Annotated in this window: 39 protein-coding genes, 1 tRNA gene, 1 other RNA gene and 6 pseudogenes (1 of these 47 running past the window's edge); 33 read left to right on the top strand and 14 right to left on the bottom strand. The window is 34.7% G+C overall.

Annotation, left to right across the window (positions count from 1 at the left end; genetic code table 11):
• Both KA867_RS06950 and KA867_RS06945 read right to left on the bottom strand, forming a co-directional pair.
• Positions 1–792, bottom strand: partial view of an MDR family MFS transporter gene (locus KA867_RS06950; RefSeq protein ID WP_210137506.1) — the 5' portion only. The gene continues 642 nt to the left of window position 1, outside the view; only the first 792 of its 1,434 coding nucleotides appear in the window; the start codon lies at positions 790–792; the stop codon falls past the left edge of the window.
• A gap of 252 nt (positions 793–1,044) precedes the next feature.
• A pseudogene (locus tag KA867_RS06945) lies at positions 1,045–2,663 on the bottom strand (PucR family transcriptional regulator).
• A 315-nt stretch (positions 2,664–2,978) separates the two neighbouring features.
• On the opposite strand from KA867_RS06945, the gene allW reads away from it, so the two are divergent.
• From allW to KA867_RS06925, 4 genes and pseudogenes are all read left to right on the top strand, one after another.
• Positions 2,979–4,469 carry an allantoin permease gene (gene allW, locus KA867_RS06940; RefSeq protein ID WP_210137505.1) on the top strand — a complete coding sequence of 497 codons (1,491 nt, stop codon included), beginning with the start codon at positions 2,979–2,981 and terminating at the stop codon, positions 4,467–4,469.
• Positions 4,459–5,820, top strand: a complete 1,362-nt coding sequence (allB, locus tag KA867_RS06935; RefSeq protein ID WP_245355933.1) for an allantoinase AllB — start codon at positions 4,459–4,461, stop codon at positions 5,818–5,820. Before allW ends, allB begins: the two co-directional genes overlap by 11 nt.
• Before the next feature lie 399 nt (positions 5,821–6,219).
• Positions 6,220–6,354, top strand: a pseudogene (locus KA867_RS13600) (transposase); the annotation flags it as partial.
• A 177-nt stretch (positions 6,355–6,531) separates the two neighbouring features.
• Positions 6,532–7,878 carry an alanine/glycine:cation symporter family protein gene (locus tag KA867_RS06925; protein ID WP_210137502.1) on the top strand — a complete coding sequence of 449 codons (1,347 nt, stop codon included), beginning with the start codon at positions 6,532–6,534 and terminating at the stop codon, positions 7,876–7,878.
• Positions 7,879–8,003: 125 nt separating this feature from the next.
• On the opposite strand, the gene KA867_RS06920 is transcribed toward KA867_RS06925, so the two are convergent.
• From KA867_RS06920 to KA867_RS06910, 3 genes are all read right to left on the bottom strand, one after another.
• Entirely contained in the window at positions 8,004–8,591 is a 588-nt protein-coding gene (locus KA867_RS06920; protein ID WP_210137501.1) for a histidine phosphatase family protein, read from the bottom strand.
• A 263-nt stretch (positions 8,592–8,854) separates the two neighbouring features.
• Complete coding sequence (locus KA867_RS06915; protein ID WP_210137500.1) at positions 8,855–10,105, bottom strand: M20 family metallo-hydrolase; 1,251 nt, start codon at positions 10,103–10,105, stop codon at positions 8,855–8,857.
• Entirely contained in the window at positions 10,105–10,947 is an 843-nt protein-coding gene (locus KA867_RS06910; RefSeq protein ID WP_210137499.1) for an alpha/beta hydrolase, read from the bottom strand. Before KA867_RS06910 ends, KA867_RS06915 begins: the two co-directional genes overlap by 1 nt.
• Before the next feature lie 174 nt (positions 10,948–11,121).
• On the opposite strand from KA867_RS06910, the gene allC reads away from it, so the two are divergent.
• From allC to KA867_RS06870, 8 genes and pseudogenes are all read left to right on the top strand, one after another.
• Positions 11,122–12,354 (top strand): allantoate deiminase, encoded by a 1,233-nt coding sequence (allC, locus tag KA867_RS06905; RefSeq protein ID WP_210137498.1) that lies wholly within the window; start codon positions 11,122–11,124, stop codon positions 12,352–12,354.
• Positions 12,355–12,479: 125 nt separating this feature from the next.
• Positions 12,480–13,268, top strand: a complete 789-nt coding sequence (gene allE / locus KA867_RS06900; RefSeq protein ID WP_145395533.1) for a (S)-ureidoglycine aminohydrolase — start codon at positions 12,480–12,482, stop codon at positions 13,266–13,268.
• A 15-nt stretch (positions 13,269–13,283) separates the two neighbouring features.
• On the top strand, positions 13,284–14,315 hold the full coding sequence (gene allD, locus KA867_RS06895; protein WP_210137497.1) for an ureidoglycolate dehydrogenase: 1,032 nt from the start codon (positions 13,284–13,286) through the stop codon (positions 14,313–14,315).
• Positions 14,316–14,471: 156 nt separating this feature from the next.
• A complete protein-coding gene (allD, locus tag KA867_RS06890; protein WP_210137496.1) occupies positions 14,472–15,521 on the top strand; it encodes an ureidoglycolate dehydrogenase in 1,050 nt (349 codons plus the stop codon).
• Between the two features lie 15 nt (positions 15,522–15,536).
• Positions 15,537–17,297 (top strand): acyl-CoA synthetase FdrA, encoded by a 1,761-nt coding sequence (locus KA867_RS06885; protein WP_210137495.1) that lies wholly within the window; start codon positions 15,537–15,539, stop codon positions 17,295–17,297.
• Position 17,298: 1 nt separating this feature from the next.
• The gene (locus KA867_RS06880) at positions 17,299–18,564 is read left to right on the top strand and encodes a YlbE family protein (RefSeq protein WP_210137494.1); all 1,266 of its coding nucleotides are present in this window, start codon (positions 17,299–17,301) and stop codon (positions 18,562–18,564) included.
• Positions 18,561–19,331 (top strand): oxamate carbamoyltransferase subunit AllH family protein, encoded by a 771-nt coding sequence (locus KA867_RS13540; RefSeq protein ID WP_210137493.1) that lies wholly within the window; start codon positions 18,561–18,563, stop codon positions 19,329–19,331. The genes KA867_RS06880 and KA867_RS13540 overlap by 4 nt, the downstream gene beginning before the upstream one ends.
• A 13-nt stretch (positions 19,332–19,344) precedes the next feature.
• Positions 19,345–20,049 (top strand): annotated as a pseudogene (locus KA867_RS06870) (amino acid kinase family protein); the annotation flags it as partial.
• Positions 20,050–20,192: 143 nt separating this feature from the next.
• Here KA867_RS06870 and KA867_RS06865 read toward each other — a convergent pair.
• A complete protein-coding gene (locus KA867_RS06865; RefSeq protein WP_204230676.1) occupies positions 20,193–21,359 on the bottom strand; it encodes an IS256 family transposase in 1,167 nt (388 codons plus the stop codon).
• 102 nt (positions 21,360–21,461) lie between these two features.
• On the opposite strand from KA867_RS06865, the pseudogene KA867_RS06860 reads away from it, so the two are divergent.
• A pseudogene (locus tag KA867_RS06860) lies at positions 21,462–21,719 on the top strand (amino acid kinase family protein); the annotation flags it as partial.
• A 112-nt stretch (positions 21,720–21,831) separates the two neighbouring features.
• Positions 21,832–23,043 (top strand): CynX/NimT family MFS transporter, encoded by a 1,212-nt coding sequence (locus tag KA867_RS06855; protein ID WP_210137492.1) that lies wholly within the window; start codon positions 21,832–21,834, stop codon positions 23,041–23,043.
• Positions 23,044–23,136: 93 nt separating this feature from the next.
• On the opposite strand, the gene KA867_RS06850 is transcribed toward KA867_RS06855, so the two are convergent.
• The gene (locus tag KA867_RS06850) at positions 23,137–24,366 is read right to left on the bottom strand and encodes a pyridoxal-phosphate-dependent aminotransferase family protein (protein WP_210137491.1); all 1,230 of its coding nucleotides are present in this window, start codon (positions 24,364–24,366) and stop codon (positions 23,137–23,139) included.
• Between the two features lie 454 nt (positions 24,367–24,820).
• Here KA867_RS06850 and KA867_RS06845 point away from each other — a divergent pair, with 454 nt between their 5' ends.
• Positions 24,821–25,561 (top strand): alpha/beta hydrolase, encoded by a 741-nt coding sequence (locus KA867_RS06845; protein WP_210137490.1) that lies wholly within the window; start codon positions 24,821–24,823, stop codon positions 25,559–25,561.
• Positions 25,562–25,637: 76 nt separating this feature from the next.
• Here KA867_RS06845 and KA867_RS06840 read toward each other — a convergent pair whose 3' ends face one another.
• Complete coding sequence (locus tag KA867_RS06840; RefSeq protein WP_210137489.1) at positions 25,638–26,009, bottom strand: iron chaperone; 372 nt, start codon at positions 26,007–26,009, stop codon at positions 25,638–25,640.
• Between the two features lie 261 nt (positions 26,010–26,270).
• The gene (gene brnQ / locus KA867_RS06835) at positions 26,271–27,575 is read right to left on the bottom strand and encodes a branched-chain amino acid transport system II carrier protein (RefSeq protein WP_210137488.1); all 1,305 of its coding nucleotides are present in this window, start codon (positions 27,573–27,575) and stop codon (positions 26,271–26,273) included.
• A 279-nt stretch (positions 27,576–27,854) separates the two neighbouring features.
• Here brnQ and KA867_RS06830 point away from each other — a divergent pair, with 279 nt between their 5' ends.
• The 3 genes and pseudogenes from KA867_RS06830 (at position 27,855) to lip (ending at position 32,026) form a co-directional block, all read left to right on the top strand.
• Positions 27,855–29,183, top strand: coding sequence for a sodium-dependent transporter (locus KA867_RS06830; protein ID WP_210137487.1), 1,329 nt, complete (start codon positions 27,855–27,857; stop codon positions 29,181–29,183).
• Between the two features lie 377 nt (positions 29,184–29,560).
• A pseudogene (locus KA867_RS13595) lies at positions 29,561–29,648 on the top strand (YSIRK-type signal peptide-containing protein); the annotation flags it as partial.
• Positions 29,649–29,692: 44 nt separating this feature from the next.
• Entirely contained in the window at positions 29,693–32,026 is a 2,334-nt protein-coding gene (gene lip / locus KA867_RS06825; protein ID WP_481906158.1) for a YSIRK-targeted triacylglycerol lipase, read from the top strand.
• A 973-nt stretch (positions 32,027–32,999) separates the two neighbouring features.
• Here lip and ilvD read toward each other — a convergent pair.
• A complete protein-coding gene (gene ilvD / locus KA867_RS06820; RefSeq protein WP_210137485.1) occupies positions 33,000–34,700 on the bottom strand; it encodes a dihydroxy-acid dehydratase in 1,701 nt (566 codons plus the stop codon).
• A 416-nt stretch (positions 34,701–35,116) separates the two neighbouring features.
• On the opposite strand from ilvD, the gene KA867_RS06815 reads away from it, so the two are divergent.
• Together KA867_RS06815 and KA867_RS06810 are read left to right on the top strand one after the other, a co-directional pair.
• Positions 35,117–35,896: an arylamine N-acetyltransferase family protein gene (locus tag KA867_RS06815; RefSeq protein ID WP_210137484.1), complete on the top strand. Its 780-nt coding sequence runs from the start codon at positions 35,117–35,119 to the stop codon at positions 35,894–35,896.
• A gap of 161 nt (positions 35,897–36,057) precedes the next feature.
• Positions 36,058–37,023 (top strand): annotated as a pseudogene (locus tag KA867_RS06810) (CHAP domain-containing protein).
• A gap of 122 nt (positions 37,024–37,145) precedes the next feature.
• Here the strand turns inward: KA867_RS06810 and KA867_RS06805 are convergent.
• Entirely contained in the window at positions 37,146–37,415 is a 270-nt protein-coding gene (locus KA867_RS06805) for a hypothetical protein (protein WP_019467864.1), read from the bottom strand.
• 167 nt (positions 37,416–37,582) lie between these two features.
• On the opposite strand from KA867_RS06805, the gene KA867_RS06800 reads away from it, so the two are divergent.
• A complete protein-coding gene (locus tag KA867_RS06800; protein ID WP_210137483.1) occupies positions 37,583–38,452 on the top strand; it encodes a GNAT family N-acetyltransferase in 870 nt (289 codons plus the stop codon).
• 721 nt (positions 38,453–39,173) lie between these two features.
• The gene (locus tag KA867_RS06795) at positions 39,174–39,794 is read left to right on the top strand and encodes a hypothetical protein (protein WP_210137482.1); all 621 of its coding nucleotides are present in this window, start codon (positions 39,174–39,176) and stop codon (positions 39,792–39,794) included.
• Positions 39,795–40,079: 285 nt separating this feature from the next.
• Here the strand turns inward: KA867_RS06795 and KA867_RS06790 are convergent, their stop codons facing one another.
• The 3 genes from KA867_RS06790 to gltC form a co-directional block, all read right to left on the bottom strand.
• A complete protein-coding gene (locus KA867_RS06790) occupies positions 40,080–40,826 on the bottom strand; it encodes a YibE/F family protein (protein WP_245355952.1) in 747 nt (248 codons plus the stop codon).
• A 38-nt stretch (positions 40,827–40,864) separates the two neighbouring features.
• Entirely contained in the window at positions 40,865–41,977 is a 1,113-nt protein-coding gene (locus tag KA867_RS06785; protein ID WP_210137480.1) for a YibE/F family protein, read from the bottom strand.
• Between the two features lie 81 nt (positions 41,978–42,058).
• Positions 42,059–42,946 carry a glutamate biosynthesis transcriptional regulator GltC gene (gltC, locus tag KA867_RS06780; protein ID WP_210137479.1) on the bottom strand — a complete coding sequence of 296 codons (888 nt, stop codon included), beginning with the start codon at positions 42,944–42,946 and terminating at the stop codon, positions 42,059–42,061.
• Between the two features lie 141 nt (positions 42,947–43,087).
• Between gltC and gltB the strand changes: the two genes are divergently transcribed.
• The 11 genes from gltB to recR all read left to right on the top strand — a co-directional run bounded on the left by gltB (position 43,088) and on the right by recR (position 57,292).
• Positions 43,088–47,587, top strand: coding sequence for a glutamate synthase large subunit (gene gltB / locus KA867_RS06775; RefSeq protein ID WP_210137478.1), 4,500 nt, complete (start codon positions 43,088–43,090; stop codon positions 47,585–47,587).
• 18 nt (positions 47,588–47,605) lie between these two features.
• Complete coding sequence (locus tag KA867_RS06770) at positions 47,606–49,069, top strand: glutamate synthase subunit beta (RefSeq protein ID WP_210137477.1); 1,464 nt, start codon at positions 47,606–47,608, stop codon at positions 49,067–49,069.
• Positions 49,070–49,129: 60 nt separating this feature from the next.
• Positions 49,130–49,222: transfer RNA gene (locus KA867_RS06765), tRNA-Ser, on the top strand.
• A 333-nt stretch (positions 49,223–49,555) separates the two neighbouring features.
• Positions 49,556–50,983, top strand: a complete 1,428-nt coding sequence (gene treP, locus KA867_RS06760) for a PTS system trehalose-specific EIIBC component (RefSeq protein ID WP_210137476.1) — start codon at positions 49,556–49,558, stop codon at positions 50,981–50,983.
• Positions 50,984–51,071: 88 nt separating this feature from the next.
• Positions 51,072–52,706 (top strand): alpha,alpha-phosphotrehalase, encoded by a 1,635-nt coding sequence (gene treC, locus KA867_RS06755; RefSeq protein WP_210137475.1) that lies wholly within the window; start codon positions 51,072–51,074, stop codon positions 52,704–52,706.
• A gap of 30 nt (positions 52,707–52,736) precedes the next feature.
• Positions 52,737–53,462 carry a trehalose operon repressor gene (gene treR / locus KA867_RS06750; protein WP_210137474.1) on the top strand — a complete coding sequence of 242 codons (726 nt, stop codon included), beginning with the start codon at positions 52,737–52,739 and terminating at the stop codon, positions 53,460–53,462.
• Positions 53,463–53,533: 71 nt separating this feature from the next.
• An RNA gene (ffs, locus tag KA867_RS06745) (signal recognition particle sRNA large type) lies at positions 53,534–53,803 on the top strand.
• Positions 53,804–53,984: 181 nt separating this feature from the next.
• Entirely contained in the window at positions 53,985–54,515 is a 531-nt protein-coding gene (locus tag KA867_RS06740) for a GNAT family N-acetyltransferase (RefSeq protein WP_210137473.1), read from the top strand.
• Between the two features lie 59 nt (positions 54,516–54,574).
• Positions 54,575–56,284 (top strand): DNA polymerase III subunit gamma/tau, encoded by a 1,710-nt coding sequence (gene dnaX, locus KA867_RS06735; protein WP_210137472.1) that lies wholly within the window; start codon positions 54,575–54,577, stop codon positions 56,282–56,284.
• 89 nt (positions 56,285–56,373) lie between these two features.
• Complete coding sequence (locus KA867_RS06730; protein WP_026034724.1) at positions 56,374–56,691, top strand: YbaB/EbfC family nucleoid-associated protein; 318 nt, start codon at positions 56,374–56,376, stop codon at positions 56,689–56,691.
• A 4-nt stretch (positions 56,692–56,695) separates the two neighbouring features.
• On the top strand, positions 56,696–57,292 hold the full coding sequence (recR, locus tag KA867_RS06725; RefSeq protein ID WP_046206986.1) for a recombination mediator RecR: 597 nt from the start codon (positions 56,696–56,698) through the stop codon (positions 57,290–57,292).
• Positions 57,293–57,671: the final 379 nt, after the last annotated feature.

Below are 57,671 nucleotides of genomic sequence, written 5' to 3'. Positions count from 1 at the left end.
ATTTGTAAATACGCGCATATTTAATAGCGGATTATCGATTCTAATTTGTCTTGTTACGAAAATGGTAACAATTAAGATTCCCACAATAAGTGAAATAATAACGATTGGTGATGTGAAACCTAAGTTGCCTGCGCTACTAAAGCCGTAAAGCATTAAACCAAAGCCTAATGTTGAATATATAACAGAGGTTTTGTCTAATTGTGTATGTTTGGTTTCGTTATTACTTTCTACAAATATCGCACCTACAATAAATGCAATAATCGCAATAAAAGCTACCACAATAAATGGTGCTCGCCAGCTAAATGTATCAATTAAAAACCCAGTTAAGGTTGGTCCGATTGCTGGTGCTGATTGTGCTACTATACCGGTAAGGCCCATTGCAAATCCACGTTTCTCAGAAGGGAACAGTGTGAAAACAGTGAATTGCATAAGCGGTAAGAGTATACCTGCGCCAATAGCTTGAATCACACGTGCAAACATGAGTAAGCCAAATGTAGGCGAAAGTGCTGCAATGATCGAACCAATGAGGAACGCACTCATAGAAAAAATATAGAGTGGTCTTGTATGAAATCGATCCATGAGAAAGGCTGTTAGTGGAATCATGATGCCATTCACTAACATAAAACCTGTAATTAACCATTGAGCAGTTGTATCAGTTATTTCTAATCCCGTAATAATTGCTGGTAGTGCGGTATTAAGCAATGTTTGATTTAGCATCGCTACAAAAGCACTACTTAGCATAACTAATATAATTGTATTTCTTTTTTTATTTGATATAACATTCTCCGACATTATAAACGCATCTCCTTTTTATAACATCCCATCGATAAATTTTAATTATTTTAAGTTAGCAAAGCAAACCATTCGGTTTAAAAAATTAATATTTTTTACAAAGGATTTCTAGAAAAAATTAATGAATAGATGATCTGGGTCGGAATACATTGTTCTAAAAGTGGCACAGGTCAGTGATGTTTAATTAATGAAAAAGCTACGCTGCTTGCATGGGTGTGCAAACAGCGTAGCTTTTTGAAATAGATTGAGCACCTAATCGAAACTAATCATTTCAGATACATATAAAGCGATACGTATATTTAATGAATGAACAGGGTCTTCAATATTTGTGCCAATCATATTACTACATTTATTGATTCTATATTTCACTGTATTTCTGTGTATAAATATTTTATCTGCCGTTTTAGTTATATCGCATTGATTATCCATGTACACTTTTAAAGTTTGCTTTAATTCCAAATCTTTTTTTGTTTTGGATAACTCAGTGGGCCCAAAGTATGTTTAACGAAAGGTAATAACTTTTCTTGAGGTATAAGTTGTAATAACTCTTGGATATCTTTGGAATGATATTGTGAGATAAATGCTTTTGCGTTATTTAATAATTCATTTTCAAAGGCTTCATTTGCTTCAAAAAAGGAAGATGGTAACTGTGTAAATTCTGTTACTTCATTGCCAATGCCAAATGAAATCGTATCATCAAAGTACTCGCTATAACTTTGCTGTATTTTTTTAAGATATTCAAAATAATATTCGTGACGATTTTGTATGAGTATCGCAAAACGATCGTTACTAGGCAATTTATAAACGCTAATATAAGAATCAATATCTGTTAATTTATGCTTTAACCAAAGGAATGTGAGATGGTGCCGTTCATTTAGGTAATAACTATTTTCTAAATTATTTTTAGTATCAATACCGCAAATGATAATTTGATAATAGTCAGAAGGATAAATATAATATTGTCTTAATAAATCAGCATGCTTTTTAATCGAAAGAGTTTGATCGTTTTGATTATTGACCAATGATTCGAAAAATCGATTAATATCATTTTCTTCGGCCTCTTGTATTTTAGTGTTTTTGTATAAGGCGAAACTCAACACACTGACCACTTGTTCGAGTGTTAATAAACTAAATGGATAGGAAAGCTTATTAACTTGAGAAACCATTAAATAGTAAGGGAAGTATGTGTAGCCTAATACTTTGAAGATTACATGATCTTTATTCTCAAAGACGAGGTTATTTTTATCATATGTTAGCGCATCTTGATAATGGTTCATGAAATATTTGGTATGTTCAGTCATTAGGGCATTACCTTGTCTATAATGACGACTGTATGCTTCAGGTGCTTTGAATGGGTCAAATAGTATGATCGGTACGCCTAGTAATTTGCTCATGCGATCAATCATTGTATCAATACTGAAACCTTTGATTAATAATTGATTTAATTCTTGTTGTACTTGTAATGCATAATTTAGCTTTCCTGTTTCAGAATCTGAAATAAATGAAGAAATCTCATGTGTAATTTCACCTAGATTCCAACTTTCTGGTATCTCAATTAATGGAAATTCGATAGCATCCGCAAAATCAATGACATCTTGATTGATTTCATGCAAAAATCTTGAAACTTTGATGCCAAGTCCAGCAGTGTGTATATCATTCAAATCTTTAATTAACTTTTTCAAGTTATCTTGATTATCTTGAAATAAGACACCAGTTGTTAAGATAAATGAATTATTTGAAGTGAAGTGCTTAATATCATTGTTCTCAGTAATATCCAAATTCGTTACTTCTGCTGATAAATCTCCGTTGCTATTTAACAATTTTAAGCCTTTAAATTGGGGAACGGATAAAATTTCGTTTAGAGTAGTCATAATTATGTCCTCCGCTTCTAATTTACACAATCACTCGTTATGAAAATGCAAAAAAATATATAATAATAAATTCTATTTGTCTGTATGTATCTTAAAAAGTAACATTTTTGTCAATTTGTGATAACGATTGTTCAAAATGCTCAAAAAATTTAGTGTATATCATTAATTATACACCTATTTTGTCCGATTCCTATAATTTTATTGTATAGAAATGTCATTAATAACAAAGAAAAACGCTTACACTCGTACTACACTTATAACTGAAGATTATACATTTAGTTATTAGCTTATTAAAGTAAAGGAGATATCAATAGAATGGGAAGACAGCAGAACAATGTGGCATTATCACAGGCGGTTTTCGAAAAGCGCGGTTATAATAAAGACATAATGCCAAAGACACCGACACAAAGAAATAACTCCGCATTTAACTTTTTTACACTATGGATGGGTGCTGTACATAATATACCTAACTATACTGCAGTTGGGGGATTCTTATTAATAGGTCTATCGCCATTACAAGTAATATTTGCATTAATATTAAGTTCTTTTGTAATCGCTTTATTATTGGTAAGTAATGGTTATGCTGGTTCTAAATACGGTATTCCATTTGCTATGCATTTACGTCATACATATGGTGATGTAGGCGCGAAGTTACCCGGTATCCTACGTGGTGTTGTCGCAGGTATCGCTTGGTTTGGTCTGCAAACATTTGCGGGGTCACAAGCACTATTAATATTATTAAATAAAATATTCCCTGGTTTTGCGGATATTGGACAAGGCATATCGATACTTGGTATTTCTGTTCCAGGTCTCATTGCATTTTTAATATTTTGGGCTATTAGTTTTGCGATTGGATTTGGTGGTGGCGATATTTTAAATAAATTCACAGCTATATTAAATCCACTTATTTATATTGTTTTTGGTGGTATGGCTATCTGGGGCGTTATGGCTGCTGGTGGCGTTGGAAATATTTTAGATTATGAAATTTCTACAAAATCTAGCGGTATCATTTACCCAGCGATTTTATCCTTTATTTTAATTATCAACTCGCTTTTAGGCGTGTGGGCTGGTCCTGGTGCGAGTGTCTCTGATTTTACACAAAACGCAAAATCTACTAAGACACAAGTAGTTGGTCAAATTTCAGGTATCGTGGTTGCGCACATTTTATTCGCGATTGCGAGTGTGTTTATCATTATTGGTGGTTCAATTTATCTCGGTCATCAAGAATGGAACATCTTAACAATTATTAATGAGTGGAGCAACTTCTGGGCGATTCTGATATCTACTGGCGTGTTATTGATGACGACGATTTCGACAAATGCGACAAGTAATATCATTCCAGCAGCGTACCAACTCACTGCACTTTTACCAAAATGGATTAATTACCGTCGTGGCGTGATTATTGCCTCGGTATTGAGTATAGTCATAATGCCGTGGAAGATGATGGAAGAGGAAGATAGCATTTTCTTATTCTTAAACGCGATAGGTGCTATTCTTGGTCCGGTAGCAGGTGTAATGATTGTTCATTTCTATATTGTGTCTAAATGTCACATTGATATAGATAAGTTGTATTTTGATTTGAAAGATAAAGAGCACAAAATACCACGTATTAATATTTCTGCATACGTCGGAACGATTGCTGGTGTTATCGTTTCACTATTAGGATTTTTACCAGCATTCACAGTGATATCAGACTTTTCTTGGTTTATAGGCTTTGTCATTGCCGGTGGTGTTTACTTAATTTTACATTATGTATTCCATGCAGAAAGAAGAAAAAAAGGAGGAGCAGATTATAATGAAGTATGATTTGATTATTAAGAATGGTTTAGTCATTTTAGAAGACGGGGAGCAACAAGTTGAAGTTGGTGTTAAAAACGGCAAAATTGCCGCAATTGGTCAAGCATTGGGAGAAGCTGAGCAAGTCATTGACGCACAAAATCAAATTGTTTCACCTGGAATGGTGGATGCACATGTGCATATTACTGAGCCAGGTGGTGGCTATCGTGACGGTTGGGAAGGTTATGTTACAGGAACAAATGCTGCTGCTAAAGGTGGCGTAACTTCATTTGTAGAAATGCCATTAAACCAAGTTCCAGCTACAACTGACAAAGCGTCTATCCAAGCTAAATTTGACGCTGGGAAAGATGAATTATCAGTAGATGTCGCAAGTTATGGTGGTTTAGTACCATATAACTTAAACGGTGGTATCCAAGAATTAGATGAAGCGGGTGTTGTGGCTTATAAAGCTTTCTTAGCTACTTGTGGTGATCGTTCTATCGAAGGAGACTTTGAAAATGTTGACGATTATTCATTATATGAAGGCATGAAGCAAATTGCTAAGACTGGTAAAATTTTATCAATCCATTCTGAAAATGCGACAATCACTGACCGATTAGGAGAAATCGCAAAAGAAAATGGTGAAACGACATTAAGTGCTTACGTGGATAGTCGTCCAGTATTTACAGAAGTTGAACCAATTCGCAAAATTATTTTATTTGCTAAAGAAACAGGTTGCCGTGTACACATCGTACACGTTGCTTGTGAAGAAGGCGTTGATGAAGTCATTAAAGCACAACAAGAAGGTGTAGACATTACTTGTGAGACATGTACACACTATTTATACTTCTACAAAGAAGAATTAGATGACATTGGACCAGTTGTTAAATGTTCTCCACCAATCCGTGAACAATCTCGTTTAGAAGGAATGTGGGATCGTGTATTAAACGGTGATATTAGTTTTGTAACATCTGACCATTCACCTTGTACGCCAGACTTAAAAGATACTGACAATGCATTTGAAGCATGGGGTGGTATTGCTGGATTACAAAACAACGTAGATATTTTATTCGACGAAGGTGTTCAAAAACGTCAAATGCCATTAACAAAATTCGCTGACATTATTGCGACAGCACCTGCTAAACGTTTTGGCTTAGATGCAAAAGGCAGTATTGCAATTGGTAAAGATGCTGACTTCGTATTTATTAAACCTGACGCACCGTATACATTACAAGCAGAAGATTTAGCTTATCGTAACAAAATGAGTCCATATATTGGACGTGAAATTGGTGCTCAAGTAACACGTACAATTTTAAGAGGGCAAGAAATCTATAGTGATGAAGCAGGTATTTCAGATAAACGTATTGGACGTTTTATCTAAAAATTTCTTGAAAAAAGATTGAAGTAAAAACATTGGAACATAAAAAGCAAGAACAAAAAGGACCAATCCATTTATTAACTGGATTAGTCTAGACTGTCGACAGAGTCTCCGACTTTGTTGGCAGTTTTTTTATGCACGCTTTCCGCGGGCACTGCCTTAGCCAGTAGTCTTCGGCTAGTGCGCTTCCCGCAGGAGTCGGCATAAATCACTGCCAATATTAAACTGAAAATATATATAAATTAAACAGTAGTGGTGTTTATGAGGTTGAATAAATCAATTAATAAAAAAGATCAATATGAAATGATTTCTATCTCTGAATTAGTCCCTAATAATCATTTATTGCATAAATTTGATGCGATATTAGATTTAAATTTTATATAAGAACTTGTCGAAGACAAATATTGGCTTGATAATGGTAGACCATTCATAGATTCAATTGTTTTAGTGATAATATTGCTTATTCAAAGACTGTTTGTTATCAAATCAATGAGCCAAACGATTAAAGAAATAGAAACAAATGTAGCATATCAATGATATTTAGGATATAGCTGAAGATTTAAGATTAGTTTTTTGTTTTCATAAGCTCTAAACTCGGTTTGAGTGAGCAACTCTAGGGAATAATATTACATATTACATTTATATAGTGTCTACATAGCTCATTTTTATCACAAAAAATGGTGAGATGCTTTAAAAACAAAGGGGTTGTAATATTTGGAAAAATTAATTTCTTTTTCGGATTGGTTATGGGGGTATCCACTTGTACTTCTACTTTTGTTTGCAAGTGTATTTTTGACTGTCTATTTAAATTTTATTCAATTTCGTCATTTTTTCTATATGCTCAAGCAAACATTTGGAAGTGTTAATAAAAAACCTAAAGGGGAAGGGACAATCACACCTCGTCAGGCTTTGACTTCTGCGCTATCTTCAACTGTAGGTGCAGCTAATATTGTTGGGGTGCCTACAGCGATTATGATGGGTGGACCGGGTGCGGTATTTTGGATGATGGTTATTGCTTTTTTAGGCATGGCTTTAAAATTTAGTGAGAATGTCTTAGGTGTCCACTATCGTGAGAAAAATAAAAAAGGTGAGTTTGTGGGCGGACCGACTTATTACATGAAAAAAGGTTTTAAAAATAAGAAGTTAGGTACAATTTTTTCTTTGATATTTGCCTTTGCATTGATGATTGAAATTATTCCAAGTATTATGGTTCAAGGTCATTCTGCAGCGAGCACTATGAAAGATACGTTTAATGTACCTATGGCAGTTTCTGGCGTTATATTAGCATTTCTTGCTGCGCTCGTCGTTTTTGGTGGTGTGAAGCGTATCGCATCGTTTGCTGAAAAAATTGTGCCAATCATGGTTGGTCTTTACTGTTTTTTTGGTTTTTTAATCATTTTGATGAATATTGTACATGTGCCTAATGTTATTTGGTTAGTGGTAGAACAAGCATTTAATCCTACGGCAGCTGTTGGAGGTACATTTGGTGCAGCGTTAGCTACCACAATTCGTTGGGGCTTTGCCAGAGGGATTTATTCTAATGAAGCTGGTCTCGGTACATCATCCATCGCGCACGCGGCCGCAAAAACGGATCATCCAGTTCGCCAAGCATTCTGGGGTATCAGTGAAATCGTAGTAGATACGTTGATTATTTGTAGCACAACTGGTTTTGTGGTCTTAGTTTCAGGTGTTTGGAAAGCGAGTGATGCGAAAGCGCAATCTGCAGCGCTAACAGCCAGAGCGTTTGAAAATTCTTTTGGCCAATTTGGAAGTATGATGGTCTCTGTTTCAATGATGTTTTTCGTATTTTCGACAGTTGTGGTAGTTATTTTTTACGGATCAAGAATGGCAGAGTTTTTATTTGGACTTACGGCAGGTTGGGTGATGAAAACAATTTATGTGCTTTCAATGATAGTGGGTGCGTTAGGTGCTGCACAACAATTGTGGGACTTGCTTGATTTGGCACTTGCTGCTGTATTGATTCCAAACGTTATCGCAGTGATAATGTTATCACCAAAAGTGAAGTCGTTAACTACAGATTTCTTTAAAAATTATAAATAAAATTAGTGAATATAAAAAGTACCAAACCTCATACCTGTCATTACTAAAAGGAAAATATTGAGTTTAACCTTTAGTATGATGCATCATGGATGAGCGTTATGGTACTTTTAATTGTTAATAAATAGTTATGATTTCGGGTTCTGCGCTGGTAAGTGATGTGTCGTATTATAGTCTAGGATGTGCGTGTGGTTGTTGTTAATTTCTAATGTGCTGAAACTACCATTAGAAAGTTTAGTAACACCTGTGCCGACTGTCCCATTAGAAAAATAGTGAAATATAGCATTAATAAAGGCACCATGAGAGACAATCAAAATATTTTTATTTGTGTAATTTTGATGTACAGTACGAATCCCCTTTAAAAAACGTTCAGTAACCATTGCTTCAGTTTCTTTGTTTGGATAATCGCGATTAGGAAAACGCACATCTCGTTCGTAATACGTAAGACCTTCTGCATCTCCAAATGCAACTTCAATAAACGACGTCATTTCGTGAAGTGGTATGTTTAATTTTTGTTGAATGATTTTTCCAGTTTCTTTAGCTCTTAATAAAGGGCTTGTAATAATAAGATCCCATTCATTTTGAGGTAATGAAACGCCACAAGCTTGTGCTTGTTTTATGCCAGACTCATTCAGTGGGATGTCTGTTCTACCTTGTAATTTACCAGCAATATTCCAGTCTGTTTCGCCATGTCTAATAAAGCATATTTTTGTCATTATATATCAACCTTTACAGTGATGTGTTTTCAGTAACATCCCTATTATAACGCTAATAATTTTCCATTCATATGGTATTGCATAATTTGAAATGTCATCTATTTATAGATGACAGTCACACAAGCTTATTTTAAATGATAAAACGCATATCATTGAGTGTTAGATTCAAAAAATTATGTGTTTATGAAATGATCATGATTGATGTGACTACGCTAAAAGTTTCGACTTTATATAGCGATTGATTGGTCAAAAGCCAATGTGTATTATGTGTCTAATACTGTGTCAACTTTTGCTAATTCAATCGTCGTTGCTATCATCACATTTATCCCTTTTTCGATTTGGCTATCAGTTACAGATTCTTTTGGGGAGTGACTAATGCCATTTTTACACGGGATAAAAATCATACTCGTAGGGCAAATGGGTGCGAAGTTCATAGCATCATGGCCAGCACCACTATACATGTAGCGATATTGGTATGCTAGTGTCTTACAACTGTGTTCAGAAATCTTAGCAATTGTTTGGTTGAATTTACGTGGTTGATCCTGACCTAAATCTTCTAATACATAATCTGTTTGACGATTTGTTGTAATGGTTTCGATGTGTACTTTTATCTCTTCGACTACTTTTTCACGAATAGCTTCATCTTTACCTCGAATATCGATGAGTAGTGTGACCTCACCAGGTATTGCATTCATTGTATTAGGATAAACATTGGCATAACCTACAGTTGTTACTATCCCCTTATCATGGTAAGACTGACCTAAGGCTTCGATTTTCAAAATGACTTCAGCAGCAGTAGTCAATGCGTCTGTGCGCATCGGCATAGGTGTTGATCCGGAGTGACTTGTAACGCCGTTTAATTGTAATTTGAAGCGGTGTGGTGCAGCAATGTCTGTGACGATGCCAATATCCTTTTGATTATTTTCAAGAATTGGTCCTTGTTCAATATGTAACTCTAAAAATGCTTTGATTTTGTTTCTTTCAAATAATGCTGCTTTACCGTTCATATCTTGTGCTAAAGGTGCAACGATATCATAAAGTATGTTGCCATCATTATCTTTGATGAATTTCATATCATCTTTTGTCATTTTGCCAGTAAGATATTTACTACCTAAAGTTGCTTCGTTAAAACGTGTAGATTCTTCACAAGCAAAAGCAATAATAATAATTGGATGATCTGTTTCTATGTGATGTGCGTTTAAATGTTCGACAACTTCCAGTGCGCCAAGCACACCTAAAAGACCATCATATTGACCACCATCTTTTACTGTATCGATATGTGACCCCAACACAATTGGCTTTAAAGAAGGCTGTTTTCCCTCTCTTCGTGCGATAACGTTACCAAAGAAATCAAAGTAAACATCTAGACCTGCCTTTTGACATAACATTGAAAATTTTAAAGCCGCGACACGTTCTGGATGACTAAAAGCAATGCGGTTAATACCGCCATTCTTAGGATTTCGGGCAAAATTATTAAACGTTTGAAAATTTTCTATTACATTTTGTAAGTTCATCATTGATCCCCTTTGATGTCCAGTTTAATTTGATTCAAAAATTGAATAACTCGTTCATATACTGCTTTACTCGTTGCGTTAACTTCACGATCAAAATCATGACTGTCTAGGTCTAAACGTTCAAAGTGACTCGTTTCAATTAATCTATCTATATATTCACTTTCACTATAAGGTACATCAGGGTCTCCTGTACAGTGTACAATGAATATAGGAGGGAAATTTTTCAATTCTTGTGGTGTGATATTATAAGTGCTTTGTGTAGATGATTGAATCCCTAAATAGGGCATCCAACGTGCTTGACCACGCGCATATAAGTAAATTGGATATCTTGTTTGCAACGGCGCAGATGTTAATGGTTTAGATTGAATCAATTGATTTAATATCTTCGGTGTAATTTGTGCAGATAGTGTTTGATATTGCTTGTTTGGTTTCAAAAAGGCAGGCACATGTACACGAGAGTAACCATAGAAATCAATGATACTATCAACTTTACGATGACGTGCAACAAGCAATGCTAAAAATGCACCGGCTGAACGTCCGAAAGTAATCAATGGTAACGAAGGATAAAGCGACTTTAAATGATCGTAGTTACTCAGTGCATCATCAATAATCGTATCAATATGACTTTCTGGGGCAAGTCGGTAGGAAACCATTATTAAGTGATATGATTCCGATAAAATATCTATATACGCTTGTGGTAAATCGTTTGGTTGTCCAAAAATGAGTCCACCCCCATGAAAATACATAATAATGCCTTTAGGATTTTGGTTTTTAGCTTTTATCATTGAATAAGGTAATGGAAATCCATCCTTTGATAGACAAGTAGCTTTTTGTTGAGTCAAAATGACCTAGCCTCCTATTAGATATATTTTGCTAAATATAGTATCTCAAATAAAAAACACCAAGTATTTGTATAAATCGAATAAAAGTAAAAAACATTATTGTTAGAATTGTGAATGATAAGTCATATGTAAACGCTTATAATTGTATGTGAAATGAAAAAGGAGTTGAATTACATGGACATCCGATCTTCTTTTGAGGCTCTAGATAAAAAATTCACTGCGTTTGGCGGTTTGACTGGTGGGGGCATCACGCGTCTGCTTTATTCTAAAGAATGGTCAAATGCTGTTCAAGCATTGAAAGAAACATTAGAAAAAGATGGATTTGAAACAGAATTCGATAGCATCGGCAACTTGAAAGGACGTATTGAAGGGAGTAAATACCCTGAAGAAACAATTATGTCCGGCTCTCACATTGACACAGTTGTTGAAGGTGGTCATTTAGATGGTCAATTTGGTGTATTAGCTGCTGTTGTTGCGATGCAGTCACTTAAAGCTGAATATGGTCAACCATTACGTTCATTAGAAATTTTAGCTTTAGCGGAAGAGGAAGGTAGTCGTTTCCCATTTGCTTTCTGGGGAAGCAAAAACTTCTTCAACTTAGCCGATAAAGCTGATGTTGATTCAATTGCTGATGGTGAAGGTGTTGCTTTTAAAGAAGCAATGCGTGAATGTGGTTTTGATTATCGAACAGCCGATAATGATTATAGCTACATAAAATCATTTATCGAAGTGCATATTGAACAGGGTAAAGTATTAGAAACTGAAAATAAATCAATTGGTGTCGTTAACGGTATCGTTGGTCAAAAACGTTATACGATCAACTTAAAAGGTGAAGCAAACCATGCAGGTACGACACCGATGGGCTTGAGAAATGACGCAGTTGTAGCATTCAGCAAAATTGCTAACCAATTAACAGAGCGTGCGCGAGAAATAGGGGATCCACTAGTCATTACATTTGGTCGCGTAGACCCAGTGCCGAATACAGTTAATGTGGTTCCTGGAGAAGTTACGTTCTCTATTGATTGCCGTCATATTAATCAAGATGAGTTAAATCAATTCGCAGAAGAAATTGATGCATGTATTAAACGTGTATCTGAAGAAGAAGGCGTGCAATGTGACATCGATTTATGGATGGACGAAGCACCGACATTGATGGATGAGCGCTTGGTTAAAGAAGTTCAAAATGCTGCTGAAACGGTAGTGGGTGAATCAGAGTGGAAATTAATGCCTTCTGGTGCAGGTCACGATTCTCAAATTTTCGCTAAATATGTGCCGACATCAATGTTGTTTGTACCATCCATTAACGGTGTGAGTCACAACGTTGAAGAAGAGACAAATTTAGAAGATTTAGTTAAAGGTATCGAAGTGTTAAAACAAGTGTTATATAAACTTGCTTATAAAGAATAATATTTGGTCATAAACAACTAGAACAACATCATTGAGCTATACAAATAAACATGGTTCAACAAACTTTTTATAGAGACAAGCAAAAAAGACTTTAAATACAGATAAAGAAAAGGAGCATTTTATTTATGGGTTATATTAATCATAATCAAGGATATAGAGAAGGTTTATTAGAAACACGTTCAGTAATTAAAAAAGATAACTATGCAGTCATTACACCAGATGGGTTAGTAAATAACGTTGTGCCTGGTTTTGAAGATTGTGACGTAACGATTCTGGGTTCACCAAGACTTGGTGCACGCTTTGTAGACTACCTTGTAACATTGAAAAATCAAGGTGGTAATAGACAAGGATTTGGTGGAGATGGTGTTCAGACATTCATCTATGTTGAATACGGAAACATCAATGCGTATGCAGATGATAAAAAATATGAATTGAGCGCAGGTGGTTATTTATATGTACCATCTCATCAAGTAATGACATTTGAAAATAGCAATCAAAATAACGACAGTCGAGTGTTCTTATATAAAAAACGTTACCAACCTTTAGAAGGTTATACGCCAGAAGTTGTAACTGGAAACGTTAATGATATGGTTCAAGAACCATATGAAGGCATGGAAGAAGTGAAAATTCTTGATTTGCTACCTAAAGAATTAGCATATGATATGAATATTCACATCTTGTCATTTAAACCAGGGGCTTCACACGGTTATATTGAAACACACGTTCAAGAACATGGGGCTTATGTATTAAGTGGACGTGGCATGTACAACTTAGACAACGAATGGCAACCAGTTGATAAAGGTGATTATATCTTTATGGGTGCTTATGCACCACAAGCAACTTATGCTGTTGGTTTAGACGAACCATTCGCTTACATCTATTCCAAGGATGCAAATAGAGATATAGAAATTTAAGGAAGGTTGTTAGTCATGGAAGAGGGAGCATTAATATACGTCGAACGTGGTAAACTACGCCAATTATTTAAAGAGAAATTAACACACGCAGGTTTACCTGACGCGCAAGCTGAAAAAACAGCAGATCTGATGATATTTGCTGACGAGCGAGGCATTCATTCACATGGCTCAGTTCGAATGCAGTATTATGCAGAGCGAATTGCTAAAAAAGGTTTTAATTTGGAACCAGATTTGAAATTTACGAAGACTGGTCCTTCAGCAGGCACATATTTCGGCGATAATGCTGTTGGCCATTATGTTGCATATCAAGCGATGGAAGAAGCGATTAATTTAGCAAAATCCAGTGGTATCGGCATGGTAGGTATTCAAGAGATGGGGCATAGTGGTGCCATTGGCTATTTTGCAGAACAAGCTGCAAAACAAGGCATGGTTGCATTAACAGTATGCCAATCTGACCCGATGGTCGTACCATTTGGTGGTACAGAACCTTATTTTGGTACGAATCCAATCGCCTTTGCCTCACCACGAAAAAATGGTGACCCCATATTGTTTGATATGGCAACAACGGTACAAGCGTGGGGGAAAATATTAGATGCACGCTCAAAACACAAATCAATACCTGATACATGGGCAGTGGACAAACAAGGTGAACCTACTACAAATCCTTTTGAAGTAGCTGCATTATTACCTGTAGCCGGACCAAAAGGTTACGGCTTGATGATGATGGTAGATATATTAGCAGGTAGCTTATTAGGTTTGCCATTTGGTAAGCATGTCACTTCGATGTATGAAAATTTAAGTCGATATCGTAGATTAGGACAATTTCATATTGTGATTAATCCAGCATATTTTGGTGATGAAACACAATTTTTAACACAAGTTTCTGACATGGTAGATGAGTTACACAGTGTTAAACCAGCCAAAGGTTTTGATCAAGTGTATTACCCAGGTGAGATTCAAGAAGAAGTTAAAAAACAATATGCAGAGCGTGGTATTCCAGTTGCTCAAGAAATTTATGATTATTTAATATCTGATGACATATTTTAGGAAGTCATAAAAAGAAGTGAACGAGATAATTTAATGTAATAAATGGTGACTTACGACATTTAGCATGGTGCGTCTTTAGTAACTTCTTTTTTTACTGCTTGAAAACACATTTTATAGTGAAATAAAACACAATAATAGTAATAAGGAGGTTGTAATATGCGCGTTTCTAAAAATAAATTGTTTGATTTAATGAAAAATAAACTTGTTAAAGCTGGATTAAATGAAGATGCTGCAAAGGATGTCGCTGATGTTTTGACTTTTGCAGACCATCGAGGTATTCATTCTCATGGTGCAGTCAGAGTGGAATATTATGCGGAACGTATTGCTAAGGGAGGGATTACTGCTAACCCAGAGTATCAATTTGAGCAAACGGGTCCTTCGACAGGTGTTTTTGAAGGGGATAATGGCCCTGGACATCAAGCTGCAAAACAAGCAATGGAAAAAGCAATTGAAATGGCCAAAAAAAATGGTGTAGCGGTTGTAGGTGTGAAACATATTTCTCATAGTGGTGCTTTAGGTTATTTCGTGGAAATGGCATCTAAAGCAAACATGGTTGGTTTAAGTATGTGTCAGTCTGATCCAATGGTTGTACCTTTTGGTGGTACAGAGCCTTATTTCGGTACAAATCCAATTGCATTTAGTGCACCGTCAAATGATGAGCGTATCATTACATTTGATATGGCTACAACAGTACAAGCGTGGGGTAAAGTACTTGATGCTAGAGCTAAACATCTATCTATTCCAGATACATGGGCAGTAGATGCTAACGGTGAGCCAACAACAAATGCAAGAGATGTTCATGCACTAGTTCCAGTAGCGGGGCCGAAAGGTTACGGTTTGATGATGATGGTAGATATCTTGTCAGGAAGTCTGCTAGGTGTGCCACATGGTGTGCATGTTTCATCTATGTACAAAGATTTAACCAAAGGCCGTGATCTTGGACAATTACACATCGTCATTAACCCTGCATTCTTTACAGACTTAGACCAGTTTAAATCACGTATTTCAACGATGTTAGATGAATTGAAAGCTCAACCAGCTGCTGAAGGATATGGAGAAATATTCTATCCAGGTGAACGTGGACGCTTACGTAGTGAAAAATACGATGAAAAAGGCATTGAAATTGTTGATGAAATTTACGATTACTTAGTGTCAGAAGACGTACACTTTGATCGTTATCACGGAAAAAATAGATTTGCAGAATAATAACGGAGGAATAGTATGTTATACACAATAATTAAAGAAAACACGTACCAAGATTCGATTGTCTTAATGTTATTATCGAATAAATTATCTGCGATTGATGGTGTGAACCAAGTATCAATTATGATGGGGACGCCTGCCAATAAAGACATTTTCAAATCATCAGGATTTGATACTGCAGAATTAGACAACGCGAAACCTAACGATATCGTAGTCATCGTAGATACAGATGATGAATCAAAAGTTGATGAAGTTAATGAACAAGTAGATGCAGAACTCAAAGGTAAAGATGAAGAGGGTGACAAGTCTAAAAAACAAGACGAAGCTTCAAACTGGAACCGTGCTTTAGAGTTAGCAAACAATCCGAACTTGGCATTAATTTCAATCCCTGGTCAATATGCAGCAATGGAAGCTGAAACTGCTTTAAAAAACAATTTAAACGTATTTATGTTTAGTGATAACGTTGCTAAATCAGACGAAGTGCGTTTAAAACAAATGGCGCATGAAAAAGGATTATTAGTGATGGGACCTGACTGTGGTACAGGTATTATCCATAGCTTACCACTTGCTTTCACTAACACAGTGAACGAAGGTGACATTGGTGTTATTGGTGCTTCTGGTACAGGTATCCAAGAAGTGACAACAATCATTGACCGTGAAGGCAAAGGTGTGACTAACGCAATCGGTACTGGTGGACGTGATCTATCAACTGAAGTTGGTGCAATCACGATGTTAGATAGTATTAAAGCGTTAAATGCAGATCCTAAGGTTAAAGTCATTACTGTTATTTCTAAACCACCGGCTAAAGAAGTCGAAGAAAAAGTATTAAATCTTCTACGTAATATTGAAAAACCTGTTGTTACCTTATTCTTAGGTTCTAAACCAACTTACACTGAAGAAAATATCTACCATGCATATACATTAGAAGAAGCGGCACGCGTATCTGTTCAACTGTCTAATAATGAAACATCACAATTCAAACCAACATTTAAAGATAATCTTGGCATTGAATTTGCTGACAATCAAGATGGTATCAAAGGATATTATTCTGGTGGCACTTTAGCTTCAGAAGCAGCTATGTTAGTTAAAGATACTTTAGGTGACGCTTCAGGCGAAGTAACACCAGAAGGTTTCTCATATAAAGGTGGAAACCATGAAATCATCGACTTGGGCGATGACATTTATACACAAGGTAGACCGCATCCAATGATTGATCCATCCAAACGTATTGAAATGTTAGAAACTTCTTCTGATGATCCGTCAACTGCTGTAATCATGTTAGATAATGTCATAGGTTATGGTAGTCATGATGACATGGCTAGCGAACTTGCACCGACCATCAAAACGATTTTAGAAAAAGTTAAAGCTAACGGTCGTTCATTAGCGGTTCTTGCTACGGTTGTTGGTACGCAACATGACCACCAGGGATATGATAGCCAAGTTAAAACGTTAACAGAAGCTGGCGCCATTGTTTGTGAAACAAACGATCAAATGGTGCGTACTGCACTTAACTTAGTTGGTAGCAATGTAGCTCAACCAAAATTAGTAACGAAATCATTTGATTCAGAACCGGTTGATTTAACTGTCGATGAAAAAATAATGAATTTAATAAATATGAAACCAAGTGTGATTAACATTGGATTGAAGAGCTTTACTGAAGCAATCCAAGCAAGTGATGCACCAGTCGTTCAATTCAACTGGCGCCCAATTGCAGGTGGAGATGAAAAATTAATGAAAGTACTACAATTCTTAAACAATTATGAAGGAGAGACGGTATAAAATGGCTTATAAAACAATAGATGAAGCTAACCAAGCAGTCATTGATAAGATGATTGCAGCAGCACCATTTTTAGTAGATGTAGTGCCAGCCAAATCTAAAATTCCTGAACTCAAAGAAAATGTATTATTACATGCTGGTCCACCAATTAAATATGAAAATATGACAGATCCTATGCAAGGTTCTTGTGTCGGTGCAATCCTTTTTGAAGGATGGGCAGATAATGAACAAGATGCACGTAATTTGTTAGAAGAAGGACAAATCACTTTCATCCCATGTCACCATGTCAATGCAGTTGGTCCAATGGGTGGTATTACTTCAGCTAACATGCCTGTACTTGTTGTGGAAAACAGAGAGACAGGTAACGAAGCATATTGCCAAATGAACGAAGGTATCGGCGCAGTATTACGTTTCGGTGCTTATAATGATACAGTAGTCAATCGTCTTCACTGGATGAAAGATGTTTTAGGACCAGTATTAAGCAAAGCATTACACAAAATGAACGATGGCTTAAATGTTAATGTGTTAATCGCGAAAGCAATTGCAATGGGTGATGAGTTCCACCAACGAAATATTGCAGCTTCCTTAGCTTTCTTAAAAGAAGTTGCGCCTATCATTTCCTCATTAGACGATGTTGAAGCAGAAAAACGTACAGAGGTGCTACAATTCTTAGCGGATACAGACCAATTCTTCTTAAACGTAGCGATGGCTACAGGTAAAGCTATGATGGATGCTGCACGTACAATCGAACACGGTACAGTTGTAACCGCTATGTGTCGTAACGGCGAAAACTTCGGTATTCGCATCGCTGGTATGGGCGATGAATGGTTTACTGCACCAGTCAATACGCCTCATGGCTTATTCTTCACAGGCTATTCTGCTGAAGATGCTAATACTGATATCGGTGACTCTGCCATCACTGAAACAATCGGTGTTGGTGGTATGGCAATGATCGCTGCGCCAGCAGTAACTAGATTTGTTGGTACTGGTGGCTTTGATGATGCATTAGATATCAGTAATGAAATGACTGAAATTTGTATCGGTGAGAATCCAAACTTTGCCATTCCTACGTGGAACTTCAAAGGTGCTTGCTTAGGCATTGATGCACGTAAAGTCGTTGAAACAGGTATTACTCCAGTTATTAATACAGGTATTGCACATAAAATTGCTGGTTATGGTCAAATTGGTGCAGGTACAGTTCACCCACCGATTGAATGTTTTGAAAAAGCAATTACTGCATACGCAGAGAAATTAGGCTTTAAAGCGTGATTTTCCACGCAACAGCTATAGGCAATATTGCCAAGGAAATATTAGCAAATCATCAAACTTTTTATGTGCATAGCATATTTAATAAAGGATTCAATATTGTTAATGATGCGCAAGAACTTATATTTATAGGTACCGATGAAAATGGCATGTTTCCATTTGGTATATTAATAGACCAACAAACGAAACGTAGTTTGTTAAATGAGATTTCCTTAAACCAACAAATCACTATAGGTCCTAACACAATTCATATGAGTAAAACATGCCAACTTGTGTGGCAAGTTGCATCATTGCCATTTAAAGACTTCGCTGAAAAGGTAAATAATGATGAATTAAAGCAAAATATATCGACATATGACTTTACAATGTACGATGAAGGTGACTTTGACCGCCAAACAATGAGCCGAATCATACATGCACTTAAATATGAAGATGCTGAAACCGTAGAACAATATTACCGCTACCTCATTGGTAGAGGACAAGGGCTTACGCCTTCTGGTGATGACATTCTAACTGGTATGTTGTTTATTCATTTTACCGATCCATATATTAGAAAACCAAATTTAGAAAAATTAAAACATCTACTTAATGAACCATTAACAACACGAGTAGGAGAAACCTTTTTAAAATGCGCACAACAAGGGTTATTTAGTTCGAAAATATCAGAGTTACAACATGAACCGTCACTGGCAAACATTGATCGACTGCTTAAAGTAGGTTCGTCATCAGGAAGAGACACAGTATATGGCATGTTTGTAGCATTAACTTGAAGGAGTGAAACGTATGAGTAAACGTGTTGTACTTGCTTTAGGTGGTAACGCTATTTTACAACCCAAACAAGAAGCGTCATACGATAATCAATATAAAAATGTGTTTGCTGCTACACGTAAAATGGCAGAGTTGAAAAAAATTGGACATAACGTTGTCATTACACATGGTAATGTGCCACAAGTCGGTAATATTATTGCACAAAATGAAGCAGCAAAAGACGTTGTTGATCCACTTCCAATTAACGCTTGTAATGCTGAATCACAAGGTTTCATCGGTTATATGATGGAAGAATCTTTGAAAAACCATTTGCATGCATTAGACATCCAAAGTGATGTGGTAACATTATTAACAATGGTAGAAGTGGATAAAGATGATCAAGCATTTGATAATCCAACAAAACCGATTGGCGTATTTTTTGACGAAATTGAAGCAAAACGTCTAGAAGAAGCGCATGGTTTTGTGATGGTAGAAGATGCAGGTAGAGGTTACCGTCGTGTTGTTCCGTCACCAGAACCACTTGTGATTCACGGCGTAAATCAAATCAAAGCATTGATTGATCAAGCAATCGTTATTTCGTCTGGTGGCGGTGGTATACCAGTTTACCGTGATGAAAACGGAAGTATTCAAGGTGTTGAAGCGGTTATCGATAAAGATCGCTCTGGTTTGAAACTTGCGCAACAAGTTAAAGCAGATACATTCATGATGTTAACAGACGTCTAGTCAAGTCCATAATTTTGTGTAATATCTTTAGATGTAATCAACCATTGGTTTTTCTATGGTATTAACAAAATATATATGCTTGGTTTTTAGCTGATATATTTTGTTAATCTCTACTAATTTTAAAAAAATTAGTAGTAATTCTAAGTAATAAAAGGTCGTTTTGAACTATCAAAATTTTCTTGGATATCCATAAGTACAGCACCAATTAATCTAAAAGCAGAGTCTAAATTAGGGAAAGTCTTAATGACTTTCTCTCTTTTTCTAACTTGCATATTGATGTTCTCAATAGAATTAGTCGTACGTAAACTTTTATGATGTTGTGCTGGGAACCTATAGAACTGAGCAGCATCTTCGAAGCCTTGATCTAATATATTGAGTGCTTCTGAATACTTTGGATTATTTTGATATTTAGTTATCAGTTCTTCTTTAAGCTGTAATGCATGTTGATAAGTAGGTGCTTTAAAAATAGATTTAAGTAACAGTTTTGCATCTTCAGAATTTTTCTTAGGGAAACGTTCAACAATGTTTTTAAGAAAATGAAAAGTACAACGTTGCCAAGATGAATCTATAAATTGAGATTTAATAGATTTAATAAGACCAGAATGAGCATCAGAAATAATAAGCTCTGGTGTCGTTAAACCACGCATTCTAAGGTCTTCAAAAAATTCAGACCAAGCCTTTTCAGATTCTTGATTAGAAATTTTAAAGCCAATAATTTCACGCTGTCTAAGTTCATTGATACCCATTGCGGTGTAAACACCCTTGGATACTATTTGATTATTCTCTTTAACTTTTATATACATAGCATCAACAAACACATACTTATATTGATGATTCGTAATGGGTCTACTTGCCCATTCTTGAATATCAGGATCTATATTTTTCATTACTTCAGAAATCGTTGATTTCGATACAGATTCCCCTGATAAAGCCTCGACAATTTTCGTGATATTCCGAGTTGAAACACCATTAATATAAGCTTCCATCATAGCTAAAATAAGAGATTGATCAGAGCGTGTGTACTGTTCGAAAACGTCAGTTGTAAACTCACCATCACGTGTTCTAGGCACTTTCAGATGAATTTTACCAACAGGCATCATAAAATCACGTTCGTAGTAGCCATTTCGTTGGGCAATCCTTTTAGGATTCTTTTGTTTGAAATCTGCATTTACATACTGGTCTCTTTCCATCTCCATATAAGCATTTAAGACAGATACAGCAATACTTTTCATAGCTGTATTTAAGTTACTTTCAAATATAGCACTTGCCAATTCTTCAAAGTCTACGTTAATATTTAATTGAGTCATATATAGTCACCTCTACAATTTTTCTTAGTCGATTACATTGTACTAAAGTGAGCTATATATGGCTCTTATTTTATTACACAATTATATGGACATATTCGACGTCTAGTAGACGTCTCAAATGTTTGTGTGAACTTTGGTAAACCGGACGAAGAGAAATTAGCAACGATTTCAGTTGAACAAGCAAAAGCTTATGTTGCAGAGGGACAATTTCCTGCAGGAAGTATGTTACCTAAGATTGAAGCTGCGATTCAATTTGCTGAAATGGGTAAAGAAGCGATTATTTGTTCATTAGATGATGCAGTTGAAGCATTAGAGGGTAAAGCAGGTACACGTATTTTATTAAATGTTGATCAATCATAAATGAGTTACTTAGAATCAATTATTTGCGAATCGTTCAAATGGTTTTCATTTGTTCGATTCGTTGTATTATTATATTAAAAGACTAAAAGACTTGGAAGAAAGGTGGTATAAGATGACTGAACCCTATCGCATACATAGAATCAAAGAAAATTGGGGCGTAATTTTAGCAATTGTGTTTATTGCTTCTACCTTACGTGCACCACTCACATCAGTAGGGCCTGTAGTTGATGAGATTAAGCATGTAATGGAAATTAATAACAGTGTTGCTGGCATCTTAACTACTATACCGCTCATTATTTTTGCGATTGTTTCTCCATTAGTATCGAGAGTAACTTCACGTTTAACAATGTCTCGTACAATTTTGTACTCTACAATATTATTGATTATTGGATTGTACTTACGTGTAGCTGGGGATTTTAGTTTATTCATTACTGGTACATTAGTATTAGGGATAGCAATTGCATTTGGTAACGTTGTATTACCTAGTTATGTGAAATGGTATTTCCCGATGCAAATTGGTATAGCTACGGGTATCTATAGTGGGACTATGAACTTTACAGCAGGCTTAGGTGGAGGATTGAGTTTCCCATTATCTCAAACACCGCTTGGTTTTAGGTTGTCATTGTCATTTTGGATTATTCTAGGGATTATCGCAATTATTTTATGGATACCGAAAGCACGTAAAGGTGCAAAATTAGAAAAACAAACAATTGATGAAACACAAGTCAAACATCACAAAAAAGTTAATATTGTCAAATCTAAATTAGCTTGGATGGTGGCTTTGACGATGGGCTTCCAATCCATGGTGTTCTATACTGTTGTTGCATGGGTACCATCGATATTAGTGGATAGAGGTGTGGATCCATCCACAGCAGGCTATTTATTAATGCTCAATCAATTTTCCCAAGTACCTATGACATTTTCATTTCCAATTATTGCATCTAAATTGAAAGACCAACGTATATTGGTTGTTATTATCACAATCTTATTCTTAACTGGTTTTGGCTTATTCTTTACACAGTCATTAGTATTACTTGTTATCGGTATGGTCATTGCTGGTTTAGCAATGGGCGCTTGTTTCAGTTTATGTATGACATTCTTTTCCATTCGTGCACGGACAAGTGATGGTAGTATTTCATTATCAGGGTTCGGCCAATCAGTAGGCTATTTAATCGCAGCGATTGGACCATTTTTAATTGGATACTTACATGATTACACAGGAAATTGGATATCAGGTATTATTGCATTATTGTTAATGTCATTACTATTCTTTATTTTTGGTTATCCAGCAGCTAAAAATAGAGTTGTAGAAGATGAATCGTAGAAAAGACTTAAATTTAAAAAGGTACGACACCAACGCTTTAGGTTTGGAGTTGTACCTTTTTGATTTATCTAATGAAAAGATGTGTTAAAAAATTTATGATATTTCATTGTTATCATAGTGGTTTAAAAGTGTTTTAATCGCAGTTTCTAGGTCAAGGTTTTTAATGTGGCCTTGGGAAATAAGGTGAGCTGCAAATGCAGCTAAAAACGTTAAGATGTTTTGTTTTTGGACGGCATAACCCATAATTCCGATTCTCCATATTTTACCTTTTAACTCTCCGAAGGAACCTGCAATTTCTATTCCATAATTTTTTAATAAACCATCTCTGAATGTTATATCATCTATGCCATCAGGGATATTAACGCATATCACCATTTTCATTTCGTTTGATTCATCACCATAAATTTCTAACCCTAGTGCTTTCAAAGCTGATTTTAAACCTTCTTGATGGCATGTATGACGCTGAGCGCGTGCTTCTAGACCTTCAGATAGTGCTAACCTTAGACCAGTATGAAGCGCATATATTGAAGTTGTTGCTTCAGTGTGGTGATTTAAACGCTTTGGACTCCAATAGTCTTGTAACTGTGTTAAATCTAAATAATTGCTTCTGATAAAATGATGTTGTTCTGTTGCTTCAGTAGAACGAATACCAAGTTCTACACGTTTGCGCGCATTGATAGCATCACTAAATCTATCATTGAAAGTGATTGGGGTAATACCTGAAGGAATAGATAAACATTTTTGAGCGCCACCAATGACTGCATCTAATTCCCATTCATCAACTGGAATAACCATGCCTTGGTATGTGGCAACAGCATCTAGAACAGAATATATCCCTCTTTCTTTACATGCACGACCAAGTTGATCAATCGGTTGCAATCTACCAGTCGATGTTTCACCGTGAACAATAGCGAGTACTTTCGGTTGATATTGATCTAGTGCTTCAATGATTTCTGACTGTTCAAATACCTCTCCCATTGGTTTATAAATGCTGTGGACGTTACCACCAGCACGTGTAACCAGTTCAGCGAATAAATAGCCAAAACGTCCAATGACTGGGACTAAAACATCATCGCCAGGCTTCACAATACTGGAAATTACAGCTTCTAAGCCAGCACGACTTGTACCATCAATAGGAAATGACCACTGGTTTTTTGTTAAAAATGATTTGCGGATTAGCTCCATCGTTTGATTCATAATGTCAACAAATTCGTAGTCAAATTGACCTAAGATAGAGTTTGACATTGCTTGTGAAACACGGGGGTCTACGCTAACAGGGCCGGGTGTCATTATTAATCTTTTGTTGATTTTTAAATCATCCATATTTATTACCTCATTTCCTTTTAATTCCGTCATTATATATTATACTTTATTAAAGCTGATATATATTCGTCAAAATCGATAATAATTTAACAATCATTTATCTGAATATTACAAAAATAAAGTGGATAAATAGAAATTATCTTATATACTTGTATGTAGATAAAATGATTTTCCACAACTTCATTATTTATAAATGTTTGAAAGAAGATACATAAAATTGTACACTATATAAGCATGCCAAGGGTATGCACACACTATGGGTCGCTGTGAGCATGCGCTTAGGCATGTTTCCAGACTTCCTCATAGAAGCAAGCTACTTCCTTTAAGGAAGTGGCTTGTATTTTTTTACGATAATCACTTGAATGATCTTGGTTTTTTATTAATCATATCTCTTTGTATCGTAACGATTTTCTATTACAATATGTATGGATGTTAAAAGTTGGAGTGACAATGGATGATAAATGTAAAAGAACCTAATCCAATATTTTTGGAAAATGAATCTTCTGAACGTGCCGTATTGTTATTACATTCGTTTACAGGAACAATCAGAGATGTGAAATTATTAGCAACAAAATTAAATAAAGCGGGTTTTACCTGTTATGTTCCTGCCTATAAAGGACATGGTTTATTACTCGAATCATTGATGGCTTATGACGCAGAGGATTGGTGGCAAGATGCGTTAGAAGGGTATCAATTTTTACAAGATAAGGGCTATTCGAATATAAGTGTATGTGGCATATCGTTAGGTGGTATCTTGTCTTTAAAATTGGCAGAAGAAAAACAAGTTAGTTCTGTTGCAGTCATGTCGACGCCGTTTAGTAAAGATGATGCAGGACTTGCGAGCAGACTGGAATTTTATGGCGGACGCATGGGTAATTTAGTAGGTTTGTCTCAAGAAACAATTCGACAACAAATTGACCAAATTGAAAACTATACCACTGGATTTGATAAATTCAAAAAGCTTGTTGATGATGTGATGGCGAATTTAAACCGGATATCTGCTCCTATCGCTATAAAATTTGGCGAACAGGATGAAAAAGCTTATGAAGTTAGTGCAAATTATATTTATAATCAAATTGCACATGAAGATAAAGAAATTCAAGGTTACGCTACTTGTAAACATTTAATGACGTATGGAGAAGGTCATTTAGAAGTAGAACAAGATATTATTGCATTTTTTGAAGATTATACATAAGCCATGAAAATATTAAAAAGGATGATTTCTACCAAATGGAGTAGAAGTCATCCTTTTTTGTTCAATATGTTTCAAATTAAGTTCTCCAAAATGTTGTACAATCCGCTTTGTCATCGATATTGAATTGAATAATGGACTTCAATAATGCATAGTTAACGTCTTGAGTCCATTTAATACGAAATAAATTATTGGTTTGTGAATATCCAGCTGCTTCAATTTGTTCCGTAAATTCAGCCATTCCTTTAGCTTCGGGTGCTACTGAGAAATGCTGTTTGGACTTACTAAAAGCGATAATAAACGTACCGTGATGTGTATACATCGGTTGATTCCATTTTACAGTTGTTTCGAGTTCAGGAAAGGTCTCGGAAATCCAATTAAAGATAGCTTTCATCGTGGCTGTTTGTTTGTCATTATCCAGTGACTGTAAAAAATCATTAAATTCAGTCATACAATATCTCCATCCTTAAAGTGTGAATTTTATTATATAGCGTAAGCGTATTATATCAATTACATGCAAATATATCACTTTATAGGTGAGTGAATTTAATCTAAATTTCCAATTTGAGTGTATCAACAGTTTATGATAATTTCAGAAATCTCATTTGACATTTTGCTATGTTACATATAAAAATACATCCCATAATTGAAGGGATGTATTGATGAGCATAGATATGTGTTGGCATATCGTTGGATAACAATGCGCACTAACTTAAGACATTTCAGTTTGCGATTTAGCATAAAAGAAGTCAATAATGATACCGATTAGCAAACATACTATAAATGGTATCAACCATGCTAGTTGGATATTCGCTAATGGGAAATGCGCATATACAACATTAAGTACTTTAATTAAATTAAAATCACTTAATATTTGTAATAAAGAAATAATCAATGTTGCAATCGTTGGTATGATAAAGCTATATTTCATTTCAAATGAGATAAATATACTCAATAACGAAATAAGCACTAATACGATAGATGTTGGATAAATAAATGTAAGTAATGGTACAGCAATTTCCAAAATAAGCTCTAATCCTAATGTAGAAACAATAAAACCTAATATTGAAAAGATAAGTACAAATAATTTATAAGAAATTTTTGGTAATTTTTTCATTGCAAATGCTGAACAAGCATTCACAAGTCCAATACATGTTGTTAAACAAGCTAATATCACAATGATTCCAAAAATTAAGTTTCCTAAAGCACCAAACACACGTAATGAGTTAAAAGTTAAAATATCTGTGCCATCTTTAAAGCCTGTTTGATCAGTTGTTGCACCAACATAGGCTAAAGCAAAATAAATGATAAATAACAGTACAGCCGAAATAAAGCCAGCTTTCACAACATTTTTAACTAATAATTTTGGCTCGTTAACACCATTTAATTTAAAACTTTGTACAATGACTACTGAAAAAGCGAGTGCAGCAACGAGATCCATTGTGAAGTAACCTTCTAAGATACCTGACACAAGTGGAGTTTGTGCAAAGTCGCCACCAGCTTTACCAATTGAACCTTCAGGGTTAATAATCACTAAAATACATAAAATAGCGATAATGCATATTAAAATAGGTGTTAGGTATTTACCCAAATTATCTATGATTCGATTTGGATAAAGCGCAATCAAGTAAACAACTAAGAAAAAGACTGCTGAAAATATAATTAAAGTTAATTGATTATGTACAGGTAAAACATTTTTTGTACCAATTTCATAAGCGACATTTGCAGCACGTGGAATCCCGTATAATGCGCCAATAGACGCGTAAATACAGATTGCAAAAATCGTACCAAATACTGGATGGACTTTGTTACCAATACTTTCAACGCCACCGTTCATATAAGCTACTACGATGACTGTTAAATACGGTAATAAAATACCGGTGATTGAAAATCCTATCATTGAAACCCACATATTTTCTTGAGCTGTATATCCTAACATAGGTGGAAATATTAGATTTCCGGCTCCAAAGAAAAATGAGAATAACATAAGACCGGAAATCAGTATGAGTCTATTCATTTTAATACCTCTATTATTTTTAAAATTATTTGTTGCAAAACATACATTAATATAACACAAAAGTTATATGAATTCAATGAAATTTCAGAAAATTAAACCATGTAAGATGTTAAATTAAGTTGAATTTTTAATGTCATAATAATAAAGAAAACTACAATATCAAGCGTTTTAAACAGCTAACTATTGAGCTCAATTCAAAAAAATGTTATAGTAGTTTCCTATGTTACATAAACGCTTTAACGTAATAAAGAATAATAGGGTGTAAAGGATGTATGAACGATGCACAATGAATCACAATGGAAGTCCTCGCTCGGTTTCATATTGGCAAGTGCTGGATCCGCAATAGGACTAGGCGCAATGTGGAAATTTCCATATATGGCAGGTATATATGGTGGTGGTGCTTTCTTATTAATGTTTTTAATATTCACACTGCTTGTAGGACTGCCATTATTAATGATGGAATTTACAGTAGGTAAAATGGGCAAAACGTATACTACTAAAATATATGAAAAATTAACAAATAAAAAATGGTTAAATATTATAGGTTGGAATGGTAATTTAGCTGTATTTATCTTATTTGGCTTTTATAGTGTTATCGGTGGTTGGATTATCATATATATATTCAATGTATTATTTCAAATATTCTCGCTTAATGGTGATAAATTAGGGCACATAGCATTTGAATCAATTATTAGTAATCCATGGTTGACCATTACAGGCCAAGGAATATTTATCTTGTTAACGATGTTCATTGTAATGATGGGGGTTGAAAAAGGATTAGAAAAAGCATCTAAATTTATGATGCCATTACTATTTATCTTCCTTATTATTATTGTTGTTAAATCGTTATCTTTAGATGGATCATTTGAAGGTTTGAAATATATATTACAACCACGAATAGAAGACATTTCAATAGAGGGTATTTTATTTGCCCTAGGCCAATCATTTTTTACACTTTCATTAGGAACAACAGGCATGATTACATATGCTAGTTATGCACCTAAAGAAATGACGATTAAAACTTCGGCTGTTTCGATTGTAGCGATGAATATTCTAGTATCAGTGTTGGCAGGTCTAGCAATATTCCCTGCGATTTCAGCTTTTGGCTATAGTCCGACTGAAGGTCCGGGCTTACTTTTTAAAGTGTTGCCAAAAGTATTTGATCAAATGGCATATGGTCCAGGTTTCTATTTTATTTTCTTAATATTATTTTTATTTGCAGCACTTACTTCTTCAATTTCGTTACTTGAACTCAATGTGTCCAACTTTACTAAGAATGATAATTCGAAACGTAAATCTGTATCGTTTTATATAAGTATCCTTGTTTTTATCATAAGTATTCCCGCAACACTGTCTTTTGGAAGCCTAAGTCATATAAAATTTGCAGCAGGAACTATTTTTGATAATATGGATTTCTTAGTTTCTAATATTTTAATGCCTTTAGGTGCATTAGGAACAACACTTGTTGTAGGACAATTGCTCGATAAACAAGCATTAAAAGAACATTTTGGAAAAGATAAATTACGATTGTTTATACCTTGGTATTATCTCATCAAATTTATCTTGCCAATCGTTATTATATTAATATTTGTCGTACAATTTTTATAGAAATTAAATAACATTAATTCTTCACCCCTTATCATATCAATGTAAAAATTGATTATTGATAGGGGCTTTTTTGAATAATTTGTAAAGTGTAAATTAAGTTATTATATTTTTATTTATGTTGTTGACTATGTTTTATTTATTTAGTAAAGTCAAATTAAATTATTTATTTAAAAAAATTGTTGTATTGCTTTAATTGTTTTAAATAGATAATTTAATTTTTATAATTGTATGAAAACGTTTTCTGAAAGGAGTGGTAGTTTATGAAAGAGATTTTTGGTAAATTTTTCGAATTAGTGCCACGTTTTATTTTAAATTTATTCATTTAGCAAAAGGAAGTTTGTTATTTATTAAATTCTATTAACCAAGAGGTGTCTAGTATGGAACAGAAGAAAAACAAATATAGTATTCGTAAATTTACTTTTGGCGCATTATCTATATTGATTGGGTCTTTACTATTTCTAGGTGTAGACAGTGCGCAAGCTGCTGAAACAGAAAAACAAACAAGTGAAATGAGCTATCAAGACATTGGGGAGAATGTTGGGGAAACAAATAGTGATAACACTACTGGGGATAGTGGTGTGCCGGTTAATAAGAATGATAAACAAACTTCAGATAATCAAAGCTTACATAATGATACATTTACGACTGAAGTAGAAAACGAAAGTAACGAAAAAATTGACGTAGAAAATAATAATAGCCAAACAAAAAACGAGACATCAAAAGAAGTAGATCCAGAATACAACGAGCAAGATAAAACAAAAGATGAACCATCCGAAGAAGTAGATCCAGAATACAACGAACAAGATAAAATAAAAGATGAGACATCAAAAGAAGTAGATCCAGAATACAACGAGCAAGATAAAGCAAAAGATGAGACATCAAAAGAAGTAGATCCAGAATACAATGAGCAAGATAAAGCAAAAGATGAGACATCAAAAGAAGTAGATCCAGAATACAACGAACAAGATAAAGCAAAAGATGAGATATCCGAAGAAGTAGATCCGGAATACAAGGAGCAAGATAAAGCAAAAGATGAGATATCCGAAGAAGTAGATCCGGAATACAACGAGCAAGATAAAGCAAAAGGTGAGAAATCAGAAGAAGTAGATCCAGAATACAACGAGCAAGATAAAGCAAAAGATGAGATATCCGAAGAAGTAGATCCGGAATACAACGAGCAAGATAAAGCAAAAGATGAGACATCCGAAGAAGTAGATCCGGAATACAATGAACAAGATAAAGCAAAAGATGAGACATCAGAAGAAGTAGATTCGGAATACAATGAACAAGATAAAGCAAAAGATGAGAGATCAGAAGAAGTAGATTCAGAATACAATGAGCAAGACAAAGCAAAAGATGAGACATCAGAAGAAGTAGATTCGGAATATAATGAGCAAGATAAAGCAAAAGATGAGACATCAGAAGAAGTAGATTCAGAATACAACGAGCAAGACAAAGCAAAAGAGATGAAAGTAAATGCAGATTCATCGCAATCAGAAGTTCAAAGTGGTGTTAAATTTGGACAGTTAAAAAATGATGATTTAGTTAGTGAAGATCGTCAAAGCAATCAAAAGAACAACGATCAAGAAAAAAGTTTAGCTTTACTTAAGAAAAATGCAGTTGCTACAACAAATAATCAAGTGAATCAACAGAACGTTGAGAAAACTCAAACGCAACCTACAAAAAAAGCGAAACAAAGCCAATATAAAAACCAAGATCCTATTATCTTAGTGCATGGTTTTAATGGCTTTACAGATGATATTAAACCATCTGTTTTACCTCATTATTGGGGTGGAGACAAATTAAATATACAACAAGACTTAGAACAAAAGGGTTACAATGCATATGAAGCAAGTATTGGTGCTTTAAGTAGTAATCATGATAGAGCAGTTGAGTTATATTATTACATTAAAGGTGGCACAGTAGATTACGGTGCTGCACATGCTGAAAAATATGGACATGACCGTTATGGTAAAACATATGAAGGTGTATATAAAGATTGGCAACCAGGTCAAAAAGTTCATTTAGTCGGTCATAGCATGGGTGGACAAACCATTAGACAATTAGAAGAATATTTACGTAATGGTGATCCAGAAGAAATAGAGTATCAAAAACAACATGGTGGCGATATATCCCCAGTATTTCAAGGCAATAATGATAATATGATTAGTTCAATTACCACTTTAGCAACACCTCATAATGGTACACATGCAGCTGATCAACTAGGTAATGAAACGCTCATCAGACAAGCTGCGTTTGATTATGCGAAATTAAAAGGTAATAAAAATTCTAAAGTTAGCTTTGGCTTAGAGCAATGGGGTTTAAAACAAAAAGACGATGAAACATATAATCAATATGTTGAACGATTGAAAGATAGTAAATTATGGACGACAGATGATAATGGATTTTACGATTTAACAAGAGCAGGCGCAACTGAATTAAATAAAAAAACATCACTAAATCCGAATATAGTTTATAAAACATATACTGGAGAATCTACGAGAGATGGTTTATTTGGTAGACAAAAATCAGATATTAATATGTATTTACCTATGGGTATAACAGGTAATGTGATTGGAAAAGCACCAGAAAAAGAGTGGCGTGTCAATGATGGACTTGTTTCGACAATTTCAGCATTACATCCATTTAACCAAGCATATGTAGAAGCATCGAATCAGGTTCAAAAAGGTGTTTGGCAAGTAACACCAATTATGCACAATTGGGATCATGCAGATTTTGTTGGCCAAGATAGTAATGATACAAAGCGTTCACAAGCAGAATTAAGCCAATTTTATGAAGGCATTGCTTCGGATTTAGTAAGAACTGAAAGTGCTGAAGCATAGTTGAAACGGTGCGATTATATTTTATGAAGGTGAGGGAAAATGATGAGTGGAGACTTTTTTGATTTAGTAGGTTCATTATTCAATATATTGAAAACTTTATTTTCGTAAGTAATCGAAAATTGATAAATAAGCCAATAACGTTTAACTATCAATATATACTGAATATTGTTTAAGTCAATTTGATAGGATACATCAGAGCGAGGATAATTAATCAAAAGTTAGACTTTGATTTTATCTTCGCTCATTTTTAGTTGCGTAAAATGCAGTGTGTTCTATTTTCTTGAAAACAATATTTGTCTGACGAAAAAGGATAAAAGGTGAATGATACGATTGAAAAGGTGAAGAAAGTGAAACAAGACGCTAAATATGGATGGAAATAATATCAATGAATTGTAATGTGCAGCTATTGATTATGTTGTATGTCAAAAAGAGACTGATACATGTCGTATCAGTCTCTTTAAAGAGGTTAGAAATTATTTACCTGTGAATAAACCAACAATTTTTTTGATGATATCAATGATAAAGTCCATGTCCTTCACCTCACTTTAATTTGTTAACTTCACTATAAAAGAATTGTGCTAAATTTTGTTTAAAATTCCCTAAATAGTAATAAATTATTCCAAAATGGAAATTAATAAAAATATATAACAATAGCGCATTCAAAAGTGTATGAAAAGTGATTACATAATTATTTAAATTATAGAATCTTGCTTTCAAAGAAAAGTAACGGTTTCATTAATACAAAATTTCCGTAGAAACAAAGCAAACGTCAATTTCTATAAAATTCTATAGAAATTGACGTTTATTCATTAATTAAAGTCATTGTGGTTATAGAGACACATATTTTAAAGTATTGCTCATAAAATTCGTTTGAGACTGATAATTTTTTAAAATCTAAATAGTTGTATAAAAGTGACAAAGTGAATGTATTAAAATAGATTTTATATTAAACAATTTAAGCGAATGTTACTCATTAGTCAGTGATTGCGCCTTTTGAAGCAGATGATACGAGTTTGGCATATTTTGCTAATGTACCACGTGTTTCTTTTAGTGGAGGGGCTTGCCATGCATTACGACGACGTTCTAACTCTTCATCAGAAATATCAAAACTAATTTCTAAATTTTCAGCATCAATAGTAATGATGTCGTCTTCTTGAAGTAATGCCATTGGGCCACCTGCTTGAGATTCTGGAGCAGCATGACCTACTACTAGACCATGTGAACCACCTGAAAAACGTCCATCTGTTAACAATGCAACAGATTCACCTAATCCTTTTCCTACCAAAATAGAAGAAGCTGATAGCATTTCTGGCATACCAGGTGCACCTTTTGGTCCAGCATAGCGAATCACCACGACATCTCCAGGTTGAATATCGTCATTGAGTATTGCTTTTGTCGCTGCAGGTTCTGAATCAAAAACTTTCGCAGGCCCTTTAATATAAGTAACACTTAAACCTGAAATTTTGGCTACTGCGCCCTCAGGTGCTAGATTACCTTTTAAAATAACAAGTGGCCCTGTAGGATGTTTAGGCTGATCAAAATTAATGATTGTTTTATCATCAGAAAGACTAGGCTGTTGAGCTAAGTTTTCTGCAACTGTTTTTCCAGTAACTGTTAAACAGTCACCATGGATTAACCCTTTTTCATGTAATAGTTTCATTACGCCTGGAACACCACCTACTTCATCAAGATGTGCCATTACGTATTTACCGCTAGGTCTTAAATCTGCAATATGCGGTACGCGTTTACGTATTTTTTCAAAATCATCAAGTGTTAAATCTACATCAATTGTATGTGCAATAGCTAGTAAATGTAAGATAGCATTTGTAGAGCCACCTAACGCCATGACAACAGTAATCGCATTTTCAAATGCTTCTTTGGTCATGATATCTTTAGGATATATACCTTGCTCTAATAAATGATAAACAGCTTTGCCCGCTGCGCGACTATCTTTTGATTTATTTGTTGATACAGCAGGGTGAGAGGCACTTCCAGGTAAACTCATTCCCATAGCTTCAATAGCTGAGGACATTGTATTAGCAGTAAACATCCCACCACAAGCTCCGGCACCAGGACACGCAGCGCACTCTACTTTATGTAATGCTGCTTTATCTATTTCTCCATTATTGTATTGTCCAACACCTTCAAAAGCAGATACAGCATCCAAATCTTTGCCATTCAATTTCCCAGGTAATATAGTCCCGCCATATACAAAGACAGCTGGTAAATTAAGACGAGCGATACCAATCATACAACCTGGCATGTTTTTGTCACAGCCACCGATTGCTACAACACCATCCAAATTTTCAGCACTGACTACGGACTCAATTGAATCAGCAATGATTTCACGGCTTGGCAGTGAGAAGCGCATACCGTCAGTGCCCATGGAAATCCCATCTGAAACTGTAATCGTATTAAAAATCAGTGGTGAACCTCCAGCTTCGCTTATACCGCGTTTAGATGCACGAGCGAGACCGTCGATGTGCATGTTACATGGTGTAACTTCACTCCATGTACTAGCAACGCCAATCATAGGTTTTTCAAAATCTTCGTCTTCAAAACCAAGTGCACGTAAATAAGATCGATTAGGCGTACGGCTTACACCTTCACTAATCACTTTGCTGCGGATTCGTAAATCTTTTGGTTGTTGATTTTGCGACTGTTCCTTGCTCAAATAATCCCCTCCAAAATAAAAATCACATTATATTAAGAATAATCTGAAAATTTTAAAATAATAAGTATCTGATGCCATAACACCTAAATGTTCATGCATATCACTGAATCGTAAAGTGACTTCGATACTTTTAAAATATAGTAAATTAGCTATACAAATGTATAGACATACACAATATCTATTTATTTAATTGATGTCAATATCAAAAGATTGTCTATAATCATTATTACCCTTTATCATATAAATTAATAGAACATATTTAAGAAAGTCTTACAAAACTTGGAATAACTCTATTTTTATTGTTTAAAGTGAATGAACGAAGTTGATCAGTTATAAGTTGTCACTGACGATTGAACTAATGCATCAACATGCGTATAGAGCTTATTTTACAGCTATTGAGAAATGGAGGGAATTGCATGACTGATTTTAACGTACTAGAAAATTATTTAGAGATAGATACACATACATATGATGACAATCATTTAGAAAAATTGAACTATTATATTGAAAGGTATGTATTGAACGTTCCATTTGAAAATATTAATGTGCAGAATGGACAACCTATTGCTTTAGATAATCCATCAATGATAGATAAAATTGTAAATGAACATAGAGGAGGCTATTGTTATGAACAAAACAGATTGTTTTGCGCATATTTAACAAATAAAGGGTATAACGTGTCTATGGTGTCGGCGACAATTTATAATGGCTCAGGTTGGGCCATGGAAGGGTCACACATGGCATTAATCGTTACATTGAATCAGAAAAAATACTTAGTTGATGTCGGTTATGCGGATATACCTAAAGCAGCCATGCCAATCACAAATGATGAGGAAATTGTTTATGATGTAAATGGTGAGTTTAAAGTAAGCAAAGTAAGTGACCATACATTTGAAATGAAGAAGAAAGTTGATCATCAATGGCAGACGCAATATCAATTTAAGGATGAACCTAGGGTATTGGCAGATTTTGAACAAGGCATAGCATTTAATCAAAGTAATGAAGCATCTATTTTTGTTCAACAACTTTTAATTAGTAAAGCAACGACTTTCGGTAGAGTAACGATGTCGAATGATCATTTGACAATTACGGATCATGGTCAAAAAGAAAAGAAAAATATAACATCTGGAAACTATAAATACTTTTTGCATCGTTATTTTGGTATTAAAGATATAAATATAAAAACTTTTGACTGAAATATATAGTATTCAACGTTATGTTTCATTGAAATAACAAAAGGTTTACTTTGTAATAATAATGTCATATAAATTATATACAAAAGTATTAAATTAAATTGTATAATAGTAAACGTGATGGAAACGAAATGTATCGGATTTATATTGGGAGGTTTACATAAGTGCATAAAAAAATAATAGCAACTGTAATTGGGACAAGTGCGCTAGCAGCTATTAATTCTGCAAATGCAGATGCAGCTACAACTTACAAAGTCAAAAGTGGCGATTCTCTTTGGTCAATAGCGAATAAATATAATATTTCAATAGCAAAATTGAAATCATTAAATAATCTAACATCGAATGTGATTTTTCCAAATCAAACATTGAAAGTATCAGGGACTACAAGTTCAAGAACTTCAACAAGCAGTTCGAGTGCGACAACGTATACAGTGAAATCGGGTGATTCATTGTCATCAATTGCAGCTAAGCATGGGACGACATACCAAAAAATTATGAGTTTAAATGGACTCTCTAATTTTACAATTTATCCAGGATAGAAATTAAAAATATCTGGCTCAACTTCAACAGGTGGTTCAACTACGTCTGGTAATACAACAACGTATACAGTGAAGTCAGGTGATTCATTATCTGCGATTGCTGCTAAATATGGTACGACATATCAAAAAATCATGAGCTTGAATGGTCTTAAAAACTTCAATATTTATCCAGGGCAAAAATTAAAAGTATCTGGTACAGCATCATCAGGTGGTTCAACAGGTTCATCAGGATCAACTGGTTATAAAACACCAGTATTTAACCATTCAAATTTGTATGACTGGGGTCAGTGTACATGGCATGTCTTTAATAAGCGTGCTCAAATTGGTAAAGGTATTAGTACTTATTGGTGGAATGCTAATAATTGGGACAATGCCGCACCAGGAGATGGATACACAGTAGATCATAGAGCAACTGTAGGATCAATACTACAAAGTGATCTTGGATATTATGGCCACGTAGCATTTGTGGAATCTGTAAATTCAAATGGTAGCATTACTGTTTCTGAAATGAACTACAGTGCTTCGCCTGGGATTGCAACATATAGAACGATTCCAGCATCTCAAGTGAGTTCATATAAATATATCCATTAAGCGTGTCTAAAACAAAATATCTTTGATTAACGCATAAACGTCAATTTCTATTAAATCATATAGAAATTGACGTTTATTTTGCTTTTATGAAATTTTATAGCGCGTTGCTAGACGTTTCATGTTTATGGTTCTTGACGTAATGATTTTATACGTTTGGCAGTTGAGAATAACGTACTTGCCAAAGTGAATGTTGAAAATATTTTAGCAAACTTTTTTGGTGATTTTAAGGCAGTATAGAAATCTAAGACTGCACCCACACTTGTAATAGCCATACTCGTGTAAAGTAACTTTTTATTTTTTGATTGATATGCATACCAATTAAAACCTTCAACGGCGATGCCTATGAAGTTAATTGTATTTGAAATGCGATTAATTTTTGTTTTTTTAGCCATGAATGAAATCCTCCATTATATAAAATCCACTTTATTATTATAACATTAATTAGATTAAACGCTATTGTGAGAGATAAAAAAACAAAATGTGTTCAAGGAAGGGAATATGATAACATAAGCGTTGAAAGTATAAAAATAGTTTGTTTTGGGGAGTGGAGATGATAATTATGATTAAATGTGTATGCTTGGTAGTCGAATCAGACGACAAATTATTATTGGTACAAGCTAGAAACAGAAAAAAATACTATTTTCCTGGTGGGAAAATAGATCAGGGAGAGTCTCTAAAACAAGCTTTGCGAAGAGAATTGCAGGAAGAATTACAACTGGATATTTCGGAACAAAATTTTAACTATTTAGGTACTGTTGTAGGAGATGCTTATCCTCAAAAAAATACTAAGACGGAGTTGAATTGTTTTTCAACATCTTTAGATATTGATTGGTCATCGGTTAAACCAGCACAAGAAATTACTGATATAAAATGGATCACAAAAAATGAGACAGAAAAAATTGCGCCTGCTGTGCTTACATGGATTAAACATGCTAAACAAAAAATCGAGGCATCTAAAGCAGTGAAATTAAGACCGTATCACGCATCATTATATGCTGATTTAGTGAATTTTACATTGTCGACAGAAGACCGAAATTTCACCAAAACACCTTTAGAAAATATTGATTTGGCAAATCGAGATCAAGAACGTCACCCTACATTAGTGTATGATGGCAAAGATCATTGTGTTGGCTTTTTTACGTTACATGAAGGTGACGGAGTCAAGCCTTATACTGCAAACGTAAACGCAATATTTTTCAGATCTTTTAGTGTAGATAGTCACTATAGAGGATTCGGTTTTGGTAAAAAAGTGATGCGTGTTTTACCTCAATATGTCAAACAGTATTACCCCACAATCAATGAAATTTATTTAGCGGTTAATACAGACAATTATTTGGCTAGAAAACTTTATATTCAGAGTGATTATGAAATTGTAGGTGAAACGTTATTAGAAAATAAACCTGTATACATAATGAAGCAAAGCTGTTGAAATCGATGATTGCGTCATTAAAGCTAACAAACTTTGTTAGCTTTAATGACGCTTTTTTGCGTGAAGCGAACTTGCTGAAAGTGGTTGTGCAATAGAAGTGCCAGCTGAAAATAAGTATAATGAAAATCGATAATTTTAAAAGAAAGTCAAAAAATATATTAGAATTATTTAAATTCAAATGAATCAATTATGTTTGTTTAAATATGAAAATCTGTTATGGTTGGATATTAAATGTTAAATATATAAATAATAAAAAAATTAAGGATATGATTATTTTGAATGTATAAGTTATTAAACTGAATTGTTAATACATTGATTGGATTGAATAGGCAATGAAGATGGAAAGTTTTTATTTGAACCATTGATGTGCAGTTTGGTTTATGAAAATAATTTTTGAACTGTTAAGAATGGCTTTTGCAGGTGCTTCACATATGAGATTGTACGTAGAGCTTAATAGATATTATGGTTGAAAGTTTTTTATTAATGTTATCTGCTGTAATGAGCTTGGACGATACTTTGTAAAAGTTTAATTTTTGAAACTTTAGTATGCCTTAAATAGTAGAATTATTTCATTTTTAATAATCATTAACCTTAAGTTGAAAAATAAATATCAGCTTTGGCACTTCACATCCGATGTGGGGTGTTTTTCTATGTGTGTCGGAAGCAACCATTGCGATAGCCAAATATTATGATGAATATCAATTTAATTGGAGGTTAATCCATGCTTACAAAGCGTAACAGTATGAGTCCGTTTAATATTATTTGTAGAAGTTTTTATGAGGAAATAAAACCTTTTTCATATCAAAGATTATTAGATCTTGGGGAATGTTATTATTATTTGAAAGGTACGTCATTAGACTATGTTTCAACAAGTGCGATTACGAGATATGAAAATGAAGTTTACGATACATTTAAATCTAGATTTGACCATTTTGGTGAAACTGAAAAGGTGTGTATTGAAAAATTAGAAGTTGCACCTCCTTTCGAAAATAAAGGTATTATGACGATTATGTTTTGCGACATAATGTTAGCGTTATTAACGAGAAGTTTAGCGAATGAACACCATATAGAAATTAAATTTATAAATACCTCAGATTTAATTAAAGATGGGGAAATTGTAAATGTGTATCATAGTGTGATGCCCAAATATGAATTATCCTTAGCGCAACCTGATAGTTCGAGAATCGTGTTGGAAAGTAGGCGCACTAAAGCTAATATTGATTTTTATCAAGATGTTTATTATATATTTCCACTAGAAACGCGAGAAGAGGATATCACATATTATACAAAATTACGAGAACGTAAAATGCAATTATTAAATGAAAAATTGCAAGAACTTTAAATGATTCAGCTTAGTGAAAAAAACGTTCAAAAATTTTGAACACACACTTAAAATAGCGAAGCATATTTCTGTCATTGTAAGATAATAAAAAGTTTTGATTAAAAAATAGAAATGTATGTATCACATAATTATACAAATTTACAAAGAGAGTAGGACAAAAATCTAATTTTATTAACAAGATTGCGTCATCCCTTCCTGACAAGGATTGAAAAAACGAAAAATGATTACGTAGCACATGCATAAGTCCCACTAACTCAATAAATTGAGAAGTGGGACTTTAATTTTTTAATGTGAAGATTGATGCGTGTGTTTTGAGTGACGCTCTTTTTGATATTTAATTAATAGTGCAGTTATCCATGCAGTAATCGGGATGCTAATTGCAACAGCGATGCCTCCTAGTAGGATAGATATAAATTCTTGTGCAAAGATTTTAGAATTGATGATATGTCCAAAAGAATAATTCAATCTAAAAAACCAAAAGAATAATGTCAATTGTCCTCCGAAATAGGCTAGATAAATTGTGTTTGCCGAAGTAGCTAAAATTTCACGTCCTACACGCATACCAGATTGAAATAATGCTTTGCTTGTTAAGTCCGAGTTGGTTTCGTATAACTCATACATGGGTGAACTGATGGTGATTGCTAAATCAATAACCGCAGCTATGACTGCAAGTACTATTGTGAACACCATAAATTTCACCATATCAATGCCGATATTCATAGAAAAAATATATGTTTCATCTTGTTGTTCGGTTGTAAAACCTTGTAAATGGCCGATGGATATTGATAAATAAATACCAATAATCAAGCATAAAGTAGTAATGATCGTTGCACAAAATGCTGCTTTAGTTTTTGTATTGTAACTATTTAAAACAAATAAATTACATGCTGCAATTACGATACAAAATATAAGTGTTACGAGATAAATAGGTGCACCCAGCATAATTATAATGATAGTGATTAATAATATGACAAAATTCAAAAACAGTGTTAAATATGAGATGATACCTTTTTTTCCTCCAAATATTGCCATTAATAAGAAAAGTACAAGACCTAAGATTGTTATGACGCTCACTGATTAACACCTCGCATTTTAAACCATAATTGCATTAATAAAATAGTGATTGGAATCGTTAAAACAATACCAATACCACCAGTAATTGCCCGGGAAATTTCTAATGACCAATTCATGGAAATGGTATAGGTTACTGTATTTGCATTTTTAAGGTAAATAAGAAACATCGGAAGACTACCAGATAAATATGAAAATAATAAGATGTTCGTCATTGTCCCCATAATATCTTGACCAATATGACGGCCTGCGAGCGCCCATCGAGTCATACTTATATTAGGTGTTCTGCGCAATATTTCTGCCATACCACTTGCTATTGTGATAGCTACATCCATGACAGCACCAAGTGTTCCAATCATAACAGAAGCAAGGAAAACATCCTTAGGAGGCAAAGTTAAGAAACTCATTGTTTCAAATTTCAAGCCCGCACCATCTGTCAACGTAATCACTAATTGGGTGGCTCCAACACAAATAAAAGTGCCTAATAGTGTACTTGCTATCGTAATTGATGTTCGCCATCGCCAACCGGTAACTAAGAGCAAAGTAAATACCGTGGTAAAAATGACACCGATACTCATAAGTGCAAATAAATTTAAATCAGGAAATTTATTATGTAAATAGATAGCTAAAAGCACAACAATTGTATTGAAAACTAAAGAAAGAATCGATTGTAAACCAATTTTCCGTCCTACTAGTAAAACGGTTAATAAAAATATTCCAGTTATCAAAACGACGAGGCCATCTCGTTTCTTTTCTATGATATAAGCATCGTCTAGATGTTTGCCGATGTGTAACAACACTTTGTTGTGTTTTGAGAATGCTTCACTATCAGCTTGTGATGCTATGTAATGATGAGGAATCTTCGTCGTTTGGCCCTCAAATTTCCCATTTAAAATTTTAAGTGTTAGGGTTTGGTTGTATTTAGTATCTTTATTGTGATTATCATCTGTAACATGTGATGTGGATTTATTTTCGATCTTTGTAATTTGACCGATTGGTGTATCGTAAAATCTGGCATTGAAAAATGTGAAAATAAATACAGCCACAAATAAGATGACAAATATCAAGATGACCCAATCAAAAGGGCGTTTAAATAACGTTTTAAAAGGCATTGTTTTGTTTCAGTCCTCCCTATATAGACAATGCGATTATACGCTCCTAGCGAATTGAATTCAAAAATTTTATGCAGATGATTAATGATAGGTCGTGCTTCTACTTAATAATTTATCAATCATTTCTAATAAAAATTGTAAATCATGTTTTCGATTGTCTAGCCGAACAACTTGGCAAATAGTCCTTTTCAATGCTGTATGTTCTAATGATACTTCTCGCCATTTTTGTGGATTTTTTGAAAGCAAATGATAAGAAGCTGTGACGATGTAGCCACGTCCTTTGCTTAAGATATATTCAGCCAGTTGAGGATGTGTAATCGTTTGAATAGGTGTTTTGGTTGTTTTTACTAATGTTTGTCTAATCTTGGTTGGTAATGGGTATAATTCGTAAATAGATTTATTCGAAAATTGTACTAAAGGTGGGTTCGTAGCCATTGTGATCGGATCATCTTTAGGTGCATAGACATGGAATGTTTCTTCAAATAAAGGGCTTACCTTTAAAGAACGGTGCTGTTTGAGTTCATCTGACATAGCAGTGAAAGCAATATCTATTTTATCTGTGAGCAAAGCTGAAAAAATATCTTCTTCTTCCATTAAAATGGGTTGGATGATGGATGTACTTTCGTTTTCAAAGGATTGCATTAATAATGTAAGTACCTGTGTTATATAACTTTCAACATAACCAACACGTATAATATAATGCTCTGTTTCAGATTGATTATGAAATAAACGTACTGTGTTATCAAGCTGTTCGATAATCTTTGTTGCTTCAGAAAATAATTGTTGTCCTTCTTCAGTAATGTGTATGTTGCGCCCTTCTCTGTTAAACAACGTCACTTGTAATTCTTTTTCTAATAGTGTGATTTGCCTGCTGATAGCAGATTGAGCAATGTTAAGTTCTAGAGCCGCGTCTGATAAATGTTCTCTTTTTGCAACTTCTATAAAATATTTCAATTGTTTGATTTCCATATGACCATTCCCAACATATTAATATTATTCGAATTATTAGAATAATATCATCTATTTTATATATTGAATAGATTAATGTATTACTATATAGTTTACTATACTTATTTAATATTCAGAATTTTCGAAAAAGAGGTGAGGGTTATGTTCGAATATGGTAAGCAATTAGGATTATATGATAGTCGTGAAGAGCATGATGCATGTGGTATTGGATTTTATGCCAATATGAATAATGGGAGATCACACGATATCGTTGAAAAATCACTGGAAATGCTACGTAGGTTAGATCACCGTGGGGGAATTGGTGCAGATGGCATGACAGGTGATGGTGCCGGTATTATGACAGAAATTCCGTTTGACTATTTTTCTGAACAAATAAATTTTGACTTACCGGAAGAAGGTCATTATGCAGTAGGTATGTTCTTTTCGAACGTGAAGATAAAAAATTCAGAGCATGAAGCAACGTTCAATCGTTATTTTGAAAGCGAAGGATTAGATGTTATTGGTTATAGAGATGTGCCAGTAGATGTCAATGCCATTGCCGAACATGTAGCCCAAACGATGCCGTATATACAACAGGTATTCATCGCATTAAATGATGATGCTCATATAGAAAAAACGTTATTTTTAGCACGTAAACAAATTGAATTATATGCTAAAAAGCAGCAATTAGATTTATATTTCACAAGTTTATCTCATAAAACAATCGTCTATAAAGGGTGGTTGCGTTCTGATCAAATTAAGAAGCTTTTTCAAGATTTAAATGATGAACGTTATATATCGAAGCTAGGACTTGTGCATTCTCGTTTTAGTACAAATACATTTCCGAGTTGGAAGCGCGCTCACCCTAATAGATTATTAATGCATAATGGAGAGATTAATACTATTAAGGGTAATGTTAATTGGATGCGTGCAAGACAAAATGATTTGATTGAAACCATTTTTGGTGAAGACAAACATAAAGTGGAGGAAATTATTGATGAAGATGGTAGTGACTCTGCTATTGTAGACAACGCTTTAGAATTTTTATCTTTAGCTATGGAACCAGAGAGAGCAGCAATGTTAATGATACCAGAACCTTGGCTTTATAATACGGCGAATGACAGTAACGTCCGTGCTTTTTATGAATACTATAGTTACTTGATGGAACCGTGGGATGGTCCAACAATGATTTCATTTTGTAATGGAGAGAAAATTGGCGCACTTACAGATAGAAATGGCTTGAGACCAGGACGTTATACAATCACTAAAGATAATTACATTGTTTTTTCGTCAGAAGTGGGTGTTGTAGATGTACCTGAGGAACAAGTTGCTTTTAAAGGTCAACTAAATCCAGGGAAATTATTATTAGTTGATTTTCAACAACAAAAAGTAGTTGATAATAATGAATTAAAAGCACGTATCGCTGATGAATTACCATATGAGAATTGGCTAAATCAATTTAAAGTAGACTTAGATTTAGACAATGTGAAAGTGATTCCATCTAATTGGGATGAAACAACTTTAGCTAGATTACAAAAGCAATTTGTTTATACAAATGAAGAAATCAACAAATATATGACAGAATTAATTGAAAGTAAGAAAGATCCAATTGGCGCTATGGGGTATGATGTTCCAATTGCTGTTTTAAATGAAAAAGATGAATCGTTATTTAATTACTTTAAACAACTTTTTGCACAAGTCACTAATCCACCCATTGATGCATATAGAGAAAAAATAGTGACAAGTGAATTGTCTTATATAGGCTCAGAAGGTAATTTATTAAAACCTAATGAAGATGTATTGAATCGAATTCAATTGAAAAGACCGGTGTTAACAGAGGCACAATTAAAAGCGATTGACGATAGTAGGTTCAAAGTTAAGCATTTATCGACACTATATCACGAAAACTTAGAAATGGCGTTAGACAATTTAGGGGACCAAGCAATTCAATCCGTGAAAGATGGCAATGAAATTATTGTATTAGATGATCGAGTACTAGTTGAAGCACAAGGTTATGCAATGCCAATATTGCTTGCGGTAAGTCATGTACATCAATTATTAATTAGAGAAGGTTTGCGCATGCGTACAAGTATCATCGCACTTTCTGGTGAAACGAGAGAGGTGCACCATGTAGCGTGTTTATTAGGGTATGGTGCTAATGCAGTCGTACCATATCTAGCGCAACATACAATAGAAAACTTAGTGGAGAAAGGACGCTTAAACGGAAATATTGCCGAAAACGTTCAAACATATACGGATACATTATCAGAAGGTGTCATAAAAGTTATGGCTAAAATGGGGATTTCTACTGTTCAAAGTTACCAAGGGGCTCAGATTTTTGAAGCGGTAGGTTTGTCACAAGAAGTTGTTGACCGGTATTTTACAGGGACACAAACAAAACTATCTGGTATCGATATCAACTTGATAGATAAGGAAAATAAAGCCAGACAGTCATCTGAGAGCGAGTACCTTGAATCTGGTAGTACGTTTCAATGGCGTAAGCAAGGGCAACATCACGCATTTAACCCGACGTCCATTCACTTACTGCAACATGCATGTCGTTTAAATGATTATGAAAAGTTCAAAACGTTTTCAAATGAAGTCAATCATCAACGCACAGATCATATTCGTCACTTAATGGAATTTAAAAACCAAGATTCAATTGATATCAATGAAGTAGAACCAACGAGTGAAATCGTAAAACGTTTTAATACAGGTGCAATGAGTTATGGTTCTATTTCTGAAGAAGCCCATCAAACACTTGCTGAAGCAATGAATCAAATGGGTGGTAAAAGTAATAGTGGTGAAGGTGGAGAAAATCCTGAACGATTTGTAGTGGATGGCGAAGGTCGTAATCGTTCTAGCGCCATCAAACAAGTTGCTTCTGGAAGATTTGGAGTGACGAGTCATTACTTACAGCATGCTAAAGAAATACAAATTAAGGTAGCGCAAGGTGCTAAACCTGGAGAAGGCGGTCAGCTTCCTGGTTCTAAAGTTTATCCATGGATTGCTGAAGTCAGAGGCTCTACCCCAGGTATTGGTTTGATTTCTCCACCGCCACATCATGATATTTATTCCATTGAAGACTTAGCGCAATTAATTCATGATTTGAAAAATGCTAATAAAAACGCAAATATCACAGTGAAGCTTGTCTCTAAAACTGGCGTCGGTACAATCGCGGCGGGTGTAGCCAAAGCTTATGCAGATAAAATTGTGATTAGTGGATATGATGGTGGTACCGGTGCTTCTCCCAAAACAAGTATCCAACACGCAGGTGTACCTTGGGAAATTGGATTAGCTGAGACACATCAAACACTTATGATGAATAACTTGAGATCGAGAGTGATTGTAGAAACGGACGGCAAATTACTCACAGGTAAAGATGTAGCATATGCATGTGCATTAGGAGCGGAAGAATTTGGTTTTGCAACAGCACCATTAGTCGTACTTGGATGTGTAATGATGCGGGTTTGTCATAAAGATACATGTCCGGTAGGTATTGCTACACAAAATCAAGATTTACGCGCGCTATTTAATGGTAGGGCTGATCACGTGGTCAATTTTATGCATTTTGTTGCTGAGGAATTAAGAGAGATACTAGCCGAACTTGGTTTACGCACTGTAGATGATTTAGTGGGGCGTACGGACTTATTAAAACGAAAAGATGATTTATCTCAACGAAGACCTAAAGCTGCATCTATGAATGTTGAAGCATTATTATATCAGCACGAAGGTGAAAGATATAAAAAAATAGCGCAAAATCATCATCTTGATGAAGGTTTCGATTTAACACAACTATTACCTGATGCTCAAGCAGCAATTGAACAACAGAAGTCATTTACTGCTAATTATATAGTGAAAAATGAGCAACGAGATGTGGGTGTCATTACTGGCAGTATGATCACTGATATCTATGGTGCTGAAGGTTTGCCTGAAGATAGTATCAACGTCAATACGGTAGGCCATGCTGGTCAAAGTTTAGCTGCTTATATACCTCAAGGATTAACAGTACATCACACAGGTGATGCTAACGATTATGTAGGTAAAGGACTTTCAGGTGGTAAAGTGATTGTGAAGGCGCCGACGCAACAGCGAGAATCAGAAATTATAGTTGGTAATGTCTGTTTCTATGGTGCGTCTTATGGTAAAGCTTTTATTAATGGTAAAGCTGGTGAAAGATTCTGTATTAGAAATAGTGGTGTACAAGTAGTTGTTGAAGGTATTGGTGATCATGGTCTTGAGTATATGACAGGCGGTCGCGTCATTGTGCTGGGAGACGTCGGAAAGAACTTTGGTCAAGGCATGAGTGGTGGTGTTGCTTATATCTTCCCAACTGATATTGAAAAATTTAAGGATGAACATCAATTAGACAGTTTAGACTTCGACGAAATCACTGTTGCAGCAGAAGAAAATGTTGTGAAAGAGATGCTAGAAGATCATTTACTTTATACAAATAGTACTAAAGCAAAAACTATATTAGATAATTTTGAAGAAATGGCTAATAAAGTGGTGAAAGTTATTCCGAAAGATTATAAATTGATGATGCAAAAAATCGAATTACAAAAGCGTGAATCTAACCAGCAAGATGAAGCGTTACTGAATGCATTTAATGACAAGAGAACACATTTAGAACCAGCGCAACAATTAACGGCTGTGTATTAATTTGAAGGGGGACTGAGTATGGGAGAATTCAAAGGGTTTATGAATTATGATAAACAACCTTTGCATGAATTGTCTTTAGTAGAACGTTTGAAAGGACACGCACCCTTTCAGCAAAGGTTTACAAAAGAAGAAGCCTCGGAACAAGGTGCGAGATGCATGGATTGTGGCACGCCTTTTTGTCAAACAGGTGAACCATATGGTAGAGAAACAATTGGTTGTCCCATTGGGAACTATATTCCAGAATGGAATGATTTAGTGTACCAAAAAGACTTCGAAACGGCATATAAACGCTTGAACGAAACGAATAACTTCCCTGAATTTACTGGACGTGTATGTCCGGCTCCGTGTGAACAATCGTGTGTGATGAAGATAAATAGAGAATCTGTTGCGATTAAAGGTATTGAACGTACTATTATTGATGAAGCTTTTGAAAATGGCTGGGTCAAACCAACGATTCCCAATGAGCGTAAAGCAGCATCAGTAGCTATAGTAGGAAGCGGCCCAGCTGGTTTAACAGCTGCAGATGAATTAAACAAATTAGGTTATCACATAACTGTATATGAACGTGCACATGAAGCAGGTGGATTATTAATGTATGGTATACCTAATATGAAATTAGATAAAGATGTAGTGCGACGTAGAATTAAACTAATGGAACAATCTGGTATCACCTTTATCACTGATACGGAAATAGGGATAGATGTCAGTAAAGAAAGTTTAGAGGAACAATTCGATGCCATTATTATTTGTACAGGTTCGCAAAATGCACGTGATTTACCATTAGAAGGTCGAATGGGCATGGGTATTCACTTTGCTATGGATTACTTAACAGAACAGGGTGAGTATTTAAATGGTGAAATTGAAACGTCGTCAATATCTGCAGAAGGGAAAAACGTGATTGTCATTGGTGCCGGTGACACAGGTGCAGACTGTGTAGCGACTGCACTGAGGGAAAACTGTAAATCTATCGTTCAATTTAACAAATACACGAAACAACCCGAAGCAATCGAATTTGACGAAAATACGTATTGGCCATTAGCCATGCCTGTATTTAAAATGGATTATGCTCATAATGAATATGAGGCACGATTTGGTTTTGAACCACGTGCATATGGTGTTCAAACAATGCGTTACGAGGTTGATCGTATTGGTAATGTAACAGGTGTTTATACACAAATACTTGAAGAAACAGAGGATGGTATGGTTGTTGTCGATGGTACAGAACGTCATTGGCCGGCTGACTTGGTATTGTTATCAATAGGATTTATTGGTACTGAAACCACTGTTCCACATGCGTTTAATATACAAACTGAGAGAAATAAAATTGTCGCAGATAACAAAAATTTCAAAACGAATCAATCAAATATTTTTGCTGCAGGCGATGCAAGAAGAGGTCAAAGTCTTGTTGTTTGGGCAATTCAAGAAGGTAGAGCAGTAGCTAATGCTGTTGACGAATACCTAACTGAAAAAACATTGGTGTAACATTCTAATTATAATTGACTTTTTTAATGGGCTATAATATTATAATTATTGTGTTCATTTGGAGGAATACCCAAGTCCGGCTGAAGGGATCGGTCTTGAAAACCGACAGGGGCTTAACGGCCCGCGGGGGTTCGAATCCCTCTTCCTCCGCCATTATCATTAAATACCAAGACTAATAAATAATATAGTAGGCAAACGTTTATTTAATATAAAGTGTTTGTCTTTTTTTGTTGTTTATGGTCAATGATAGAAAAATAGACACGTGCTTAACATAGTCTTTGTTTGTGGCACATATCATTAAACTTATTGCTGTGATTACGCCAAACACAAAATAATATATATTTATTGAAGAAGGTCATCACGTAGAGATTGAAAATCAATGTCTATGTGATGACCTTTTTTAAGAAACCGAGTGAAAGCCTTTACAAAACTTGTCTATACAAGTTATAATCTGGATAATATTAAAGTTTAAGGGAGTGAATCATCATGGCTGTTAAAAAGAAAGATGTTCAAGATATAGTCGAAGCTATTGGGGGCAGAGAAAACTTGGACACAGCAACACACTGTGTGACGCGTTTGCGACTTGTTTTGAAAGATGATGATAAGGTCGATAAAGATCGACTGAGTAACAATGATTTAGTTAAGGGACAATTCAAAGCTGATAATCAATATCAAATTGTTATTGGACCAGGGACTGTTGATGAAGTTTATAAACAATTTATTGAGGAAACTGGGGCTGAAAGTGCCTCTAAAGATGATGCGAAAGCAGCGGCAGCTAAAAAAGGAAATCCTATACAAAGACTGGTTAAGTTATTGGGAGATATCTTTATACCAATTTTACCAGCTATCGTAACTGCTGGTTTACTATTAGGGATATATAATGTATTAACAATGGAGGACTTGTTTGGGAAACAAGCATTGGTGGCACAATATCCACAATTAGGGGACTTTGCAGATATTATTAATGTTATTGCGAATACTGCCTTTATTTTCTTGCCAGCTTTAATTGGTTGGAGTAGTATGCGTGTGTTTGGTGGGAGTCAAATACTTGGACTGGTATTAGGTCTGATTTTAATGAACCCACAACTCGCTTCACAATATGATATTGGGAAAGGCAATATTCCGGCATGGCATATCTTTGGTTTAGAAATTAAACAACTGAACTATCAGGGTCAAGTATTACCAATCTTATTAGCATCTTATGTATTAGCACAAATTGAAAAGCTCTTAAGTAAATATGTGCATGATTCAATCAAAATGTTAGTCGTTGGACCAGTTGCCTTATTAATCACTGGTTTCTTAGCGTTTATCGTTATAGGTCCAGTTGCCTTATGGTTAGGAACAGGAATTACAAATGGTGTGACATTTGTCTTTGAACATATCGGCTGGTTAGGTGGCGCAATTTATGGCTTCTTTTACGCACCTCTAGTCATTACAGGCTTACACCATATGTTCTTAGCGGTTGATTTTCAACTGATGGGAAGCAGTCTTGAAGGAACGTACTTGTGGCCAATTTTAGCAATTTCAAATATCTGTCAAGGTTCAGCTGCATTTGGTGCATGGTTCGTCTATAAACGACGCAAAATGGCAAAAGAACAAGGCTTGGCAATGACTTCTGGTGTATCAGGATTCTTAGGGGTTACTGAACCAGCATTGTTTGGTGTAAACTTACCGTTGAAATATCCTTTTGTTGCAGCAATTTTAACTTCGGGTGTTATAGGCGCTATTATAGGTGCAATTGGTGTCTTAGGTAATGTTGGCGTTGGTGGTGTACCAGCCATTATTTCTATTAAAAAAGATTTTTGGTTAATATACGGAATAGGTACCGTTCTAGCAATGGTAGTACCAGCGATATTAACTGTTATCTTCTCGAAGTTCAGTAAAGAAGAAGCGAAAGAAATAGTAGAAGAATAGGTAATTCGAATAGATAAGTACAACTAAACTCGCTAAGTTTGATTAGCGAGTTTCTTAATTTAAAATACAAAGATAAGGTGGTAATAATATGGTAGTCAATGATTGGAGAAAATCGGTAGTTTATCAAATTTATCCTAAGTCATTCAATGATACGACAGGTAATGGTGAAGGTGATTTAAATGGCATAATTGAAAAGTTAGACTATCTACAATATCTAGGTGTGGATTATATTTGGTTAACACCTGTGTATGAATCACCTATGAATGATAATGGTTATGACATTAGCGATTATTATAAAGTGAATGAACAATTTGGCACGATTGAAGATTTAAAAACATTGATTGCTGAAGCACATCAACGTGATTTAAAAATAATGATGGATATCGTCATTAATCATACATCTACAGAACATGAATGGTTTAAACAGGCATATTCAGATAAAAGTAATCCATATAGAGACTACTATTTCTTTAGGAGGTCGGCAGATAATCAACCACCGACAAATTGGGAATCGAAGTTTAGTGGTAATGCTTGGAAATACGATGACAAAACAGATGAATATTATCTTCACTTATTTGACGTAACACAAGCAGATTTGAATTGGGATAACCCTGAAGTGCGTCGTGAACTCTATAAAGTAATTAATTATTGGATTGATTTTGGTGTAGATGGTTTTAGATTCGATGTCATTAATTTAATATCAAAAAGTGAATTTAAAAATTCAGAAAAGATAGGAAAAGAATTTTACACTGATGGACCCCGTGTGCATGAATACTTACACGAAATGAATCAACAGACATTTGGAGATAAAGATATGATGACAGTTGGTGAAATGTCTTCGACAACGATTGAAAACTGTATTCAATATACGGATCCCGAACGTCAAGAACTAAGTAGTGTTTTTAATTTTCATCATTTAAAAGTAGACTATATTAATGGAGAAAAGTGGACAAAAGCAAAGTTAGACTTCCATAAATTAAAAGAAATATTAATGGAATGGCAAATAGGTATTTATAACGGTGGCGGATGGAATGCTATTTTTTGGTGTAATCATGATCAGCCCCGCGTAGTAACACGGTTCGGTGATGATTCGACGGAAGATTTACGTCAAAATAGTGCTAAAATGCTAGCTATCGCTTTGCACATGCTTCAAGGCACACCATATATTTACCAAGGCGAAGAAATTGGTATGACGGATCCTCACTTCAATGATATCGACCAATATAGAGATATAGAATCTCTAAATGCATATAAAAAATTAAAAGCTGAAGGTTATCCAGAAACAGAGATTCTAACGATATTAGGACAAAAATCTCGTGACAATTCTCGCACACCTGTACAGTGGACGAGCGGTGAAAATGCAGGTTTTACTTCAGGTACACCTTGGATCGATATTCCTAACAACTACAGGGAAATCAATGTTGAAGCAGCTATAGAAGACGATCAATCCATTTTGCAAACATATAGAAAATTGATAAAGCTACGTCACAAACATGATATTATAACTTATGGAAATATTGAGCCACTTTACATGGACCACGATGAATTATTTGTTTATAAGCGCCATTATAAGGCAGAAACATGGTTAGTGATTGCTAACTTCTCAAAAGATAAAGTTGAAATACCACAAGACTTAAAAGTTGATGGGGAAGTAATGTTACAAAATGGCTCGATTGTAAATGGTCTAATAGACGGATTTGGTGCCATCGTAGTTAGACAATAATTTTAATTAAAAGGCAGTGAGTGAAATCACATGAAACAAAAAAAATTTATTGCGATTTATGAAAATTTACGCACAGACATCATCGAATCAAAGCTACCATATGGTGCTCAATTGCCATCAGAAAACGAATTGGTATACGATTACAATGCCTCTCGTGAAACCGTGCGCAAAGCGCTTAATCTACTTGTTAGAGACGGTATGATTCAGAAAATAAAAGGTAAAGGATCAGTGGTAATCTATCAAGGTATTACAGAATTCCCGTTTGCGAATTTAACAAGTTTCAAGGAAGTTCAACAAGGATTAGGTCTGAGTCATGAGACTGAAGTTAGATTATTAGAACGCATACCTGCCATTGAAGTGCCGGAAGTGAAAAACGCTTTGGACTTGCGACAGAGTGAAACGTTGTGGCACATTATTCGAACGCGAAAAATTGATCATCGCTTAAAAATTATTGATGAAGATTATTTAGTAGAAAAAATTGTTCCTGATATAACAATGAACATTGCTAAAGATTCGTTGTATCATTATATAGAACAAACGCTGAAGTTAGAAATTAGCTACTCTAATAAATCTATCACCTTTGAATCATTTGGTGATTTAGAATGTGAAATATTTGGAGATGTAACGCCACCATACACTGCAACGGTCCGAGGTATCGTCCATTTAAAGGATACGACAAAGTTTCAATATAACATTTCTAAACATTTAGCCACTGAATTTAAGTTTAATGATTTTTCGAGACGTCACAAAATTTAATGAAATAAGTTATAAAATAATGAATTGTATGACTTGCAATCAGTCATTACCTTATAGTATGATATATCTTGCCGTGCTAGGTGGGGAGGTAGCGGTTCCCTGTACTCGAAATCCGCTTTATGCGAGACTTAACTCCTTCGCTAAGGCTACGTTTTTGTGAAGTCTGCCCAAAGCACGTAGTGTTTGAAGATTTCGGTCCTATGCAATATGAACCCATGAACCATGTCAGGTCCTGACGGAAGCAGCATTAAGTGGATCATCGTATGTGCCGTAGGGTTGCCGAGATTTAGCTGTCGACTTTGGTTACGTTTATGATACGTATTCGAAGCGAAGGTGCACGGCTTTAATTTTAAAATAAATACAATTAATCATATATTATGAGTGACTTATCTTTTGATAGCAGTCACTCTTTTTTTATATTAAAATAATAGCGATACATTCATTTAATTGATTGAACTGTAACGATATCATTCTGATTGTAACTGCCCAAAATTGAATTCAGTGAATTTGGAGGAACGACATATGCAAATTTATTTAAGTACATTAACTGAAAATGACTATGACGCAAGTTTAGACGAAATAAAAACTGCTTTTGAAAACGTCGCAGAGTCCAACCATGATGAGCAAGATTTAGTTTTGAAAATTAGAGCATCTAAAGAATATAATTACGAATTGGAAGTTGTTGCGAAGACAGATGAAGGTGATGTCATTGGACATGCAATGCTTTCAGAAATAGAGGTTATTAACGAAGAAACACGTTATACGGCGTTAGCGTTAGCACCTTTATCTGTATTGCCAGAATATAGAAGTAAAGGTATAGGTAAAGCACTTGTTCAAGCTGTGGAAGAACGCGCAAAAGCGCAAGATTATACGACTATTATTGTGCTTGGAGATCCTGAATATTATGGTATGTTAGGGTATGAAGAGGCAAGTCGCTATCAAATTTATAGTCCGTTTGATGTACCATCGAAATATTTTATGGTTAAATTCTTGTGGGAGCAACTTGCAGAGCAACCAAATGGTAATGTGGTTTATCCAGAGGCGTTTAATTAATATTCAAAATATAAAACACAGTGATATAATAGTTGTTGAATGTTATTGGAGGTGTGAAGGTGAATTATCAAGCTTTATATAGAATGTTCCGGCCACAGAGTTTTGAAGATGTCGTAGGCCAGGAACATGTAACTAAAACATTGCGCAATGCAATTTCAAAAGGTAAGCAATCACATGCGTATATTTTTAGCGGGCCAAGAGGAACGGGCAAAACAAGTATTGCAAAAGTATTTGCAAAAGCTATTAATTGTCTCGAACGCTCGGATGGAGAACCTTGTAATGAATGTGCTATTTGTACAGGGATTACGCGAGGAACGAATTCAGATGTGATTGAAATAGATGCTGCTAGTAATAATGGTGTGGATGAAATTAGAAATATCAGAGATAAAGTTAAATACGCACCAAGTGAATCAAAATTCAAAGTATACATTATAGATGAAGTTCATATGTTAACAACGGGTGCTTTCAATGCATTATTGAAAACTTTAGAAGAACCACCAGCACATGCAATTTTTATATTGGCGACTACTGAACCACATAAAATACCTCCGACAATTATTTCAAGAGCGCAAAGATTTGATTTTAAAGCAATTAGTCACGATGAAATTGTAGAACGCTTGCAATTCGTAGCAGACGCTCAAGATATAGAATATGATAATGCTGCCTTAGATTTTATTGCCAAAGCTTCTGAAGGTGGTATGCGAGACGCGTTAAGTATTATGGATCAAGCAATTGCTTTTGGTGATGATCATCTTACATTGCAAGACGCGTTAAATGTTACTGGTAGCGTAGATGCTCAAGCATTGAATGATTTACTAAAAGAGGTAGTTGAAGGAGATGTAAAAACTGCATTTTCAACTTACCATCAATTTATTGCACAAGGTAAAGAAGTAAATCGTCTGATTAATGATATGATTTATTTTGTGAGAGATACCATTATGAATAAGACATCTAATATAGAATCTGAATATGATGCACTGATGCATTTTGACTTGGAAACTTTGTATAAAATGATTGGTGTGATTAATGATACGCTTGTTTCAATCAGATTCAGTGTCAATCAGAGTGTACATTTTGAAGTATTATTAGTTAAAATAGCAGAAATGATTAAAGGTGAATCAGAAAATGTGCAAACTGTTGCTACTACTAGTGTAGCCAGTGAACCTAATAATGAAGTGTTGTTACAGCGAATGGAACAGTTAGAAAATGAACTGAAAACGTTAAAATCACAAGGTGTCGTAGCTAATAATGCTAAACCGCAAGCTAAAAAAACAGCTAGTAAAGGCACGCAATCGAAAAATGCGTTTTCAATGCAACAAATTGCCAAAGTATTAGATAAAGCTAACAAAGAAGATATTAAACAGCTTAAAGACCACTGGCAAGAGGTTATAGATCACGCTAAAAGTAATGATATGAAATCATTAGTAAGCTTACTCCAGAATTCAGAACCAGTGGCAGCTAGTGAAACACATGTACTGATTAAATTCGAAGAAGAAATACATTGTGAGATTGTAAATAAAGATGATGAAAAAAGAGAGAATATTGAGAATGTAGTATGTAATATTATAGATAAAACAGTTAAAGTAGTAGGTGTGCCAGCAGCTCAGTGGATGAGGGTAAGAACAGAATATCTTCAAAACCGTAAACAAAGTACGAGTGCGGAAGAAAACAGAACAGCGACAATAGCGTCTCCTGAAGAAGTCGACGTCGTTCAAAAGGCTAAAGACTTATTTGGGGAAAACACAGTAAATGTAATTGATGAAGAGTGATACATGACAATGAATAAAAAGGCATGTATAATGAGACAAAAGATGAATTACAATCAGATGAGATTGAAGTTTTTAAGGAGGATAAATATATGCGCGGTGGCGGAAATATGCAACAAATGATGAAACAAATGCAGAAAATGCAAAAGAAAATGAACGAAGAACAAGAAAAATTAAAAGAAGAAAAAGTACAAGGTACAGCTGGCGGTGGCATGGTAACTGTCACAGTATCAGGTCATAAAGAAGTTCTCGATGTAGAAATCAAAGAAGAAGCAGTTGATCCAGATGACATTGAAATGTTACAAGACTTAGTTATTGCTGCTACTAATGAAGCGATGAATAAAGCTGATGAACTTACTCAAGAACGCTTAGGTAAGCATACACAAGGCTTAAATATCCCTGGAATGTGATTGTATGCACTATCCAGAACCAATATCCAAACTTATCGACAGTTTCATGAAACTGCCAGGCATTGGGCCAAAGACAGCTCAACGTCTGGCGTTTCATGTATTAGATATGAAAGAAGACGATGTCGTTCAATTTGCTAAAGCTTTAGTAGATGTAAAACGAGAACTTACCTATTGTAGTGAGTGTGGACATATCACTGAGCAAGATCCATGCTATATTTGCCAAGATAAACAGAGAGATCGCTCAATTATTTGTGTGGTTGAGGACGATAAAGATGTTATCGCTATGGAAAAAATGCGTGAATATAAAGGCTTGTACCATGTATTACATGGTTCTATCTCTCCGATGGATGGTATAGGACCAGAAGATATTAATATTCCAAGTTTAATCAATCGCTTAAAAAATGACGAAGTAAAAGAGCTTATCTTAGCAATGAATCCTAATTTGGAAGGTGAGTCAACGGCGATGTATATATCGAGACTAGTCAAACCAATAGGTTTAACGGTAACTCGATTAGCGCAAGGACTTTCTGTTGGTGGAGATTTAGAATATGCGGATGAAGTGACATTGTCAAAAGCGATTATGGGCAGAACAGAGATGTAATAAGTGTTCAATTGTAAATTAAAATGAAACTAAGCTACCTTTTTTAAGGTAGCTTTAAATTTTTGAAAAGAAATTTAATAAATAGTAAAGTTTGTTTTATAGTGTTATTTAAACTGTTTATCAATATCAAAAATCATGATACGGAGATAAAGACGAACGATATGAATCATTAGAAATAAAAAGTATGTAAAATGAAGAAAGATCACATTTGATCATGAAGAAAAGTGTAAATTTTACTGTTGTTCAAAGTGTTTTAAGCGTGTATAGTATTTACTTGTCGGACGAAACAAAACGACACACATAACAATATTTCAAAACAAGCTTTCAAATTAATTTCAAAAAAGTTCTTGACTTTCAAAGTTAAAACCTGTAGAATTAA

It is taken from the genome of Staphylococcus sp. GDH8C109P (genome assembly GCF_017893405.1).
Lineage (GTDB): Bacteria > Bacillota > Bacilli > Staphylococcales > Staphylococcaceae > Staphylococcus > Staphylococcus cohnii.
The sequence above is the reverse complement of the archived record's forward strand: the minus strand, read 5'-3'. Positions and strand labels throughout refer to the sequence as shown.

Bases quoted from the DNA above. Each gene is read 5' to 3' on its own strand.
- allW (WP_210137505.1), top strand. From the start codon at position 2,979: ATGGGAAGACAGCAGAACAATGTGGCATTATCACAGGCGGTTTTCGAA.
- allB (WP_245355933.1), top strand. From the start codon at position 4,459: ATGAAGTATGATTTGATTATTAAGAATGGTTTAGTCATTTTAGAAGAC.
- KA867_RS06920 (WP_210137501.1), bottom strand. From the start codon at position 8,591: ATGACAAAAATATGCTTTATTAGACATGGCGAAACAGACTGGAATATT.
- KA867_RS06915 (WP_210137500.1), bottom strand. From the start codon at position 10,105: ATGAACTTACAAAATGTAATAGAAAATTTTCAAACGTTTAATAATTTT.
- allC (WP_210137498.1), top strand. From the start codon at position 11,122: ATGGACATCCGATCTTCTTTTGAGGCTCTAGATAAAAAATTCACTGCG.
- allE (WP_145395533.1), top strand. From the start codon at position 12,480: ATGGGTTATATTAATCATAATCAAGGATATAGAGAAGGTTTATTAGAA.
- allD (WP_210137497.1), top strand. From the start codon at position 13,284: ATGGAAGAGGGAGCATTAATATACGTCGAACGTGGTAAACTACGCCAA.
- allD (WP_210137496.1), top strand. From the start codon at position 14,472: ATGCGCGTTTCTAAAAATAAATTGTTTGATTTAATGAAAAATAAACTT.
- KA867_RS06885 (WP_210137495.1), top strand. From the start codon at position 15,537: ATGTTATACACAATAATTAAAGAAAACACGTACCAAGATTCGATTGTC.
- KA867_RS06880 (WP_210137494.1), top strand. From the start codon at position 17,299: ATGGCTTATAAAACAATAGATGAAGCTAACCAAGCAGTCATTGATAAG.
- KA867_RS06865 (WP_204230676.1), bottom strand. From the start codon at position 21,359: ATGACTCAATTAAATATTAACGTAGACTTTGAAGAATTGGCAAGTGCT.
- KA867_RS06855 (WP_210137492.1), top strand. From the start codon at position 21,832: ATGACTGAACCCTATCGCATACATAGAATCAAAGAAAATTGGGGCGTA.
- KA867_RS06850 (WP_210137491.1), bottom strand. From the start codon at position 24,366: ATGGATGATTTAAAAATCAACAAAAGATTAATAATGACACCCGGCCCT.
- KA867_RS06845 (WP_210137490.1), top strand. From the start codon at position 24,821: ATGATAAATGTAAAAGAACCTAATCCAATATTTTTGGAAAATGAATCT.
- KA867_RS06840 (WP_210137489.1), bottom strand. From the start codon at position 26,009: ATGACTGAATTTAATGATTTTTTACAGTCACTGGATAATGACAAACAA.
- brnQ (WP_210137488.1), bottom strand. From the start codon at position 27,575: ATGAATAGACTCATACTGATTTCCGGTCTTATGTTATTCTCATTTTTC.
- KA867_RS06830 (WP_210137487.1), top strand. From the start codon at position 27,855: ATGCACAATGAATCACAATGGAAGTCCTCGCTCGGTTTCATATTGGCA.
- lip (WP_481906158.1), top strand. From the start codon at position 29,693: ATGAGCTATCAAGACATTGGGGAGAATGTTGGGGAAACAAATAGTGAT.
- KA867_RS06815 (WP_210137484.1), top strand. From the start codon at position 35,117: ATGACTGATTTTAACGTACTAGAAAATTATTTAGAGATAGATACACAT.
- KA867_RS06805 (WP_019467864.1), bottom strand. From the start codon at position 37,415: ATGGCTAAAAAAACAAAAATTAATCGCATTTCAAATACAATTAACTTC.
- KA867_RS06800 (WP_210137483.1), top strand. From the start codon at position 37,583: ATGATTAAATGTGTATGCTTGGTAGTCGAATCAGACGACAAATTATTA.
- KA867_RS06795 (WP_210137482.1), top strand. From the start codon at position 39,174: ATGCTTACAAAGCGTAACAGTATGAGTCCGTTTAATATTATTTGTAGA.
- KA867_RS06790 (WP_245355952.1), bottom strand. From the start codon at position 40,826: ATGGCAATATTTGGAGGAAAAAAAGGTATCATCTCATATTTAACACTG.
- KA867_RS06785 (WP_210137480.1), bottom strand. From the start codon at position 41,977: ATGCCTTTTAAAACGTTATTTAAACGCCCTTTTGATTGGGTCATCTTG.
- gltC (WP_210137479.1), bottom strand. From the start codon at position 42,946: ATGGAAATCAAACAATTGAAATATTTTATAGAAGTTGCAAAAAGAGAA.
- gltB (WP_210137478.1), top strand. From the start codon at position 43,088: ATGTTCGAATATGGTAAGCAATTAGGATTATATGATAGTCGTGAAGAG.
- KA867_RS06770 (WP_210137477.1), top strand. From the start codon at position 47,606: ATGGGAGAATTCAAAGGGTTTATGAATTATGATAAACAACCTTTGCAT.
- treP (WP_210137476.1), top strand. From the start codon at position 49,556: ATGGCTGTTAAAAAGAAAGATGTTCAAGATATAGTCGAAGCTATTGGG.
- treC (WP_210137475.1), top strand. From the start codon at position 51,072: ATGGTAGTCAATGATTGGAGAAAATCGGTAGTTTATCAAATTTATCCT.
- treR (WP_210137474.1), top strand. From the start codon at position 52,737: ATGAAACAAAAAAAATTTATTGCGATTTATGAAAATTTACGCACAGAC.
- KA867_RS06740 (WP_210137473.1), top strand. From the start codon at position 53,985: ATGCAAATTTATTTAAGTACATTAACTGAAAATGACTATGACGCAAGT.
- KA867_RS06730 (WP_026034724.1), top strand. From the start codon at position 56,374: ATGCGCGGTGGCGGAAATATGCAACAAATGATGAAACAAATGCAGAAA.
- recR (WP_046206986.1), top strand. From the start codon at position 56,696: ATGCACTATCCAGAACCAATATCCAAACTTATCGACAGTTTCATGAAA.